Raw genomic sequence first — 57671 nt, 5'->3', positions numbered from 1 at the left:
TATCCAAAGGATTCTATCCTCAAAACCGCCATCCTTCAAATTTTTCCAGCAAACATCATGAAATGCTTTGGAACGATTAGCAGTGCCCATCCCGTCAATTTGCACGACTATAAAGCCTAACTGAGCTAAGCTTTGCATTTCGGCAGTATACCGATCCATGAAATTTTTAGGAACAAAAGAATCCTGCGGACCAGCATAAATATTCTCAATTACAGGATATTTTTTATTTGGATCAAAATTAGCAGGACGGCATATTATCCCCCAAATGTCAGTGACTCCATCTCTGCCTTTTGCATGAAATGGTTCGGGCAGCGACATCCCAGCTGCTAAATATTCTGTGGCATCCGATTTTTCAATATCCATTATCTTTTTACCATCAGAAGTGCGATGAAGTTCGATAATTGTTGCAATATTAGGTTCTGAATAGGAATCTAAGTAGTATTGTTTATTTGGTGAAAAAGCTACGCTATGATTTCCTTTGGCCTGAGTAAGATTGATGAGTTTTTTTCCATCAAAACTAATGCGGTAATTATGGACATAATAGGGATCTTCATTTGCATTCATCCCGCTTGCCGAAAACCATATTTCTCTTTTGTTCTCATCAATACTATCTATACTTCTTACAACCCACTCCCCTTTGGTAATTTGATTTTCTTTCCCCTTCAAACCATCAACCAAATAGAGATGTCTCCAACCATCTTTCTCCGAAGACATAACGACTTCATTACTTTTTTTCAGATAATGTGTAAATAATCGGGATTCATAAATGAAAGTTTTTGTCTTTTCATCTACAATTGAACGGGTTTCGGCAGTTTGAGCATTTACTTCAATTATTCGAAACCGCTGATGGCCTCGGTCTACTTTTTCATACATAAAAAAACCTGCATCTCCTTTTCTCCAATGTAATTCTGGCGCGTCAAAAAAATCAATTATTGGCGTATTTACTTTTGATGCTTTTTGATTTTCAATTTGAAACAAATACATTTCATAAGTCGTAAAAGGATCTCCTGGCTGTTTATAAGGTTCCGAATGCAATTTCCCGCGAGTAGTATTTGCAACCGAAGACAGAACGTAATGAACTGGTGTATCAATTACAGGATTGATATGATATCCAACGATATACTTACTGTCTGGCGACCACGCTAAAGAGCCGTATGGTTTCTCTTTAGTACCATCATTTGTGAATTGAATTGCTTCTCCTCCATTAACAGGCCTAACAAAAACATTATTTTCTTTAATGAAAGCCAGCCATTTTTTATTGGGCGAAATTGTGTCTGTCCTAAAAGATTCCCATCTTGCCCATTGATTGTTTAAACTTGGGTATTTTTTGAGATCTTTTGCTAATGAGCTTACTTTTTTAATACTATAATCTGATAACGACACTTCAAAATAGCTTTTTTCATATTTTAAAGCTATCGAGTACGCTTTAGAATCATAATTTAAACTATCAATAAGCAAACTTTTTAGAGGAACTGTTTTTCCTGTAATTTCACTTAAAGCTTTTTTTAGTTTAAGTTCATCAAATGACCTCTTTTTTATACCTTTTGAAGCATCAACCAAGATATATTCTCTGACACTATCCTTTAGAATATTGCAATACCAAAATGTACTCCCATCCTTTTGCCAATGTGCAGTAACAGCTGTTTTAAAAACTTTATTTTTGACCGCTTTATCAAGCAATTGAGCTTGACGATAACGTTCCAAAATTTCCTGCCTTGAAGGCTGATAGGGCTGCAGTTCTTTTTTTTGTGCAATACTTGTATTGGCAAGCAAAAAGAAAACAAACAAAATAGCCGTCGAAAATGTATTCTTCATCGATTAAATATTTTAAAGAGACTTAGCGTGCATATAAGTTATTTTTTAAATTCTGTAACCGACGATTCTAGCGTAATTAGCTTCTATTGGTCGAGTTTACTTTATAAGACTTGAAACCCATGCGCGTAAGGATCATCCTCATCATCAATTATGATTGTATTGTAACCATAAACTTTTGCCCAGCCTTGAATACTTGGAACAATTGCTTTAATCTCACCAATATTCGTTTCTTCCTCAATACGCCCGATAAACTTGCTTCCGATATAACTTTCGTGAACAAATTCTTCTCCCATTTTCAAAAGGCCTTTAGCATGCAATTGTGCAATTCTTGCCGAGGTTCCAGTACCGCACGGTGAACGGTCTATGGCTTTATCACCATAAAAAACAGCATTTCGTCCTGAAGAAGCAGGATCCAAAGGTGTTCCTGTCCATAACAAATGACTCACATCCCGAATAGTATCATTTTCCGGATGAATAAATAAATCCGGATATTTTTGATTAATTCTTTTTCTTACTTCCTGACTGTATTGAACAATTTTGCTTGCTGTAAAATCCTGAACTCCGGAAAAGTTTTTTTGCGGATCTACGATAGCATAATAATTCCCGCCATAGGCAACATCAAAGACCAATTCGCCTAATTCGGGGCAGTCTATAGTTAAACCTTCGGCCGCCAAATATGACTTTACATTGGTCAGCTTAACCCATTCTACTTTTTTGCCTACCTGTTTGTATTCAATTTTTACCAAACCTGCCGGAGCTTCCATATTTATTTTTCCGGGTGTTTTTGGCGAAACCAAGCCTTCTTCGATTGCAATAGTTATAGTTCCTATTGTTCCGTGGCCGCACATTGGCAAACAGCCGGATGTTTCGATAAACAGTATGCCAAAATCATTATCAGGATCGCTCGGCGGAAATAAAATACTGCCGCTCATCATATCATGCCCTCTAGGCTCAAACATTAACCCTTTTCGAATCCAATCGTATTCTTTTAAAAAGTGCTGCCGTTTTTCGCTCATGTTTGCCCCAATTAAATTAGGGCCACCACCAGCAACAACACGAACCGGATTGCCACAAGTATGTGCATCTACGCAAAAAAAAGTTTTTCTAGCCATATTATACTATAGGGAGATTTGTTTGTTTGTTGTTCACTAATCGCAAAATTCCCAGAGGGTTTTTATTTTGAAGTGCTTCCGGCAAATTTGCATCAGGCCAATTTTGATAACTAAAAGGCCTAACCCATCGTTTAATGGAATTAATTCCAACGGCAGTAAATCGAGAATCCGAGGAAGATGGATAAGGCCCTCCATGTACCATAGATGGGCATACTTCAACACCTGTAGGCATTCCATTAAAAATTATCCGTCCAACACGATTTCCTAGAGCATCTACAACGGCATCAAAAGTATCAATTTCATTATCTTCGGCTATGACTGTACCTGTCAGCTGCCCTTCTAATTTATTTATTATAGCAACTAACTCAGCTTCATTTTCACACTGCACTACAATTGAAAAAGGCCCAAAAACTTCTTTGTGCAAAACAGGATTTTCTAAAAAGCCCTTTCCAGATACCGTAAGTATTTTTTGTGAAGCAAAATTTGGATTTACATTTTCATCATAGGCCACAATTACCTGCACGCCGTTTTGCGAACTTAATTCCTCATTGTTTAACTGATAATTTTTGTGAATTGATGGATTCAGCATGCATGTAGGCGCAATTTTTAAAACTTCATCAGCAAGTAATGTTATAAAACCATTTAAAGACTCATTTTTAACAGCAAGGATCAACCCTGGATTTGTACAAAACTGACCCGCACCGAGAGTTACAGAACCAGCGCAGGCATTAGCCCATTTTTCTGCATTTTGTTTTAGTGCTTCTGGTAATATTACAACGGGATTTATACTTCCCATTTCAGCAAATACAGGAATTGGTTCTGGACGCTGTCCCGCTAAGTCATACAATGCGCGGCCTCCTTTTATACTTCCTGTAAATCCAACTGCTTTCACTAAAGGGTTTTGTACTAGCTGAATCCCCACTTCAATGCCACTGCTGTTCAAATTAGAAAAAACACCTTCGGGCATATTTGTTTTTTGTGCCGCTTTAATAACGGCCGAAGCAACCATTTCACTAGTACCCGCATGCATAGGATGGCTTTTTACAAGTACTGGACAGCCTGCTGCCAACGCAGATGCAGTATCACCTCCTGCGGTAGAATAAGCAAATGGAAAATTACTAGATCCAAAAACAACTACAGGGCCTAAAGGCCGCAACATTTTGCGAATATCAATTTTAGGTAATGGCAATCTATCAGGAATAGCAGTATCAATTGCAGCTTCTACCCAAGAACCATCTGCAACTAATTCTGCAAAGGCATTTAATTGACCAATAGTTCTGCCTCGTTCACCCTCTGCTCTTCCTCTGGGCAAACCAGATTCCTGACAATATACATCTAACAGGGCATCACCCAAAGCCAATATTTCATCGGCGATAGTTTTTAAAAAGAGTGCTTTTTCCTGACCTGAACACCGCTGAAATGATAAAAAAGCTTTATCAGCGATTGTTGCCGCCAATTTGATTTCAGCTGCAGTTGCTTCGGTAAACTGCCAAGGATTTTCTATATTTAGCTGTGGATTAAACGTTTTAAATACTTTATCTCCACTCGCTAGCAACTGACTCCCTATATAATTTTTTCCAGTAATCATTTTTTAAATTATTATTTGATTAGATTGAATACAGCTTCAATATATAATAAATTTATTATTCGCTTTAAATTTTAAAGAACAAATAGATTTTATTTTTACAAGCTTTTATAATCAGGAAGAACCGGTCTTGTTCTAAGCCCTTCATCAATAATAGCAAGAACTCTTTCTCTTTCTTTTCCAATCAAAGGAATTCTAGGCGCTCTTACATATTCTGTTCCTAAACCTGCTCCAGCCTCTGCCAGTTTTATATTCTGAACAAGCTGTGCATTAATATCTAATTCCAATAAAGGCAAAAACCATCTGTAAATAGTAAGCGCTTCTTGAATTCTGCCCGCTTTAGCCAATTTATATACTGCAACAGTCTCTTCAGGAAAGGCATCTACAAGACCTCCAACCCATCCGTCGGCACCCATTAATAAACTTTCTAAACCTAAAGTATCTACTCCAGTAAGTATTTTTAATCTGCTTCCGAAACGGTTTATTATTCTCGTGACATTCGAAATATCTCTTGTAGATTCTTTTACCGCTTGAATATTATCCAGCTTTAAAAGTTCTTCGAACATATCCAAAGTAACTTCAATCTTATAATCAACTGGGTTATTATAGATCATTATAGGCAATGAAGTGCTTTTGGCTACCTCCGAAAAATAAACAATTGTTTCATGATCTGTAGCTTTGTAGCGCATTGGCGGCAGCATCATCAGTCCTTTTGCTCCAAACGATTCTGCTTTTTGAGCCGCTTCGATTGCCCCTTTTGTGGTTTGCTCCGCTATATTCATAATTACAGGAACTTTTCCATCAACAATCCGAACAGTTTCGAGTACTAATTCTTTTTTTTCTTCTTCTAAAAGTGTACTGGCTTCTCCTAAAGTACCGCCTAAAATAACTCCTTCAACACCTGCATTTAGTTGTGCTTTTAGGTTGATTTCAAACATATTGAAATCTAAACAATCTTCTGATGTGAAGTTAGTGGTAACGGCTGGCATTACCCCTTTCCATTGAATGCTCATATCTTTTTTTTTAAATATTTATTCCAAAGGTAAAGGGTTACCGTAAATATTTTTATTAGGTTTGTTATCTATATTTGATACTATATTATCATTTTTAATCCTATTAAGTTAAAAATAGGCTAACTTTATCCCTTACCTAACTTTTTAATTATAACTTAGTCGCAAATAAATATAAATCTGTATGAAAGTATTTCCGTTTAAAATACCAAAATCTAACGAAGAAGCGTTCCTATATCAAGAAGACAGAGAGTTTGTTTTTTATGACAAATACCATCAGCATGAAGAAATTCAAATTAGCTTAATAAAAAAAGGAGAAGGAACTGTTTTAGTTGGTGATACGATTACCGAATATGAAAAAGGCGATATTCTTATAATGGGCATTAATCTGCCGCATGTCTTTCGGTCTGAAGAAACAGAAAATGAGTCACTCTCTATTATGCTTACTATATTTTTTTCCAAAAATGCATTTGGCAAAGATTTTTTTGATCTTCCTGAATTAAAAAAAACAAATGCTTTTTTTAAAGATATAAAGAATGGAATCCTTATTAAAAACGCACCTTCTTCTATTAAAAGAAAGTTTGAAAAATTTAAAAATGCAAATAGCTTTGACCGCTTTATTATTTTTTTTAACCTTTTAAAATTATTTGACCTTGCAGATAAACAGCCTTTATCTAATTCAGTATATGACAAACCATTTACGGATGCTGAAGGTAAAAGAATGCAAATGGTTTTTGATTTTGTAATGACGAATTATCAAAAAAACATTACGTTGCAGGAAATCTCCGAAATTGCAAACATGACCAAAAATGCTTTCTGCAAATATTTTAAAGTCAGAACAAACAAAACCTTTTTTCAGTTTCTGATCGAAATAAGAATAGAGCGGGCCGCTAAGCTGTTAATAAAAAACAAGGAACTCTCCGTGATTGAAATAGCCGAACTCTGCGGATTCAATAACATTTCAAATTTCAACAGAAAATTTAAGGAAATAAAAAAGAAAACTCCTTTTGAATTTAAAAATTCACTTTCTAACCCATAGATCGAGGTGACTGCAAATCTGTTTATAAAAATATCCAAAATTGAATATTTTTTAATCTAAACAAGTAATATAGTATTTGATATTGATAATAAAATCTAATCCACCCAATAAAAAACCATATACTTTTGAGAACAGTCAACTTAATAAAAACATCTCAAAACTAAAACAGCATGGATAGAAAGTATGCATTGATTTTTATTTTTATCAGTTTAAATCTGATCTCTTTTGGGCAAAATTCTAAAGTATATACCCTTGCAGATACGTTAAGAGGCAGCATAACTAAAGAAAGACAATGGTGGGATGTGCTGCGGTATGACATAACTGTAAAACCAGATTACAATAACAAGACAATACAAGGCAGCAATTCTATAACCTACAAAACAGTCAAAGAAAAAAACAACACCAAAATGCAGATTGACCTGCAAGCTCCTCTAGTTATAGACAGTGTGTTTCAATATGGAAAAAAATTAAATTTCAAAAAAGAAGGTAGCGTCTGGTATATAGAAACACCTATATCCAGAGCAGCAGCCACACATAAAATAGACCTGTTTTATCATGGAAAAGTTCATGAAGCCATTAAGGCGCCTTGGGATGGCGGATGGATTTGGACCAAGGATGCATTAGGCCGTCCCTGGATGACAGTAGCTTGTCAGGGACTTGGAGCATCAGTATGGTATCCATGCAAAGACCATCAAAGTGACGAACCTAATCAAGGCGCGAGCCTTACCATGATTGTTCCCGATACATTAACCGCTATTGCAAACGGAAGATTAGAATTTAAAAAAAGCAATAATGACGGAACAGCCACATACAAATGGGCCGTTGTAAACCCTATCAGCAATTATTGCATAATCCCATATATAGGTAAGTATGTAAACTTTAAAGAAAACTACAAAGGAGAAAAAGGAAATTTAGACATAAACTATTGGGTACTGGACTATAACTTAGAAAAAGCCAAAAGTTATATGCCTGCTGAGGTACACAATATGTTTAATGCATTTGAATACTGGATGGGACCGTATCCTTTTTATGAAGACGGTTATCAGCTGATTGAGACATCACATACTGGAATGGAACACCAAAGTGCTGTTTCTTATGGTAACGGATACAAACCAGGATATAGAGGAAACGATGCATCTAAAACCGGATGGGGAATGAAATGGGATTTTATTATCATTCATGAAAGCGGACATGAATGGTTTGGCAACAACATCACAACAAATGATTTGGCAGATATGTGGGTTCACGAAGGGTTTACCAATTACAGCGAAACTTTATTTGTCGATTACCTCTTTGGCGAGGAAGCTGGCAATGAATACAATGCGGGTACTCGACAAGGAATAAAAAATGACAGGCCTATCATCCCCAACTACAATGTTAATGCTCAAGGCAGCGGTGATATGTACCCTAAGGGAGGTAATATGCTACACTCAATACGCCATGGAATTGATAATGACGACTTATTTCGAAAAGTAATAAGAGGCTTAGGAAAAGATTTTTATCATCAAACCGTTACTTCAAAACAGATAGAAAATTACGTTTCAAAACATCTTAATTTCAATTATAGTAAGGTATTTGACCAGTACCTGAGGACTACTCAAATTCCAAATTTTGAGTTTTATTTTAATGCTGATAATACTAAAGTAATCTACCATTATAATAACTGTGTAAAAGGATTTAATTTACCTTTAACATTAAAAAATAATTCTGCAAAAATCAAGATCATACCTTCGGATAAGTGGCAAAATATTTCTGTAACCAAAGAACAGCATGCATTATTCACAGTAGAAGCTATTACTAAAATGTATTATATAAATCCAGTTTTAATTACCAATAAAAAATAAAAATAAATCATTTCATCATCAGTAAATAATTTATAACATCCCCTAATAATGAAAAAATTAACTCATCTGTTTTTCTTTTTACTGCTTAATCTGTTTTTCATTACAGCCAGTGCTCAAAAAATAAAATGGAGCAATGATAACAGTGGCTATTATTCAATAGAAAAAGGAGAAATCGTTAGATATCAATTACCGAATTTTACTCGAACTAAAATAATTGATGTATCTCAGCTTATTCCAAAAGGAGACGGAAAATCATTAACTATTAAAGATTTTGAATTCAGCCAAAATGAAAAACTGATTTTAATCTATACCAATTCAAAAAAAGTATGGAGACAGGAAACCCGAGGCGATTATTGGCTTTTCAATAAAGAAACAAACGAGCTGCATCAGATAGGGAAAGGCAAACCGGAATCCTCCCTAATGTTTGCTAAACTATCGCCAGACAATAATTCTGTCGCTTATGTAAGCAACCATAATTTATATGTTGAAGATATAACTTCGGGAAAAATAACTCCTTTAACAACAAATGGAACAGACCGCTTAATTAATGGAACTTTTGACTGGGCTTATGAAGAAGAATTCGATTGCAGAGATGGTTTTCGATGGAGTCCTGACGGAAAAAATATTGCATTTTGGCAAATTGATGCCACTAAAATTAAAAACTTCCTGTTAATCAACAATACTGACTCTCTATACTCTTACACAATCCCTATTGAATATCCAAAAGTGGGAGAAGATCCTTCAGCCTGTAAAGTGGGTGTGGTAAATATACCGACACTGCAGACAACATGGATGCCCATACCAGGTGATTCAAAACAGCACTACATCCCATTAATGCAGTGGGTTCCTGATGGTTCTTCTATAATGGTTGAACAGCTAAACCGAAAACAAAATGAAGCAAAACTTTTTTTGTGCAATCCCAAAAATGGTGAAGCGAAACAAATTTACTCCGAACAGAATAATTCATGGATTGATGTATTACCAACCGAAAATGAAGGATGGAAATGGATTAATAATGGAAAAGAATTCCTTTTTCTCTCAGAGAAAGACGGATGGCGCAAGTTGTACCGTATTGACAAAAACGGCAAAGCTCCAACTTTAATTACCAAAGGACAATATGATTTAATAAATCTGGAAGCAATAGATGAAAAGAATGGTTTTGCTTATTTTTTAGCTTCCCCCGAAAATGCGACGCAACAGTACTTATATAAAACATTGCTAAACGGGAAAGGAAAATTAATAAAAGTATCTCCTAGCAATGAGATTGGTACGCATGATTATAATTTATCTGCTGACGCAAAATATGCAATACATAATTTTTCTAACCATAAAAACCAGCAAATATCAGAATGGATAAACCTTTCTGACCACAAAATGATCAAAGAAATAAACAGTAACATGAATCCTAGCGGCAATGTAGAAATGATTCAGATTACTACAAGTGATAACATAACTCTTGACGGATGGATGATAAAACCCACTCCATTTGACGAAACAAAAAAATACCCTGTCCTATTTTATGTCTATACCGAACCTGCCGCTGCAACCGTAAAAGATGCTATTGGTTATGCAGGCTCTTTTTTATACGATGGAGATATTGCTGCTGACGGATACATTCAAATAAGTTTAGACGGCAGAGGAACTCCAGCCCCAAAAGGTGCCGATTGGAGAAAATCCATATATCAAAACATTGGGATTCTAAACATTAGAGATCAGGCAATGGCCGCTAAAGAGATATTAAAATGGCCATTTGTAGATGCAGACCGAATTGCTGTATGGGGATGGAGCGGCGGCGGATCAACTACCTTAAATCTTTTGTTCCAATATCCCGAAATTTATAAAACCGGAATAGCAATTGCATCTGTACCCAACCAATTATTGTATGATAACATCTATCAGGAACGCTACATGGGTTTACCGCAAGAAAACAGAGAACCATTTATAAAGGGTTCACCAATTACTTATGCCAATAAACTTCAAGGTAACTTATTGCTTATTCATGGCACTGGCGATGATAATGTGCATTATCAAGGAGCTGAAATGCTTATCAACGAATTAGTAAAAAACGGTAAATATTTTCAAATGATGAGTTATCCAAATCGTACGCACAGCATTAATGAAGGAGAAGGAACCAGTGCACATCTAGCGCAATTATTTACTCAATATTTGAGAGAACATTGCCCTGGCGGAGGCAGATAAATCAATTTTATACACAAATAGCACAGAAAGATGTTTAGTAAAGAAACTTATATTCATAGAAGGCAAATCCTAAAAAAAACAATTGGCAGCGGGCTTATAATATTACCCGGGAATGAAGAGGTTGGAATGAACTACAAAGACAATATCTATCATTTTAGACAAGACAGCAGTTTTTTGTATTATTCAGGAATCGACCGCCCTTCCCTATTTTTATTAATAGATGTTGATGCAAATATTGAAATATTGTTTGGAAATGATTTGACAATTGAGCAAACCGTTTGGACAGGACCTCAGGAATCATTGAATATTTCTGCCGAAAAATCAGGTATTAGTAAGGTTCAGCCATTATCTTTTGCGGAAGCGATAATTAAAAAAGCTGTACAGCAAAAAAAGGCTATGCATTTTCTGCCTCCATACCGTTCGGCTATAACCTTAAAACTAAGTAATTGGTTAGAAATCCCCGCTTTATTATTAGCAGAAAAAGCTTCTGTCAAATTATCCAAAGCTATTGTAGCACAGCGTTCATATAAGACTAATGAAGAACTTGCTGAAATTGAAAAAGCAATTGACATAACTGCAGCAATGCATTTGAAAGCAATACAAACAGCCCGCCCTGGAATGGCTGAATATGAAGTTGCTGCGCAAGTAGAAAGCACTGCAGCCAGTCTCGGCGGTCATCTTGCGTTTCCAACGATTTTAACCGTAAATGGACAATATTTACATAATCATGCAGGCGGTAACATTTTACGACATGGACAAATGGTTTTGTGCGATTGCGGCGCCGAAAACAACATGCGCTATGCAGGAGATATGACAAGAACTTTCCCAGTTTCAAATACTTTTACTGCTCAGCAAAAAGAAATATACAATATTGTTCTGCAGGCTGAAGAAGCTGCAATAGCAACGCTTAAACCGAGAACTTTATTTAGAGATTCACATCTCACTGCCTGCAAAGAAATTTTAATTGGATTGAAGTCGCTTGGCTTAGTAAAAGGTGATTTAGACGAAGCTGTTGCCTCAGGTGCCCATACGTTGTTCTTTCAATGCGGTTTAGGCCACATGATGGGAATGGATGTGCATGACATGGAAAATATTGGAGAAGAGTACATAGGCTATACCGATACATTAAAAAAGAGTACCGAATTTGGACTAAAATCATTACGCCTGGCAAAAGAACTGGAAGAAGGATTTGTCCTAACGGTTGAACCCGGTATTTACTTCATCCCTGAATTAATAGACCAGTGGCAGGCTGAAAAGAAATTCAGCGAGTTCATTAATTATGATAAAGTGCAGGCGTACAGAAATTTTGGAGGTATTCGCATAGAAGAAGATTTCTTAATCACAAAAGATAGCCATAAATTATTAGGCAAGCCTCTTGCCAAAAAAGCAGAAGATATTGAAGCTTTAAGAAACTACTGAAGGGAAATTTAAAAAAAATCTTTATTGTTAACAAAGGGCTTTAAAGCCCTTTGTTATTTTAATATTATTCAACTTAGTCAATCCTCTAAAGAGGTTTTGTATTTATAAATTTTACCTTATAAGGAAAATCTCTATACTTCACTTTATCATTATCCCAAGAATGTTTTTCATGTTCTGTTGGCGCACCGCTGACAACTAACCACAAATATTCTGTATTTTCTGGAACAAGAAATTCGGCTTCACCTTCATTTCTTTTATAAACTTGACCGTAAATTCGATTTCCATCTTTGAGTGATGCTAAAAATCCGTAACGCCAGCCAGCTTTATCTTTTAATACTGTATTGTCACTTTTGGCTTCAGCCACACCTTTAAAATTTAATTTTATTTTTGTCCCTGCTGCTGGCACATTAAGTTTAATTCCATTGTAGCCATAGTCTTGCGGACAATTTGAAGCATCTATTTGAAACCATCCGTCTTCAACTTGGTTCAATTTGGATTCATGCAAATTTCGATATGGTTTTGCCACATCGGCTACCCTTTTCATGTCCCAAGTGATAAATTTTCGGTACGCATCAAACATCTCATCATTAAACTGTTCTTGTGATACGTTTTTAATTCGCTTATAAGCCATAACCAAATCTTCTCCTTCCTGGGTCGATCTGTTTAATTTGCCCCAAAATTCTATGCCATATTTGTTAGACCAATATTCAAGCACATAAGGAGAATGATACATATTTGCAGGATGCAGAAATGCGTAATGAGTCCCTTTCAAAAAATCTTTGAGATGATAATTTTCAAAAGTCATCCATTCCGGGTATACTTGCCAAAGCATATACTGCGCCGACATTTCCATAATTGGACCATCTAAACCGGTTTTAATGTCAATTTGACTTATGTATTGAAAGGAATGTCCAATTTCATGTGCCAATGCGCCATAAGGAGTTTTATTTATTCGTGCTGCTGGTGTCCATAAAATCCCTACTTCCTCTTCTCCGCCTCCAAAAGCAGTATTTTCGGCACCACCAAAAACATAGATCAGTAATTTAAATTTATCGCTTACTGATTGTCCTTTTTGCACCAGCTTTAAATCATTTACATAAAAATTATAAAAGCGCTCACATTCAGTTATCGCTGTTTTAGGGTCAAACCGTTTTGTTGCATCTGTGTTCATCATGGGATCATTGCCATACTCTTTATGCCAAAAAACAGCAATATTATCCGACTCAATCATGCGACTATAACTGTAATCGCTATCAGGAGAGTCATAATTATTGTTTTCCGGCACGTACCAGACTTTAGCCGGAATGTATAATTTTTTGGCGAATGTTTTTTCTTGTGCATTAATAACGCTAAGTACTGATAAAAAAATAAAGATGAGGGTTTTCATAAAATTGTTCATTACCTATTTCTTTTTGGTAATAATTGCAGACCAGCCTCCACCTGAAGCCATTTTAGCTGTCACTTTAGAGTTTTTATTTACCTCCAAAACTTCTTTTTGGTAATCCTCTGCAAACGTAGCAGTGTTAATACCATCTGCAAATACTTCCATCGAAAAAGACCCGTCACCAAGAAAAGAAAGATCTATAGGTAATTCTCTTGCATCTGCATCAGTCATACCTCCGATAAACCATTTATCTGCCTTTTTTCTGGCAACTACAATATAATTTCCAACAGAACCGTGAAGTACTTTTGTCTCGTCCCAAACAGTTGGTATTTGTGTAATAAAATCAACCGTTTCCTGTTCTTTATAATAAATCGAAGGTGATTCACACATCATCTGCAATGGTGCTTCATACACAACATACATCGCTACCTGATGCGCACGCGTACCCAAACTCATGGGGCGTTCAAAACTAATGGCAAAATTCTTAGGCTCTTTATTAACCATTGCACCTGGCGTAAAATCCATTGGCCCTGCAGCCATACGGATAAATGGAATAGTTACCGTATGCTCTGGCGTGATTTCATCGCTCCATTTATTATTTTCATTACCTCTTACTCCTTCGTAGTTCAAAACATTGGGATACATACGCTCTAAACCTGAGGGCTTAAATGCACCGTGAAAATCAACCAGCAGTTCAAGTTTAGCACATTCTCTGGCAATCTGCTCATAAGAATTTACCATATATTGATCATTTCGCTGCATGTAATCAATTTTAATTCCTTCTGCTCCCCAGCTTTTATATGTCTCTAAAATCTGCAGCAAGTTTGCATCTAAGGGTTTCCAAAGTACCCAAAGAATTATTCCAACGCCTTTCTCTTTTCCGTATCTAATCAGTTCTTTGACATCCATAGCGGGATTAAAGTCTAGAATCTGAGTAGTCGATTTTGTCCAGCCTTCATCGAGAATAACATATTCTATTTTATTTTTGGAAGCAAAATCAATAAAGTATTTGTAGGTTGCTGTGTTTAGCCCCGCTTTAAAGTCAACACCAAAAATATTGTTGGCATTATACCAGTCCCATGCTACTTTTCCAGGTTTTATCCAATCTGTGTTTTTAATAACATTTGGTTTTGCCAATTGATACGTCAGGTTACTTTCTATAAATGTGCGGTCATCATCACTTATCATAAATACACGCCAAGGATAAGCTCTTTCTCCAGCTGTTTTAGCTATATAATCAGCTTCTTTTGTAATGGTCTGCACACGGTCTGATTTTCCGTTTTTATTCACCGCTTCTAAAACATATTTTGGAAAGATTGCGTCCAGAGTTGTATTTCCGTTTCCTTTTAAGAATAAGCCTGGATAATCGTGAAGTGCAGTTTCAGTAAATAAAACCTTGGCTTTATCGGTGGTAAACAAAACTGGCAAACTGCAAAAATCCTTAGAAGCAATATCAGGTAACGATTTGTCTAAATACAAACGCTCATTATGCGAATACATGGATTCTTCCTGCGGAAATAAAGAGCGTGATCCCTTTGGAAAGGTAAAAGATACTTTTTCCGAAATCACCTCGCGTTTCACTTTGGCTTCATCTATAAACTGATAGGCAGCACCATCATTGTAAACACGGAAATTAAGCTTATAATTCCCTTGATACGCAATCGAAAGCTCTGTATATTCATCTTTTATTTGAGCATCCTTGTGTGATACAATAGCATGAATATTTTCAGATACACTCTTAACAGTATGCTTTTTTACCTTTGGATTAGAACCAAAATCTGCATTGGCTGAAAAATCCATTCCAGCTTCTGCATTCTCAATAATCAGATTTCCATTCAATGAGGCTGACCATGAAATTTTATTCGAATTATTTACTTTAATCTGAATGCGTCCGTCTGGAGATTTAATCTCATACGTTTGAGAGGAAACTTGATATATGGAAAACAATAAACCACATAAAACCAGTATTTTTTTTTTCATCATTTCTAATTCTGTTACTTAAACATTATTTATTTGAAGATCCTTTAACTTTTTTAGGTGCCGATATTTTCATCAGATTGATTATCTCTTCTTTGCTAAGTGCATAATCGTACATCGTTAATGAAGCCATATAACCAGTGTAGTTTTCTCCAATATCTGAAGCTCCAATTATAATTTTAGCTTTATCAATGGCAGATGACAACATCATGTTCTGCGAATTATCCAGTACGCCGTCAACATAAATTTTTTCGGCAACACCATCAAAAGTCAATACAATATGATGCCATTTATTTTGTTCCGGAACTTTATTGTATTTCATATCAAAATGACCGTCCAAATGTGGCGCTGCACCATAATGCCCGCTATTGTAAGCCAACGCATTGTATGAATTCGCCAGATTATATTGATTTCTATCACACCATGATGCTAAAATTTCTCCCTCTTTATCAACTTCCGGATTCTTTACCCAAGTGGCAACTGTATACGATCCATTCCATGCCAAACTTTTTGGAACTGGTTTGTCTAATACCAAAGCGCCACTACTAAACTTAATTGCTTTTATGCCTTCCTTATCTGTTTCCAAAGTTACTTTTCCTTCTTTTGTAAAAATACCTCCAATAGAACCTTTATTTGGCAATTTAGTTAAAGAAGCTGTCTGTTTTTGACCAATAGCGTCAAGGCTGATCAGCATTTTATGAGAACTTACAGTGGCAGGTGCTGCATTTGATTTTTTATTTTCTAACTGTAAAGGAATCTCAAATAAAGAACTATATGCTTTTATATTCCAGACTGCAGCATAAAGCCCTGTTTTTTCTGTACCCAATACTGTCAATTTTAAGTAACGTGCAGAGATATCACTATCATCAATCATAGGACTGCCGGAAGTATGATTTTTTGACTTATCGGCATACATTTTCCAGTTTTTGCCATCTGCTGAATATTCCAATGTGTATTGATAGTAGTAGCTTGCAAATTCAAATTGGGTCATTACTCTTTTTATCTCTTTTATGCTTCCAAAATCTATTGTTAAATCTTGCGGAAATGTATTGCTGCCAGCTTTCCACATTGTTGCATTATTATTATCAACAGCAAAATTAGGCTCGTATTTATAATTGTATTCTAATGATTGCAAATGATAATAAGATGATGCGGCTGCACTTGAATTTAAAGCAATATTTTCCGGCACATTTGATTTTACAATGTTTTCGATACCCTTAGAAGTAGGAACTACAGTTTTTATGATAGAATCATTTTCAAAAATCATTTTATCAATACAAACTTGCCTTGCTAGACCGCCACGAGTCATCGGATAGTCATGCTTATGATAAACGATGTAATGATTATCTCCGTCTTCCAGCACTGAATGATGTCCAGGACCGTGTGTTGTTTTATCTTCAGATGTGCTTAAAATTGGATTATTTGCCCCTTCTGTAAAAGGGCCGTAAGGTGTATTACCATAGGAATATCTAACATTATACGTTTCATCGTGACAGGAATCACCAGAATACATTAGGATATACTTACTGCCCTTTTTCATCATATAAGCCGCTTCGAATGGTTTTGGAGTCTGACTCAAAGGAATATTTTTTGAATTCACCATGTCTTTCATCGTGGCTGTATTTAGCTCACCCACAGCATAACCTCCATTGTAGTGCACCCAAGTTCCCCAATAGCCATATATTTTACCATCAGTATCTGTAAAAAACTGTGCATCTAATGATGGGAAACCTTCTCTTGGATATCCATTGGAAATAACAGGCTCATCATTCCCGTTTAATTTTTTCCATGGCCCAATTGGTGTATCTGATACGTAACCATAAATATTACAGCCTATTTCGCAGTTGCCAAAATACAGATAGTATTTTCCATCATTTCCTTTTATGATATCTGGTGCCCAAAAATTTGTAATAGGCTTTGAGGTAAATGAAGGAATTTCCATGGTATAATTATACCAGTTTTTTAAATCTTTACTATACCAGACTGTTGGTGCGCCTGATGCAAGCATTTCATTGTCTGTAGTTGCATAGATATAATAAATATCCCCAAATTTTTTAATAGTAGGATCTGCAAAATAACCCGGCAAAATTGGATTTCCAGCATTAGCTAAGTTAACATTTACTTTTTCCTGAGCATAACTGCTTACTATAAAAAAGAGTAAAAAGCGGGTGAATAACGTGTTCTTTTTAATCATTTTGTTATTAATTTTTAAAGCCCTAGCCTTTTGGTCAATTTTTATTCTTAAAAATAACAAAGGCAATTAAAACTAAAATTGCCTTTGTCTCAGTATAACTCTCAAACCACTAAGAATTATTTTTGCTGTAATTTTATTTGAATACTTTTCTTTTGCAAAGGTATTTCGTAAGCACCTCGCACTTTAGCATAAGGCAAGGTGATCTCTTTGTTAATTCTTAAATAGGCATTTGGAGTAAATTCATTTTCACTATTTAAGGTAATCTCTACCTCATCTGTTTTAGTATTATAAGTTACTTTTTCAAAAGTGCCAGCATCTAATGTTAACCACAATTGTTTTGGGCCAATAAATACTTTAGATTTTGCTGCAGTTGTCAATTTTACTTCTACTAAATCGCCTTTGACAGTGACATTCCCTCCAAAGGCCAGCCATCCTAAATCGTTATCCTTTGTAATGTAAGTTGCTGTATTGACAGCATAACCATAAAAACCGGAACCATAATCACCAGACAAGTAGTCAATTCGCAGCTCCGTAGGATAGGAGTGAAATGCCGCTGAACCAAATCCGTCTTCGGTAATATTTGAAATCCCGCCTAAAAGACCTCCATACCCCACTTTTAACAGATACAAATCCTCAGGTTTTTTTCTATATTGCTTTAATACCGGAATTGCATTTAATGAAGACCCGTAATGATGAATCTGACGCTCTACTCTTGATAATTTTCCTCCATATAAAAAATCCCAATATCTGCGCGCATTTCCATTATATGCCCAATGTGGCATTGTAGGCATGTAAGCCAAAATAGCATTTAAAGTAATATCTGCTTTTTCTTCATAACCAAAATAATCAGACCACATATATACTTCTTCCTGACCGGTAGAATCCCATGGCATCTCACTTCCAAAAGGATAATCTAAAGCTTTCCAGTGATTCGCTCTTTCTTTCATCTTTGACTCCAAACTTGATGCCATGTCTGTAAGGTTTTCATTTTTCAAATCTTCTAAGATCAATAAAAACACAGAACCCTCCATTTGACCAAACTGAGCATAATAAGGAGCTTGTTCAGTCATTGCTATCGATGTATAGTAAGCTTGCTTTAAATACCAATCCCAAGATTTATTATTGACTAAACCTGTATTATATCGTGCTAATCGGTACAATGTCCAATAAGCAGCTACAACGTGCGGATAGTTATATGATCTCCCCGGATCGTTTGCATCTTTATGTTTCCAGGCCGCCCATGAGGAATAATCTATGTCTTTGCTGTAAGTCCCTTTTGGCAAAGAATCGGGTTCATAATAAAATACGCTTTTTTTAACTCCATATTTGTTTTTGCCTTCGCTATACTGAATATTACCCCAAAGCGTCTGGTCTACAAATTTTTCTAATTTTATAATTTCTTCCTTATCTGGCTGGATATGCTGTTTCATGATAGCCGCCAGCCATCCCCCGGCTCCGCCTTCATCACTTAAACCAGCAACCCAAGCTCGGCTGTCTTGAGTCAGTTGCTTTTTGGTTTCATAATCGTAACTGATTACTGAAGGGTTTCTTTTGAAAATTGGATCTGGCTGATCAAACCATTGTGCTGTTGTTAAAAAATGGCCAAAATCCTTTATAACTTCGGTTTCAGGCTTGATAACTTTATAATTTATAGTCTGTTTTATGCCATTTTTATAGTTGACAGTTAATCGTGCTCGCCCCCATTTTACACCATGCACCGTATATTTTCTAAGGCCTTTTGCCGTTTTTCCGTCTTCTTTTATCAGAAGCGCCCCTTTAGGCTCAACCTCAAATGAGCTTACATCACTTTTATAGTTTAAAAATAATTGCGATTTAATATCTTGAGGAATCACATACCCTGGAATGCTTGAAGCTACAGGAAGTTCCTCTTTTATAAGCGTATTTTGGATATCTTCAATTCCTTCTGATAATGCCATTTTTAAAGCAAAACTTTTAGATTCATTAGCTTTCAAAATTAATGACGTGGGTTTATTCCATTGCTCTACACCTTTCCATTCGTTATCAGCATATGCTTTACTGTATACCATCCATTCATGAAATCCTTCAAAAACGATGCTTCTTGGTGTTGGATCATCATTTAATGGACGATACGCTTCAAAAGCCATATTTTCTTCAGGCATAACAACTAATGCCGGTCCTTCGCCGCTTAATCTTTTAACCTCTAAATACCCTGCATCCATTCCAATGTACGGATCGAAAAACACGTTTTGGGCATGCGTTTCATTAAGTGATTTTCCTTCCAAAATATTATTGAATATCATAGGAATACCTAAAGCTCCTATCTCAATATTATTAGGTGTTTTGTTAGTAATTACAAATCTTAATATTAAATCATTTCCATTGGTTTCATAATATCTTTTAATCGTAACCGGAATATCTGCAGGCAGTGTATTGGCTAAATCTGCTGCCGCTAGAATTTTTTGAGAAGTTTCTAAAGGAGTAACAGCCCTGCGTTTTGCTGCTGTGGAATAGCTTTTCCAATTAGCATCTGCTTCGCGGATTCTTAAATTAATATCACCTAAATGATACAAACCGTCTTTGTCTCTAATTTCTAGTCTGTCACTGGGAGTGAAATCAAAATTCAAATTTGCATTAGGCCGTAAACCTGCAACTGTTTGTGATTCTTTTACTAATTTTAACTGAAAAACTGGAGTGCTAAATTTTTGATAAACCTCTGCAATGCCCAGAGAAGGCTTCTTCTCTTCAATTTTAGTCCAATATCCTTGCGCTTGAATACTTATTGTACCTGCCAAAAACAATAATAAACCAATCCTATATTTTATATTTCCCATCATTGCTGTATTTCTATATTTGTTAGTTTTTATTTAAAATCAATTGAAAACTTCAAGAGTTTTATATTTAATTTACTTATTCTTTAAACTTAGATTTTCTTTAATTTATAATAATCAAGCTTCATTTCAGAACTATTTTAGCGTAACATCCAAATAAACCGAATGGCGTCCATAAGTGTTATAAAAAGGCTTAAACACAACTCCATCGATAACAAATTGCAGTTTCTCAGCATCACCCTTTATCGATTTGCTTATATCTTTGGCATCTAATGTTACTTTTCGCCATTCCTTGAGTGGCTCAGATTCTTGAGCCGCCAGCAAAATAGGTCCATAAAATAAACTGGCAATATTTTGCTGATCCATAACTGGGTCTAAATGAAATTGAAATGGCATACGCAGTTCAATTGTATCTCCGTCTTTCCATTTTCGGCTTAAAGTAAGGTAGCTTCCCGGTACAGCCTTTACTTTTACATCCTTACCGTTTATTTTTACGAAAAAACCTTTAGCCGCCCAATTTGGCACACGTACATTAATATCAAATTTCCCTTCGCCTTTAATAGTTAATAGCGTATGGTCTTCATTTGGGAAAGAAGTTTTTTGCTCGATAGTTACATTCTTTTCAGTCCATTTTAATGTGGAAGGCACATACAGATTTACATATAAAGACTGGTTATCAATACTTTTAAAATAAATTGAATTCTGGAATTTTGTACTGCTTTCTAAAGCCGTTCCATTGCAGCACGTAAAACCATTCATTTTTGCATTACCAAACTGTTTTATTGAACCCGGACGCAATGGCACGTGATACGTATTCGCAGCAGTATTTTCTGCCACAGAAGCAAGTATATGATTATACAGCCCACGCTCATAGTAATCCATTAATTCCCCGCGCTGCTCATAAAGAAACAAATTACTGGTCAATTTCAGCATATTATAAGTTGCACAAGTTTCATTTTGCCCGCCAGCTGAGAAACCATTTTCATAAATTGTAGCGGGCTGGCTGATAAAACATTCAGCATTTGCAGGACTACTTGCTCCAGCAACTCCTCCAATGCTGTACATATAATCATTTGTGGTTTTAACCCAAAAATTGTCAGCTATGCGGTAATATTCGGGAGCATTAGAATCATGATACATTTCTAGCGCACCCATAATTTGAGGTATATGCTGGTTAGCATGCAGCCCTCGGAAAGTATCTACATTTTTAGCCAGCCCGTTTGAATGTTTAGCATCTCCGTAAAACACTTTGATATTGTCAAATAATTGCGCTGCTTCAAGATAGCGATGCTCATTTGTTATCCTGTAAAGACGTGCCATAGCTTCATTCATGCCGCCAAATTCTCCAGCAATATATCTGTTCCACATACTAATAAGTGTCTCATTTGGCAATTGTTTCATTCTTGCGTAAACCCAATCTCCCATACCTTTGGCCGTTTCAAGTGCCTTTTTATTACCGCTCACTTCATAAACATCCATTAGTCCGGCAAGAATTTTATGCAAAGTATAATAAGGTGCCCAAATTTGAGTTTTCTGTCCTCCATAGGTTGCGCCCTTTTCCAGCATTATAAACTGATCTGGCGGATAAGCACTAATGAAACCTTTGCCCCAATTCCAACAATCGGTACGAATGCCTTCTTTACTCAAATCCGAGTCATAATCTGTTTTTCCTGGTCCTTTAGGAACTGCCGTCGGATCTGACACATAAGCACCTCCAGCTGTTTGTGGCTGTCCAGACATTTGTGCCAATTGATAAAGCGTATTGACCATATACTCCATCTTATTAGCAAAATTAGCATGCAAATCTTTGTCATATCCAGTACTCGCATAAGCCTGAGCAATTGCTGTCAAATAATGCCCAGTTGCATGTCCCCGCAATTTAGTATCCTGAGTATCCCAAACCCCTAGAGCTTCTGCACCTTCGGGCTGTTCTTGACCAAAAGTATTCCGAAACATATAAAGGAAAGAATCCGGATTTGTCTTGACAAGGGTTTTTATGAACTTATCACGATTCTCAATAATTTTTGTATTGTGGCCATGAAGATCTGAGTTCAATGATACTTCATCCAAACTGAAAACTTTCAGCTTAAGTTGTGGTGTTGCAGATTCTTTTGCATCTTTTACTGTGACAATAGCCTTGGGTTTTAAATCTGTACCTGAAACCATTCCGATTATTGTATACTGTCCGGCCTTAAGTACGGAACTATTATCTGTTGGAGCTGGCCAGATCACCCGCACATCAGGACCTGCAATTCCGTTTTGGTACCTCCCTTTTATATAGTACGGTAATCTCGGGAGACTCCCAATAACCGTCTCTACATTAACGTCTGACACACTGGTTAGGTATTGATTATACAGCTGAGGAACGGTTTTGGAAAACTTTGGCAGATCACCTATCGGCACTTCAGTCTCTTCTTCCTCAATTTCTTCGTCTTTCAAAGAATTATGATAAATCTTTCCAATTTCTTTTTCAGTTAAAGGAATTCTATAGATTCTAAAATCATGCAATTTCGCATTAAGATACGGATCCTCTGCCAAAATTGATTTACCTATATACAACATGTTATTTTTACCCGAATTAGCGTCAAATAATTGTTCAAGTTCAAGTTCTGCATTTTTAATTGTGCTTACAAGAACACCATTAACGTAAATGCTTAAAGATTTAGAAGGAATATTTATAACAACCGCAAAGTGATTCCATTTATTAGTTTCTAAAGCTGGTGAATCTGCTTTGTACTTTTTTCCAGATAGCACAGTAATTTCAGTATGACAGCCTTCATTTTCCTTAGTCCCCGTTGGAGCAACAAAAAAATGTGATTTAGTGCTTTTTCCAAAATCAAAAAAACGCTGGCCTCTTTGTGCCGAACGCAAATAAATCCATCCGGATATACTAAGCGATTCTTCTCCTGCAAATGCATCTCCGGGAATTGAAACAAAAGCTTTACTTTCTGTTGATAAAGAAAGTACTTTACCAAATTGATCGTCATTTATAAACATACTATTAGATCCCGCAATATTACCGTGCAGATTATTTCGCGACCAATCCTTTACATCACCATCAAACACATAACGGGCAATTAGTCCGGTTTCTCCAATACCATCTAAAATCTGGTCGCCATCTTGTGCCCAAACGGATGCTGTATTCAAAGAACCAAAACCTAACATTGCACATATAAAAAGCTTGTGTAATTTCATAATTAATTAATTTTCGATATTTAAAAAAACTTGCAGTCTTTATTTTTTATTTTATTTGTTCTTAAAACCTCTTATGCTAAAATTAAGATTTATCCTCTAATATTCAATGAGTGTCTTTTTTACATTTTTAATATATGTAAATTTAAAGGCAATTATTATAATTTTGACAACCATATTTTATCCTAACCAAATACTATATTATCTTAAATTGAATATTTTGTGAGTTTTTAAAGAATAAATGAAACAACTGACTTAGAAACATAAATATAATAAAGCAAAAAACGTTACTATACCTATACTGTAGAATGTGGATTATTTAAGAATACTATAAATAACATTTAAGGTTTCTAAATTTTGGCAGAAGATAAGGAGTTCAAACCATAAAATATTTCACAGAATTGAGGCTTTTTAACGTTTTGACCTCACAGGACATCAAACTGCATTTTTGAATATTTTCGAAATTTATCTTATAGAATTAACGTTAAAATGTGCTGATTTCTTCAAATCTTGAAGAAAATGGCTTGAAATTTGTACCTCAGAGCCACCTTGAAATATAAAACACCACCTTTCTCTATCAAATGAATTTTATACCTTTGTTTCAACCGCAGGTTTAATGTGTTCTTTAAAAAAGATCGTATTGCAGATTAACAAAATAATATCCTTCAATTGGGATATATAGCTAAAAATTTGTTTTTTTGTTCAGATTTATACTTTATTGGTACGTCATAATCTGCTAATTCCAGTAAACACTGGGTGCTAATTTTTGTATCGAAAAAAATGATTATACAAGATTTAATTGGTGATTATTCAATTTCCGGAAGAAATCAAGATGATAACCATGAAGTGGCCTACAAAGGTATTTTGAATTTATCCTTAGATAAAAATAACCGAATTATAGCTAAATGGATTATTAACAACACAGACGAACAAAAAGGCTACGGTTTCTTTAAAGACAATATTCTGGTAATCAATTTCAGTTATAAAGGAGAAGATAACAAAACGTATAAAGGAGTCGCCGTTTATAGATGCATAACCAAAGACTTTTTGGATGGTTTTTGGTCTGAAAAGCATGGAAACCCGCTGTATTTAGGGACTGAACATTGTTTAAGAATGAAAAGCACCGAACAGCTAAACTAAGATTATCTTTAAAAACTATCTTGTTTTTATTTTAAAAGTGTATATTTGACACTTAATATTTTTGAGATAAAAAACTTAGTTCAACAATCCTAACTTTGCCAAATGCCAACTACTTTAAAATTCTTATCATTCCTGCTTCTTTACTTCTCGATTAATCTTACAGCGCAGGAAAACAAACAGCAAAAATTACTTTTTGATGATAATTGGAAATTTTTATTAGGCGATGTGCCTCAAGCAAAAAATCTAAATTTCGATGATAAAACTTGGCGGTCGCTGGATTTGCCACATGATTGGAGTATAGAGGGAAAGATAAACAGTGACAATCCAACCCGTGGTGCGGGTGGCTACTTTCCGGCAGGAATAGGATGGTACCGCAAAACATTCAATATTCCGGCTTCGCTAAAAGGAAAACAGGTTTCAATATATTTTGAAGGTGTATATATGAATTCGGAGGTTTTTATCAACGGAAAATCCCTTGGCATATATCCCTACGGTTATTCCTCTTTCATATATGACCTTACTCCTTATTTGGATTTTTCTAAAGAAAATATTATTTCGGTCAAAGTTGATAATTCTCAGCAGCAAAATTGCCGATGGTATAGCGGTTCGGGAATCTACCGCCATGTCTGGATGATGGTTACAGATGAACTGCACATTGCACATCACGGTGTTGGAATTACTGCTCCAGAAATAACTGCCGAAAAAGCAACGGTGTCAGTAAAAATAAAAATTAAGAATGAATCAAATACTGCACAGCAGTTTATACTTAACACACAGTTATTTGATGATAAAACCCGAAAATCAGGAAATGCTGAATTAAAAGTTGATCTTGAAGCCGGCAGTGAAAAAGAAATAGAACAAATGATTGTGGTTTCAAAACCACAGCTTTGGGATTTAGAAAAACCGCATCTATATAAAGCTCAGATACAAATTCTGAAAGAAAATAAACTAATTGACCAAACAGCCACAACCTTTGGTATACGCTCAATAAAATTTACCGTCGAGAATGGTTTTCAGCTCAACGGAAAAACTATAAAACTTAACGGAGGCTGCGTACATCACGATAATGGAATCTTGGGAGCCGCCGCTTATGACAGAGCCGAAGAAAGAAAAGCCGAAATGATGAAATCTGCTGGATTCAATGCAATAAGAACTTCTCATAACCCTCCTTCTGAAGCTTTTTTGAATGCCTGCGACAGATTAGGCATATTAATAATAGATGAGTCATTTGATGGGTGGAAAGAAAGTAAAACAGCTCATGACTATGCATCAATTTTTAATGACTGGTGGCAGCGTGATCTGGAATCAATGATACTAAGAGACCGCAACCATCCCTCCATTATTATCTGGAGCATAGGAAATGAAATAATTGAAAGAAAGAATCCAGATGCTGTTCAAACGGCTAAGATGATGGCAGCATGTATCCGAAAAATAGATACTACCCGCCCTATAACTTCTGCAATGACTACTTGGGATAAGGATTGGGAGATATTTGATCCTTTATTTGCCGCTCAGGATATTGGCGGTTATAATTATCAGCTGCACCATGCTCAATCAGATCATACCAGAGTTCCTTCGCGCGTGATTGTACAAACAGAATCCTATCCAAGAGATGCCTTTGATAACTGGAAACTGGTACAGCAAAACAATTATATCATTGGCGATTTTGTATGGACAGCTTTGGATTATTTAGGCGAGTCTGGTATTGGGCGCTGGTTTTATAATGGTGAAAAATCAGGAGAACACTGGGAGGGGGAATTGTTTCCGTGGCATGGTGCATATTGCGGTGATGTTGATTTAACAGGATGGAGAAAACCGATATCACATTATAGAAGCATGCTGTACAACGAAAATGAAAAATTATACATGGCGGTTCGTGAACCGAATGCAGAAAATTTGGAGATTAAAGAAACAATGTGGTCAGTCTGGCCCACATGGGAAAGCTGGAACTGGCCTGGTTTTGAACATAAAAATGTTGAAGTAGAAGTGTATTCCAAATATCCTGAAGTCAGACTGTATTTAAATGACAAACTCATCGGTCAAGAAAAAACAAGCCAAGAACAGCAGTTTAAGGCTAAATTTGCAGTTCCATATTCTCCAGGAACATTGAGAGCTTCCGGTATAATTAATGGTAAGGAAATGGAATTCAAAACACTGAAAACAACCGATAATCCAGTTACAATTAAACTTACTGCTGACCGTAAAACCATAATGGCAAATGGTCAGGATTTATCTTATGTAACCGTTGAAATAATTGATAAAAACGGAAATACTGTACCCAATGCCACAAATAAACTGCAGTTTGATATACAGGGCGAGGGAACTATTGCCGGTGTGGGAAATGCAAACATAAAAGATATCGATCAATATGCTGGAAATAAATGTAAAGCATGGAATGGACGTGCGCAGGTTATTATTAAAAGTACCCATAAAAAAGGCACTATTACCCTAAAAGCCAGTTCAACCGGTCTAGCTGAATCCAGCATAACAATCAAAACATCAAATAAATAAATCAAATGTACTGCATCGATCTTAATCCGCTTAAACTTTAGGCAGATTGCAAAAGATTAAAAAAAAGGAACCATAAAAAATGTTTTTTATGGTTCCTTTTTTTATTTTCCTACCGCTTTTTGCAAATGAGCGGGATAGCGGTCTCCGTGTATTGTAGTTTGAGCAAAAGCATCGTCAATTTTTTTTATATCAGCTGCTGTTAAATGAATGGATACTCCTCCAATATTTTCGGTCAAGCGGTGTGATTTTGTTGTACCAGGAATTGGTGCTATCCATGGTTTCTGTGCCAATAGCCATCCTAATGCAATTTGCGCAGGAGCTGCCTCTTTTTGAGAAGCTATTGCGCCCAGTAAATCAATCAGTTTTTGATTTGCCGTTCTGTTTTCTTCACTAAATCTAGGTAAAGTATTTCTAAAATCTGTACTGTCAAATTTTGTATTTTCAGTGATTGCGCCAGTTAAAAATCCTCTGCCTAATGGACTAAAAGGAACAAAACCAATTCCTAACTCTTCAAGTGTTGGTAATATTTCCAATTCTGGTTCCCGCCACCAAATAGAATATTCACTTTGTAAAGCCGTAACAGGCTGTACTGCATGTGCTTTCCTAATAGACTCCACACCTGCTTCTGATAGTCCGAAGTGTTTTACTTTTCCCTCTTTAATAAGATCTTTAACAGTTCCTGCTACATCTTCCATAGGAACATTCGGGTCAACTCTATGCTGATAAAATAAATCAATAACATCTGTTTTTAGCCTTCTTAAAGATTCTTCAGCGACTGCTCTAATGTTTTCTGGCCGGCTGTCTTGTCCGTTAGTGGCGTTTCCGTCTTTAAAGCCAAATTTAGTAGCGATAACAACTTCTTTCCGAAACGGATTTAGGGCTTCGCCCACCAATTCCTCATTCGCAATACCGTAAGCTTCAGCGGTATCAAAAAATGTAATTCCCTGTTCGTAGGCTTCTCTAATTAATTTTATCGCTTCCGCTTTGTCCATTGCAGGACCGTAAGCAAAGCTTAATCCCATACAGCCCAGTCCTATAGCAGACACTTCAAGTCCGTTATTTCCTAAAATCCTTTTTTCCATTTTCTTAATTTTTAATAATCAAAATTACTTCTTTTTTTCCGGGGCTTCAACATCAGAGAAAGCCAGTACTCCAGCAGGCAATCTTTCACCTAAAATTTTAATCCCATTTAATCCTGCATTGAATTCCTGCAGTTCATTTGCCGTAAATTTTATTTGAAAAGCTCCTGTATTTTCTAGCATGTGTGCCATTTGAGTCGTCCCTGGAATTGGTACAATCCAAGGTTTTTGCGCAAGAAGCCAAGCCAAAGAAATTTGGGCTGGTGCAGCTTTTTTCAGCTCACTCCATTTCTTGATTAAATCGACCAGAGCCATATTGGCCGGAAGGTTTTCAGGTGAAAATCTTGATTCCATACCACGAATATCACCAGATGCAAATCGTGTATTGCTGTCAATAGATCCTGTTAAAAAACCAACACCAAGCGGACTCCATGGCACAAAACCAATGCCAAGTTCTTCACATAAAGGAAGAATTCCTTTTTCAGGACCGCGCCACAATAATGAATATTCATTTTGAATGGCAGTTATCGGATGAATAGCGTACGCGCGCCTTACCGTTTCCAGACCAGGCTCACTGAGTCCGTAATGAAGCAGCTTTCCTTCTTTTATCAAATCCTGGATTGCGCCAGCTACATCTTCAATCGGTACATTTGGATCTACTCGATGTTGATACAACAAATCAATTCGGTCAGTGCGAAGACGTTTTAGCATTCCTTCAACCACTACTTTAATATGTTCAGGACGGCTGTTTAAACCCGATAACCGCTTTCCAGTTTCCTGATCAATATTCCACCCGAATTTTGTAGCAATAACAATCTTATCACGGAAAGACTGAACACCTTCGCCAAGAATTTTTTCTACCTCAAAAGGTCCATAGGCTTCTGCAGCATCAAAAAAAGTAACGCCATTATCAAAAGCTGTGCGAATGATTCGGTGCATTTCAGGTCGTGAAGGAATTGTGGTCTGATAGGTACGGCTCATATTCTGCACACCAATGCCAATGCTGGAAACTTCTAAATTACCCAGTTTTCGTTTATCGGATGTAAATAATGGAAATTTATTTTTTTCTTCTGAGTTTTCCTGAATGCCAGATTGGGCAAGAGAGCGAAATGGCAGCAATGCGCTTCCTGCTAATGCTAAACTTGCTGTTTTTAATATTGATCGCCTATCCATTTTGAACTATTTTTATTTTATAATTTATCTGCTTAATTTACGTTCGCTGAGCCATTTTACCATATTAGGATCTCTGTGATCAAAAAACAAGCTTGCATTAGTATCTAAAGTTTGAATAGCACTCATATCTTCTTGTGCTAATTCAAAATCAAAAATATTGAAATTCTCTGCCATTCTTTCTTTACGAACTGATTTTGGAATAGCTGCTACTCCCCTTTGAGTTAACCATCTCAAGACGACTTGTGCTGTAGATTTATCATGTTTTTGGGCAATTGCCGTTAGAATTTCATTTCTGAAAATACCATTCTTTCCTTCTGCAAAAGGCCCCCAAGATTCAATTTGTATGTTGTTTTCCTTAAGAAATTTTTGTGAATCATTTTGCTGGTGAAAAGGGTGAGTTTCAATTTGGTTTACTGCAGGAGTAAAACCAGTATTGACTACTAGATCCATCACTCTGTCGGGATGAAAATTAGAAACACCAATCGCCTTAACTTTTCCTTCATGATACAACTCCTGCATGGCTCGCCAAGAACCATAAATATCACCATAAGGCTGATGTATTAAATATAAATCCAGATAATCTAACTGCAGTAAATCCAAAGATTTTTGAAAAGCTTTTTTTGTGTTTTCATAACCCGCATCACTTACCCAGAGTTTGGTTGTAATAAAAAGTTCTTCTCTTGCAATACCGCTTCTTTTAACAGCATTCCCGACAGCTTGTTCATTCATATAAGAAGCTGCCGTATCAATTAACCTGTAACCTGTTTCAATTGCATCTACGACAGCCTGCTCACATTCTGCTAAATCCTGCATTTGGAATACGCCAAAACCTAAAATTGGCATTTCAACACCATTGTTTAATTTTACATTGTACATAGTAATTTTGTAATTAAAGTTTCTAATAATTTTATTAATACAAACGTTGGCGTAATGTATTTTCAACACATAGAAACATAGATTTTATAAGCTCAAAAATAGGCGTTTCACTTTTTTAAAAGACACACAGCTCACTATGTGAAAGAAATGTATTTCTTTTTTGCACTCTTTTTTAAAGTAAAATCTATGTTTCTATGTGTTAAATGAAAATTTTATGAATTACACCCAACTGGTTAATACAAATTTCCAAACAAAATATGACGGCATTGGTATACGGATTACTGAATCTCCTACCAAGATTACTGATTAGTAACAAATTACTGTTATACCTATACTTAAATACTTAAATTTGTTTTACAAACAATAAAGACATGGATAAGGTATTTAACTTTGAAACCATTAGTGAATACGATACTTTTAACAATCATGAAACTTTACACCCATTAGTTAGTGTTATTGATTTTTCAAAAGCAAAGAAAAGAACCGGTTCTAAAATGAACTTTGGACTTTACTGCATATTTTTAAAGCAAGTGAATTGCGGTGATTTAAAATACGGCCGTAATTATTACGATTATCAGGAAGGAACCTTAGTGTTTATTTCACCTGGTCAGGCAATTGATGTTGAAAACAAAACCGACTACTATCAGCCTGCAGGACATGGATTGGTCTTTCACCCTGATTTAATTCGCGGTACATCGTTAGCAGAAAGTATTAATGAATACAGTTTTTTCAGTTATAACACCAGTGAAGCACTGCATTTGTCAGAAAAAGAAAAACAGCTTGTTTTCGACTGCTTTTCTAAAATTGAAACTGAATTAAAGCAATCTATAGATAAGCACAGCAAAAAACTTATTGCTTCAAATATTGAGCTGTTTTTGAATTATTGCGAAAGATTTTATGACCGCCAATTTATTACCAGAGATACTACCAACAAAGGAATTGTCGAAAAGTTTGAAGAATTGCTAAACAGTTATTTTTCTTCAGACAAACCTAATATCATAGGACTGCCTTCTGTTGCCTATTATGCCGGAGAACTTAATTTATCTCCCAATTATTTTGGTGACTTAATTAAAAAAGAAACGGGAAAATCGGCTCAGGAATACATTCAAAATAAAATTATTGATGCCGCCAAAAACAAAATATTTGATTCTTCAAAAACTATTAATGAAGTAGCTTATGAATTAGGGTTTAAATATCCGCAGCATTTCACTCGTTTTTTCAAACAGCATGTTGGCAGTACACCTAATGAATATAGAATTATATCCTCACTTGCCTAAAAGTGAGATTAATCCTTGGGAGCACCTCTCTGGCTGTTTTAGGCACTTGGTGTTCCCAAAAACTATTCGTTTTTCCTGCCATTAACAAGAAAGAACCATGATGTAAGGGAATTTCAATCTGCGGGAGATGTTTTAGAAGTTTATGACGCAGCCGAAACATTCGGGTTTCGCCAAATGTAACCGATGCAATATTCATATCTTTATTCTCACTACGAGTCTTGTCGCTGTGCCAAGAAACTCCATCCTTTCCATTTCTGTATAAATTTAGTAAAACAGCATTGAAGCTTATTTTTGTTTCATTTTCAACTCTGGTTTTAATAGTTCTTAATTCCTTTGGCCAATTAGACTTGCCCAAAGTGCTGTCACTTTCATCATACCAAGCAACCATCCGCGGAGCCGTAACTATTTTATCATACATGGGCATGTCGTATTCACGCCATGATGTGTTGTTTAATAAAATATTGTAATAGCTGTCTGATTCATCTTTCGTAAAAAAACTGTCAATCAGCATCAGGTCTGCATCAGGTACGTCAAATATTTTTTTGCCGGCTGTACCTGATGTGAACATTTCGGTGTCGTCAAAGAGAATCATACGTATTGGCTTTTATTTTTTATGATTAATTCGTTTGAAAACGTTTCACCTTTTCTGGATATTTCTCCGTATACGCATAAATGAGATGCATGATGTACTGATTGCTCCTGTAAGGCGTAATGTAATCTTTAATTTCCGAAAATTCAGTAAATCCATCATCTGACGGAATATAGCCCATTCCATAAAAATGACCGTTTTCAACCCAAATACAGCTCCGTTCTTCTATAGAATTTCCTTTGTCTATGATAGCAAAACTTGTCCTGCTGCCCAACAGAAAAGCAATGGCATTATCGATTTTCTCATTGTGATCGGTTACATCGGGCAAATCTGTTACATCTTTTTTTTGGAAAAACTCTCCTGTAGCCGAAATACCGTATTGACAGAAACGGTAATCAATTTTAAACTGCTGAGCAAGACTCTGCAGTACAGCTATGCCGCTAAATTGGCTGTTGAATTCCTGAATACATTTTTGAAATTTGGTCAGTTTTCCAATTGCCAGATATTTGTATCCGTTGCGGGCTTCATATTCATACAGTCCATATTTAGATTCAAAACGTTTTAATGCTCTGTTATAAGCAGGCCAAAGCTTCTTAATTTCATCACATTCCAACAGTAGCGCCATCAGTTCGGTAGCGCAGACTTCAAAGGAAATTCCGTAAATATCCTTTAAGAAATGCTGTCTTTGCGCATTTACATTATGACCGCTGAAATGAGAAGCCACACGTTTTTTTAAGTTAACCGCTTTACCAACATAGATTACCTTGTTCAACTGATTATAAAAATAATACACTCCAATTTTTTCAGGCAACTGTTCAAAATCCTGTGGAGGCAGATTAGGAGGCAGGCGCTGATCCTGTGAAGTTTTCTTAATCATTTTATCCATTTCTCTTTCATTGTCCCATTCCAGCAGTTTGGAAAATAATATAGCAGTCGCATCTGCATCACCACCGGCACGGTGACGGTTTTCTATATTTATGCCTAACGAACTGCAAAGGTTTCCTAGACTGTAAGACCCCAATCCCGGCTTAATTTTTCTTGCTGCGCGAACGGTACATAATTTTCTGGCAGTCCATTTAAAACCTGATTTTTCCAATTGATGACGAACAAAAGAATAATCAAAGTTGACATTATGCGCCACAAAAATTCGGTCGGTAAGCATGTTCAGAACTTTTTCGGAAACCTCGTCAAAAATTGGAGCATTGCATACCATTTCGTTATCAATTCCTGTCAGTGCAAAAATAGGGAGCGGTATTTCCTGCTGCGGATTCACAAGCGTTTCCCAACGGTCAATAACCTTAGTTCCGTCATGAATAACAATCGCTATTTCTGTAATACGGCTCCCTCTGGCATTGCCTCCTGTAGTTTCTATATCTACAATGGCATATTCCTGCTTTTTCATATAGTATCTAACGTGAATATTATTCCTATTCTTGTAACTCCCCTATTAACTTTAGTCATTAATCCGTTGGATGTAATACATAAAATTTTATTTAACACATAGAAACATAGATTTTAGGCATAAAAAGATCGCAAAAAAAGAAATACATTTCTTTCACATAGAACTATGTGTATTTTAAATAAGTGAAACGCCTACTTTTAAGTTTACAAAATCTATGTTTCTATGTGTTGAAAATAATTGCATCCAACGGGTTACATTAAAATATTTTTACAAAATTAGGACGTTAAATCACTTTAAACCCTATATTTGTAGTGACTTAAAATCCCTTTAACATATGTTATATATTTCTGACAATCTTAAATGGCTGAGAAGCAAGCGGAATCTCTCGCAGCAGGAAGTCGCAGACGGAATGGCTCTGCCCCTTGACCGCTACAAGAAATATGAGTACGGAAAAAACACACCGCCTGCCGAAACGCTGGTAATTATTTCACGGTATTATCATATCAGTATCGATTTGCTTTTAACGGTCGATTTACGAAAAATCTCTATTACTAATTTAATGCAGTTAGAGGACAACCGAATTATTTTACCCATAACCGTTGACTCGGACGGAAACAATCTCATCGAAATTATCCCGCACAAAGCTCAAGCTGGTTACCTAAGCGGTTATGCCGATGCTGAATATATAGAAAACCTGCAGCAGATAGCACTGCCGTTTTTAGGCTTCGGCAAAATGAGGGCTTTCCCAATTAACGGCGATTCTATGCCGCCGCACACCAATAAATCCTTTGTGATAGGAAAATATGTGGACAATCTGGGAGAAATAAAACAAAACAAAACCTATATACTCATTACCTCCAGCGAAGGGATCACCTATAAACGGCTCGGCAATAAAAATGATGATTCGCTAACTGTCGTTTCGGATAATATTATTTACAGTCCATACGAAATCAAGCTTTCCGATATTTTGGAGATTTGGGAATATGTATGCCATATTGGAAGAGATGACGCTAAACTCCTGACCACAGAATCCGATACTGTCAAAGAGATGTTTCTGGAACTAAAAAGAGATATCCATGAAATAAAACAGAAAAAATAGTTCCTCTCTGGCTATATTAATCAATGACTTCCTTTACTTAAAATATTATCCAAAAAAATCAAAAAAGAAGCAAAAAAAGCAAAGTATAAATTGAAACTTCGGTATTAGATTTTTAAAACTTATTAGGCTGCCTAATCAGGCTATCCACTGCAAGTCTGCGGTCATTGCCCAAAAAAACAAAACTCAAAACAGCGCCCGGAGGAAGCTCGTTTTGGGTTTATGTTTTTTTAAGGGCTCTTCCCTTGCGGGCTTTCCGTTACTATCCTAAGCAGAATGAGGAATAAAGGAACTTTCATATTATGTAAATCAAAAGTCCTTTTGACGATTTGTAATCTTTTTTTTGCTATTTTTGAAAAACAAAAAAACGAAACAAAACTTCGTATATACATCTGCCTGTTGGGTAGATAGGCGAAAGTTTATTTCGCATATATACTAGTTAGTGGCAACCTCACATCTAAATTGCGAATTACAACTTTAAAAAATGAATAATCAAATTATAAAAAAGTGTATTGAAGAAAACGAATTACAATTGAGTTTTTGGAATAAAATCAATCATTTTTGGGTTGTTATATTTGCTCTAATTATTCCGATTTGTTTTACAGCTTTTAAAATTATAGACATTATAAATGAAAAAGAAAGACCTAGTAAAGACGGCGATATTTATGTGTTTATAATTCCAATTATACTTTCTTTTTTGTTTTATCTATTGCAAAAGAAAAGACTAAGTTTTAAAATAGTCGAAACAAAACTGAGCATTGACGAAATTTATAAAGTTGTAGACGAAACAGCAAAAGAACTAGGATGGATAATAAATCAAAAAACTAATAAATATTTGACAGCTAACACAAATCCGAAATTTACTTCCGGAAGTTGGGGTGAGCAGATAACAATAATTTTTGCTGAAAACAAAATCCTTGTAAACAGTATTTGCGACTTAAACAAAAAAGATTCATTAGTTTCAATGGGCAGAAATAAAAAAAACGAGCAAACGTTCACAAGTAACATCAAAAGAGCCAGCCACTAACAGCTACTCCTATGTAAAGCATCATAAAGTTATTCACAACTTTTGAGAGGGTTATATGTGGGTTATTTTTCGAGTATAGAATTTCATACCAGCGGGACGTTGTAGGCAATGCTAACGAAGACCAAGACAATTCAAAACATTTTTTAAATTAAACCAAAATGAACATTAACTTATTTCTTTGGTTATTACTAATAATTTTACCAGAAATGGTATTTTCTCAATCGTCCGACTTTACCACTCAAGATATAAAGTTTGAAAGTCAAGGAGTCACTCTTGCAGGCTCGATTTTAACGCCTAAAAAAACATTTGCAGCAGTTGTAATTGTTCATGGGTCTGATCCTGTAAAAAGAGAAATGGAGTTCGCTAAACGTCTTGCTAAAGAAGGTATTGCTGTATTGACATATGATAAACGTGGAGTTGGAGAATCAGGCGGTGTATATGCAGGACCATCTGTTGGCACGAATAATATTGACACTGCCAATCTTAATTTATTGTCTCAAGATGCAGCTGCGGCAGTAAAAACATTTCGAAACTATTTGAAAAACAAAAAAACACCTATTGGATTAGTTGGCTTCAGCCAGGCAGGATGGATAATCCCAATCGCTGCAAGTAAAAATCCACAAATTGAATTTATGGTTTTATTTAGCTGCCCTACAATTACAACCCTGGAACAACTTCGATTTCAGTTTTATACCAATGGAAATAATAATTTTTGGGAAAATCATACAGAAGCAGAAGCTCGTGAGCATATCAAAAATGATCCTGACAGATATCAGTTTACAGCCACTGATCCAAAAATTTCTTTGAATGTACTTTCAATTCCAGGACTTTGGCTTTTTGGTGAGAAAGACATACAGATTCCAGTAAAATTATGTATAGAGCAACTAAATATATTTAAAGTTCAAGGCAAACCTTTCGAATATACTTTGTTTTCAACATTAGGTCACAATACTTCTTCCAGCAATATTACAGAACCTGTTGATATTTCAATTCAATGGATAAAACAGAAAGCTTTAAACATTAAGAAGTCTAAAGTATCTAAATAAAGCACAGCCTACAACAGCTGCTCCTATGTAAAGCATCATAAAGTTATTCACAACTTTTGAGAGGGTTATATGTGGGTTATTTTTCGAGTATAGAATTCCATACCGGCGGGTTTGTTGAAAAAGTTAGTTTTGTATTTGGGATGATTTGGCAGATCCGAAAAATGGGCTTAATTTAGTCCCAAACCTCACAACACAACACAACACAACACAACACCCAATGAAACAAATCATTAACCTTTCGGAAAAGACAATAACTGTCGAGAGAAACGAATTTCTGAAAGTGAAAGGCAGTATTGATACAAATGTGTATTATGTGGAAAGCGGCAGTGTAAGAATTTTTGTTTTAGACGATTATGAAGAACAAACAATAAGGTTTGGGTACAAAGAAAACTTAATTGTGTCGCTGGATTCTTTTTTGACAGGCAAACCTTCTGACCTGTTTATACAAGCGATTAAAAAGTCGGTAATAAAAGTGATTACCCAATAACGCGGATTTGCAATTCGTGTCCGCAAAGGATTGGTTTCTTTTTCTAATTATATATTATTATTATTCACTGTTGTGGACTCTGATTGCAAATCTACCTATCGGACAGCAATAAAAAAAAGTAAAAAATATTCTATAAAATAACAATGACTCAATTTACATACAATGAGAAAACAATTTGGTGCAAAACCTAAAAAATCCGACATTGAAAAATATTCAAAATCAAAATATTGGAATGGGAAAATCTTCGAAAATTTGGAAGTGACCAAAATGAATATCAGCATTCAAACCTTACCAAAATTATTATACAAACAATTTTGTAAAAAAGAAGCTCGAGAACCTCAGAAACCCTTATCAATTATTCCATTCAATAAAGAACAATTTCTTGAACCTTATCCATCGATGCGAAGCATTTGGTATGGGCATTCAGCAATATTGATGCGGTTAGACAACAAAACAATTCTGATCGACCCTATGTTTGGTTCCAATGCGGCACCTATTGCACCTTTTGCAATTCAAAGATTTAGCCAAAACACATTAGACCTCATAGATGAATTTCCAGAAATAGATTTAGTCTTACTTTCCCACGATCATTACGATCATTTGGATTATGACAGTATTCAGAAACTCAAAAGCAAAACCAAACAATTTTATGTAGCTCTGGGAGTAAAAAGACATTTGGTTTCTTGGGGAATTCCCGAAAACACAATCACCGAATTCAATTGGTGGGACAAAATTCCATTTGACGGAATCCAAATCACCTTCACTCCCACCCGACATTTTTCGGGCAGAGGATTGACCGATAGAGCCAAATCACTTTGGGGTGGCTGGGCATTAAAAACTTCCAAAGAAAATATCTGGTTTAGTGGTGACAGCGGTTATGGTGAACATTTCAAAGAAATAGGCAGACGCTTAGGTCCATTTAATTTTGCTTTTATGGAGTGTGGTCAATACAATGAAAACTGGCACCAAATTCATATGTATCCTGAGGAAAGCATTCAAGCTTCCATTGATGCTAGTGTAAAAAACATGATGCCGGTACATTGGGCTGGATTTGCTTTAGCCCAACATACTTGGACTGAACCGGCTGAACGCTTTATTCAAGAAGCTAAAGCCAAAAATCGTAACTATTGTTTATCTCAAATAGGCGGATTATTCGATTCTAATTGCTCGAAAACAAATGCTTGGTGGATAAACCAATCATAAACTCAAAGAAATAAAAAATGAAAACGTATTTTGTAGACTCTTTTACAAACGAAAAATTTAAAGGAAACCCTGCCTCGGTTTGTTTTCCTGACAATAATTTAGACATTGACACAATGCAGAAAATTGCATCAGAAATTGGTTTTTCCGAAACTGCATTTGTAAAACACATCACGGACAATAGGTATAGCATCCGGTTTTTTACGCCAAAGATTGAAATTCCATTATGCGGTCATGCTACATTGGCTTCGTCAAAAATCATTTTCGATACAACCACTTTTGACAATATAACCTTTATCAATTGTGACAATATTGAACTGTTTATTGAAAAAGCAGCCAATAAAATCAAAATGCAGTTTCCTGTTTACGATACTGAAGAAACTGAAGTGCCTCAAAAAATGCTGGACGCACTTGGAATTTCTGAAATTGTAAATAAAAGATACAGCCCTAAAAATAAAATTATCCTGATTGAAATTAAAAGTGCGCTTGAGTTAGCCAATTTAAAACCTGATTTTACGGCATTAATTAATTCGCATACCGGAATCAATGGCGTTTTGGTGACTGCTATTTCAGACAGCGAAAATTTTGATTTCCATTACAGATATTTTTGGCCTTGGGCAGGAACTAATGAAGATCCTGTAACAGGCGGGATTCAAACTTTTTTGACAAAATACTGGGCTGCAAAATTGAATAAAACAAAATTAAACGCTTATCAATCTTCATCAAGAACTGGAATAATGAGTACAGAAATCATTCAGGATAAAGTTTTCATTTATGGCGAAGCCGTAACGGTATTAGAAGGACAATTTATTTTATAAGTATGTTCGAAGACAAAACTTCTTACTCCCATTACTTTCTACTTAGTTACTTATAAGTATTCCACACTATTTTAATTCCAAAATCTACTCTTATGCACTTTCTTGCGTGAAGGATGGAAGCGGCATCTCCCGATTTAGAAAAACAAGGCTTTTTTGCCGTAGTTTTTCTAAATCGGGAATATAGCGGACAGCCTGACCCCGCTGGAGTAATAATGTCCCTGGCAATCAAAATGTTGTACAGCGGGGGCACGCCCAAATCTAAGTACATATTTATTCAGAATCGCATTACTCATTATTAAAAATCATTCTAATTTAGAAAAAAAACAAAAAAATAAGTATCTAAATTAAGTATTTATACGTATGTTTGCGTAGTAATACTTAATTAACAGATTATGATTAATGTAATAGTAGTCGGAAACGGCATGGTAGGTTATAAATTTTGCGAGAAATTCATTTCGAAATCTGGGCAAGAAAATTATCAAATTACAGTATTTGGGGAAGAACCAAGACGCGCTTATGACAGAGTTCACTTGAGTGAATACTTTGCTGGAAAGACTGCTGATGACTTATCTATGTCTACAGCAAATTGGTATGAAGAAAACAACATCATACTAAACACTTCGGAGTTAATTACAGATATTAATAGAGAACAAAAAACAATACATACACACTTAGAAAAAACGTATGCGTATGATTACTTAGTTTTGGCTACAGGTTCTGCTGCCTTTGTACCGCCAATTGACGGGGTAGAAAAAGACGGGGTTTTTGTTTACAGAACTATTGAAGATCTCGATGCAATTATGGCTTATGCCAAAAAAATTAAACAAAATGGAGCTACCGAGGCCGCAGTTCTTGGCGGAGGATTATTAGGACTTGAAGCGGCAAAAGCTGTACGCGACTTAGGATTAAATGCTCACGTGGTTGAATTTGCACCCCGTTTGATGCCAAGACAGCTAGATCAAGGTGCGAGTGACATGCTTCAATCCAAAATAGAGGAATTAAATATAGGAATACATCTGAATAAAGCGACACAATTCATAGATGGCGAAGACAGCATAAAAGGAATGATGTTCGCAAATGACGAGCTGTTAAAAGTAGATATGCTGGTTATATCGGCTGGTATAAAACCCCGCGACGAACTAGGAAGAGTTTCCGGACTTGAAGTAGGCGTTAGAGGCGGTATCGTGGTAAATAATAAAATGCAGACATCAGATCCTAATATTTTTGCCATTGGTGAGGTTGCCTTATACAATCAAATGATATACGGGCTTGTGGCTCCTGGCTATGAAATGGCCGATGTTGCTGCCGAGCAGATCCTTAACAGGGATAAAACGATGAGAGATACCATCGATATGTCTACTCAATTGAAATTGATTGGAGTTGAAGTTGCGAGTTTTGGTGATCCTTTTATCGAAAATGAAAATGTTACTGCAATTGTTTACGAAAACAAATTCAGTGGTATTTATAAAAGAATTAATGTCACCAAAGACGGAAAAACATTATTGGGAGGAATTCTTGTAGGGGATTCATCAGATTACAACGGATTGTTTCAAATTTATGCCAACGCAATGGCACTACCAGCAAACCCAGAGGATTTAATCCTAGGTTCTCGCGGCGGCGAATCATCAACTTTAGGAAGCGCATCCGACTTACCAGATACTGCCGTAATCTGTTCCTGTGAGAACGTCACCAAAGGCGCTATCTGCTGTTCGATTCTTGACGGAACTGCAAATACATTTGGCGATGTCGTAAAATTAACTAAAGCAACTTCAGGTTGCGGAGGCTGTAAACCAATGGTAGCTGACTTAGTAAAAGCAGCCCAAAAATCTATTGGCAAAGAAGTAAAAGAAAGTATTTGTGAGCACTTTAATTATACTAGACAAGAATTATTTGATCTTGTAAAAATCAATAAATACACAAATTATTATGAAGTGATCGACCATCATGGAAACGGAGACGGCTGCGAAATCTGTAAACCGGTTGTTGCTTCTATTTTCTCTAGTATTTATAATGACACTGCCAATAAACACGTAACTACACAGGATACAAATGACAGGTATCTAGCAAATATTCAAAGAAACGGAACTTATTCTGTTGTACCAAGAATTGCAGGCGGTGAAATTACTCCTGAAAAACTGATTGTAATTGGTGAAGTTGCCAAACAATTTGATTTATACACTAAAATAACCGGAGCACAACGTGTCGATTTATTTGGTGCTCAATTAGATGACTTGCCAAAAATATGGAAAGTATTAATAGATAATGGTTTTGAAAGCGGCCACGCTTACGGAAAATCTTTAAGAGCCGTAAAAAGCTGTGTTGGTAATACCTGGTGCCGTTATGGAATGGATGACAGCACAACCTTTGCCATCGAATTAGAAAACCGTTACAGAGGGATTCGTTCTCCTCATAAATTAAAAGGCGGCGTTTCTGCCTGTATTAGAGAATGTGCCGAAGCAAGAGGCAAAGATTTTGGAGTAATTGCGGTTGAAGGCGGCTGGAATCTTTACATCTGCGGAAACGGAGGAGCAAATCCTAAACATGCTGTACTTTTAGCTGAGCAAATAAACAAAGAAACTGTTTTCAAATATATGGACCGTTTCCTTATGTATTATATCCGCACCGCTGGACCATTGGTTCGAACTTCTACTTGGCTGGAAAAATTAGATGGAGGATTGGATTATCTAAAAGAAGTAATCATTCATGACCGCATCGGAATTTGCGAAACATTGGAAGCCGAAATGGAAAAATTGGTAGGAACTTTTGAATGTGAATGGAAACAAGTGCTTGAAAAACCAAGATTAATGAAACGTTTCAGCCACTTTGTGAATACTGATGAAAAAGATGACAACATTGAATACGTACCATTAAGAGATCAAAAAATGCCAAGACCTTGGTAAAATACAATTTGAACGAATTAACACGAATTTAAAAATAAATTGTTTCGCAAAGATTCTCAAAGAATACTCAGAGATCCACAAAAAATATAAAATAAAAAACAACAAAGACAACTACAAACAGAAAATTATGTTCTAGTGCCTTTGCATTCAAGAATCTTTGCAAAATAACAGCTAAAAAAATAACCTTTCTTATCTTGGCTCCGCTACTCCTCATAAGTGGGGCTGGGATCAGAAAACAAAACTAAATCCCATGGAAGGACTATTAAACCAATACGAAACCGTAAACTTAAGTGATGTAAAAATTTGGTTCAAAGCAGGAGATATCAAAGATTTTCCTAGTAATAGAGGTGGATGCATTAAATATAAAAACAAACAGATTGCTGTTTTTAACTTCGAAAGAAGAAACGAATGGTATGCTTGCCAAAATGCTTGTCCTCACAAAATGGAGATGGTTTTATCCAGAGGAATGACTGGTTCTACTGATGGAATTCCAAAAATTGCCTGTCCGATGCATAAAAAAACATTTTCACTTGTAGATGGATCTAATTTAAATGGCGATGATTACAAAATAGCTACCTACCCTGTAAAAATTGAAGGGAATGAAGTATTCGTTGGGTTTTTAGAATAATGTATGTATCTTTGGAATTAGCATAACATAAATGCGATACTGCCTTTTAAGTGTCTACTGAATCTATACTTTTTTCAAATGAGAACAATGCCTTTTTTAAACGCAAGCGCGTGGATTGATGCCGAAAACGAAGCCGATCCTAACAGTGAAATATACCAAGACATAACCTATCCGAAGGAATTATTATATTCGGACAGAATGTATGAAAGGCTAATGACCTTTGAACCCAATGCTTCAGAAGCAGTTCAGATAGCAGCCAAAGCGCAGCATATTTGCCGTTGGAAAGTAGCTAGAGAATCTTACCCCATGGATCGTGTGGGGTATTTAAAATGGCGGGAAGATTTAAAAAAATTCCACGCCAAAACAACAGCCGAAATCTTAAAAAAAGCAGGCTATGAAGACGAGTTTATAGATCGTGTATCTTTTTTGATTGAAAAAAAGTTACTTAAAAAAGATCAAGAAACACAACTTTTAGAAGATGTAATCTGTTTAGTTTTCTTAGAATTTTATTTGGATCCATTCGTACACAAACACGATGAGGAAAAATTAAAAAATATTATTCTGAAAACTTGGAATAAGATGTCAGACAAAGGACATCAGGAAGCGCTAAAAATTGACTATACTCCGGAAAACCTTCAATTGATAAAAGACGCTTTGGGATTATAAATCGATTTAATGATTTTGATTACACGTCCCTAACCTGAAAAATCAATTATAATTGGTGATACTTTTCTTCTATGAAAAAAAAATCCAAAGTATCTTTTGATAAAATTTCTTTTAAAAAATTAAGGCGAATGTATATCTTCGCCTTAATTACTATAGCCATAACTGTTATTCTGAGTCAGCTGCTCATCCAATATAATTTATACAGCCAGCTGGGTGATTCCAAAATCATAAACACATCAGGAAAGCAAAGAATGCTTAGCCAAAAATTGACAAAAGAAGTTTTGGTTCTCAATTTCATAACCGATTCCCTACAGAAGAAAGAACAAATCAACAAGATTACCGAAACCATTTCACAATGGCAATCAAATCATTATTCATTAGTAAATGGCAGTGACCGGCTTGGTTTTCCTAAAGAAAAAAACCCGATTCTTACTCGATATTTCAAAAACATAAAACCTAATTTTGATACTATAATTAAGGTTACAAATACTTTTTTGGCAAACAAAAGAGAAAATAAAAACGAGAACGAAAACATAAAACTTGTACAAACTTTACTCGCCAACGAAAAGATATTTCTTTCGGAAATGAATCAGATTGTTAGTGAATACGACAACGAAGCACTGGAAAAAGTAACACTGCAGCGCAAAACAGAGTACATTATTCTTGCTTTTACCTTATTCGTTTTACTGCTGGAATTTTTATTCATTTTCAAGCCTACCACCAAAAAAATCGAATCACTTATTTCCAACCTGTTATATTCAGAAAAAAAAGCATTAAAACTGGCACAGGATACCGAAATTATTAGCGAGGCCAAAGAAAACTCAGTCAAAGAACTAAAATCGCTCAATTATGCGATGGAGAATACGTTGCTCTATTGCCGAATCGCAACCGACGGAACCATTATTCATATTGGCGAAAAATTTTCAAAACTGTTACAGTACAACCCTTTCAATACCGCAACAAAATTTGGCGAAGTCTTAACTCCTATCGAAAAAGAACAACTCATAATTGACCGCATTGTACTCCAAAACAACCGCAGAGGCTGGCAGGGAGAACTAAATATTACCACCCGAGCAGAGCAGTCACTCTGGCTGGATTTATCAATGATTCCCGTAACTATAAAAAAAGATGAGTCGGAACTTTTAATAATCTGCTTTGATATAACCGAACGCAAAAGAGCGGTTCAGGAAGTAGAGCGCTTGAACACCGCAAATATTGAAAACAAATTAAACCAGCAAAAAATAATTTCGAGTAAGATTGTCGAAAACCAAGAAAACGAACAAAATAGGATTGCCAGGGAAATACATGACGGAATAGGACAAATGCTGACTGGATTAAAATTCAGCCTTGAAAGCATAAACCTAGACGACAAAGAAAAAGCTGCTATAAAAATAGAATACCTAAAGAAGTTATCTCTTGATATCATAAAAGGCGTACGTACAGCCACTTTCAATTTAATGCCTCCGGAATTGAGCGATCACGGAATCAATCCTGCGCTTTCCAAGCTCACTTTAGAACTTTCCAAACTCACTGGAAAAAACATTTTATTTTATAACAAAACTGATTTCAATGCCCGACTGGACTCTTTAATCGAAATAAACATTTATCGGTTAACACAAGAGGCCATCAATAATGCCATTAAATATGCCGATTCTACACATATTATCGTACAGCTTTCCCACAGCGCTACCCTTTTGAGCATTACTGTTGACGATAATGGAAAAGGGTTTGACATTAATGCTGTAGAGAAAAAGAGAAACAGCGAATCAGGAATGGGCATGCTTTTTATGAAAGAACGGATCCAGTACATCAATGGACGCGTATTCTTTAATTCCATTCCGAATGAAGGAACAAGGATTACGTTTAACATTCCTATTTAAAATTTCGCAATGACAATATCAATGACAAATTTCAATGGTAATAGGAAATTTTAAACCCGCGTTATTTAGATTACACAAATTACCTGCCCTACTATTTCCAACAATTAACCATCCAGTTTGTCATTCCTGTAAAGATTAGATAATTCCACTGACATTGAAATTTAATATTGTTATTGCTATTGAAATTTAAGTTCACCATTGTCATTGATATTTGTCATTGATATTGCATTGAAATTATTTTCCATAGAAATTCAAAAAATACGTATCTTAGCGACTAAATTAGATGAATCTACTTAAAGAATAATAAGTACATTATGAGTGATAAAATTCGAGTAGTTCTTGCAGATGATCATGTATTTGTGAGAGATGGCATAAAATCATTATTGGAAAACGAAGTTAACATTACTGTCGTAGGAGAAGCTACAGACGGTCTTGAAGCACTAACATTAATAGACGAACTAAAACCAGATTTATTAATTCTTGACATCAGGATGCCAAATATGACAGGCATAGAAGTCGTAGAACAACTGAGAAATAAAAATAATTTGGTAAAAATTGTAATGCTTTCCATGCATGAGTCTGAAGAGTACGTATTAAAATCTATCCAAGCAGGAGCCGACGGATACTTACTTAAAGGATCCAGTAAAGAAGAATTTTTAAAAGCTGTTCATACGGTTTCAAATGGCGGGAAATATTTTAGCGGCGACATCTCCTCTATATTAATTGGACAGCTTACCAATCCCTCTCTTATTGCCGAACCTAAACAATCATTGGGAGAAGAACAAGTAATTACCAAAAGGGAAAAAGAAATCCTGAAACTTCTGTTAAGCGGCAAAGGAAACAAAGAAATCGCCGAAGCATTAGACATTAGTAAAAGAACTGCCGAAGTGCACCGGTTTAATCTGATGAAAAAACTAAAAGTAAAAAACCTGATGGAGCTTTCTAACAAGGCATCCGAATATTTATTAATATAACCCAAAACCAAATTTAGAGGAATTTCATATCCTCTATTTAAAATCCTATTTTTTAGTTCGCACTAAAAAATAGGATTTTTTTTATTTATGAACTATATTTCAAAACTTCCTGCGTAAAAGCAACTATTAAATTGCGTAAAAATACTTATTTACATGCGTTAAATACGTAATTATACTTATATTTGCCAAAAAAGCAGTTTTATGAAAAATACCGTTTCCTTAAGCCAGTCACACAAAATTTTATTTTTAAACACTGTTGCATTTACTATTTGTTTTGCCTGTTGGACCTTAAATGGTGTATTAGTAACCTATCTGGTTGATAAAGGCATTTTTAACTGGAGTGTAGTACAAGTAGGATGGCTACTAGGAATCCCAATTCTTACAGGAGCTGTAATGCGCTTGCCTGTTGGTATTTTAACCGATAAGTTTGGTGGTAAATACGTATTTTCATTTTTGCTGCTTATCTGTTCTATTCCGCTATTTTTACTTTCTTTGGCCAACAGTTTTTTAATGTTTGCTGTTTTAAGTTTTTTCTTTGGAATGGTTGGAACCAGCTTTGCAGTAGGTATAGGTTATACATCAGTTTGGTATCCCAAAGAATGGCAAGGCAGAGCCTTAGGAATTTTTGGAATGGGAAATGCCGGTGCGGCCATAACCACCTTTGTAGCGCCATCATTACTGAATCAATTTTCAATTGCCGATCCTGAAAACGGCTGGAAATTATTACCTATTGTTTATGGTGCAGTATTGTTTGGCACAGGTATTCTTTTTTTGATTTTTGCTAAAAATAAAAAAATAGAAACAGCAAACCGTACCATGCCTCAAATGTTAGCTACATTAAAAAACACTCGTGTTTGGCGATTTGGAACTTACTATTTTTTAGTATTTGGCAGTTTTGTTGMATTCTCACAATGGCTATTGCCTAATTTTATGAATGTGTATCAAACCACCTTAGTTATGGGCGGTATGTTTGCCACTATGTTCAGCTTGCCATCAGGCGTAATCCGCGCTTTTGGAGGTTATTTGTCTGATAAATTTGGCGCAAGAAAAGTAATGTATTATGTTTTGAGTTCATCAGTCATACTAAGTACCCTGCTCATGATTCCTAAAATGGAAATTTTTACTACCGGCCCTGGAATTATGGCTACGCAAAAGGGAATTGTAACTTCTTTATCGCCAACTAATGTACAAATTGATAAAAAAGATTTCCCTATTAGCACTGAACCAGAAACTGCTAATAGCGGTAACATTTTCCCAACAAAATCATCTTGGCAAAAAATTATTGTTACTCAAAACCAGACTGTAAACAAAAAAGAATTAATAGCCAAAGGAATTACCCGTATCCAGTTTGATGCTAATATGTGGGTATACCTTACATTGGTAATCCTCATTGGCATTGCTTGGGGAATAGGCACAGCGGCGGTTTACAAGCACATTCCTGAATATTTCCCCACCGAAATAGGTATTGTAGGCGGAATGGTAGGCTTTTTAGGCGGACTAGGCGGTTTCTTTGGACCTATTATCTTTAGTTATTTATTGACTGTAACTGGAATATGGTCTAGTTCATGGTTATTCATCTTATTATTTTCAAGTCTTTGCCTGATTTGGATGCACCATACTATTGGCAAAATCATGAATGAGAAACAGCCAATATTATCCAAAACAATAGACAGAAAAAGCTAAAATCTGTACAAAGAACAAAGTCTTTACAATTATTTCAAGCTGTTAGAACCGTTTCTAACAGCTTTTTTTAAATCTGCATATTTTATTTTTCAAATATCAAAAAAAAATCTTTCTCGAAACCCGCATGAATAATGGGCTTCATCATAATACGTATAAAAAATAAGTACAAATACTTAATTATTTTTCAAAAGTTGCGTTTTCGCAGTTTTTATATTTCACATACTACTTAGTTTTGTATAAGAATAATAAGTATTATGTCAGCAACAAACTCCCTTTCACTATCACACCGAATTTTATTTTTAAATACTTTAGCTTTCACCGTGTGTTTCGCTTGTTGGACTCTTAATGGAGTTCTGGTAACCTTTTTAGTAGATAACGGAATCTTCAAATGGGACGTTGTCCAAGTAGGATGGCTTTTAGGAATTCCAATTCTAACAGGATCCGTTATGCGTTTGCCAATAGGCATGCTAACCGATAAATTTGGAGGGAAATATGTATTTTCTCTTTTACTCCTGCTCTGCTCTATTCCATTGTTTCTATTGCCGTATGCAGACAGTTTTTTTATGTTTGCATTACTAAGTTTTTTCTTTGGCATGGTTGGAACCAGTTTTGCGGTTGGTATAGGTTTTACTTCTATTTGGTACCCAAAAGAATGGCAGGGAAGAGCTTTAGGAATTTTTGGAATGGGCAATGCAGGTGCTGCCATAACAACATTTATGGCTCCATCCTTATTAAATGAGTTCTCAATAGATGATCCGCAAAATGGCTGGAAACTGCTGCCAATCATATATGGAGCTGCATTAGTTGTAATAGGCATTGTGTTTCTACTATTTACAAAAAACAAAAAAATAGAAAATCAAACCAAAAGCGTTCCTCAGATGCTTCAATCCTTAAAAAACACTAGAGTTTGGAGATTTGGAGCTTATTATTTCTTGGTATTTGGATGTTTTGTGGCGTATTCACAATGGTTACTGCCTAATTTTATGAACGTTTATCAAACGAGTTTGGTAATGGGCGGAATGTTTGCCACTATGTTCAGCTTGCCATCAGGTGTAATCCGTGCTTTTGGAGGATTCTTATCAGATAAATTTGGAGCCCGAAAAGTAATGTATTGGGTACTGGGATCATCAGTAATCTTAAGCTCACTATTAATGATTCCGAAAATGGATATTACTACTTCTGGACCTGGCGTTATGGCAACTAAAAAAGGAATTATCACTGCGGTTTCAAATACACTTGTAAAAGTTGGGGAAAAAGAATTTCCAATCAATTTAAAAATTAACAAACCACTCGAAAATACAGTATTTCCAACCCGAAATTCATGGCAGGAAGTGGTTGTAAGCCAAAATCAGGAAGTAAAGAAAAAAGAACTTATTGCCAAAGGAGTTACAGCTATTCATTTTAGCGCTAACATGTGGGTATATCTAATACTGGTAATCCTTATCGGGATTTCATGGGGAATTGGTAAAGCTGCAGTTTACAAACACATTCCGGAATACTTCCCAACCGAAGTAGGAGTTGTAGGCGGAATGGTAGGAATGATAGGAGGTCTTGGAGGATTCTTTGGGCCAATCATCTTTGGATACTTATTGACTACCACAGGAATATGGTCAAGCTCTTGGATTTTCATATTACTGCTATCTGCTGCCTGCCTGATTTGGATGCACATTACAGTAACCAAAATCATGAACGAAAAACAGCCTGTTCTATCCAAAGAAATGGATAGAAAAAAATAATGCCTTTTTAATTACTTGTGTATAACTGCTCTCCTAATCTCTAATCTGGAGAGCAGTTTTTATTTCAAACGCCCCATATATTATCAAAAAAACTTACTAAGCCGCTAACAACTGCTTTACTCATTAGTCAAATCATTTTTAACTCTTAAAATAAACAGTATCAAAAACATGTAATTCAAATTATATTTTTAACAATTACTGAGCATATTTTATCTAACCGAACAAACTACTAACCGCAAAACCAAAAGACCATGAGAAAACTAGCCTCAAACTTAATTGCCCTTTTGGTAATAGTCTTTACTGTTACCGCTTTTAAAAGCCCTAACTCAGTCAATCCTGTTTTAAAGAAGAAAATTACACACGAGCGCAAGCGAACTGATGAAATAAATCCTCCAAAAACAAAAAAATTGCCTGTTGAAAAAGCCACTCTTACCATTGGTTTTATAAAGCTTACAGATATGGCCCCCTTAGCAATTGCAAAATTCTTAGGGTATTTTGAAGAAGAAGGACTTACTGTAAACCTGGAAGCTCAAGCCAATTGGAGAGAAATCCTAGACAAAGTAATAGACAATCAGCTCGATGGTGCTCAAATGCTGGCTGGACAGCCTATAGCGGCGGCAGTAGGATGCGGCCGACAAGCACAGCTCATAACTTCCTATTCTATGGATTTGAATGGAAATGCCATTACGGTATCAAATGAGGCTTGGGCAAAAATGAAAGACAGCATCCCTCAAGAATACGGAAAACCAGTTCATCCTATCCCTTCTTATGCACTGAAACCCATTTTAAATTTTTATAAGCACGCAAACAAACCTTTTACATTTGGTATTGTTGGCGCCTATTCAACCCACAATTATCAGTTACGGTATTGGCTGGCTGCAGGCGGTATAAACCCTGGCTTTTATTCCAACAATAACATTCAGGGAAGCAAGGGAAATGCAGGTGCTGATGTACAGTTGAATATTACCGCGCCTCCGCAAATGCCTGAAACATTAAAAGCAGGCACCATCAACGGCTATTGCGTTGGAGAACCATGGAACCAGCAAGCAGTTGAAGAAAATATAGGCGTACCAATAGTGACCAGCAAAGAGATTTGGAAGAATCATCCTGAAAAAGTGTTTGTTATGACCAAAGAATTTGTTACCAAATACCCTAACACAGCCACTGCAATTACAAAAGCATTAATAAAAGCCGGAAAGTGGCTGGATAATCCTGAAAACCGAAAAGAAGCAACCAGAATTTTATCCAAATCGGCCTACGTAGACGGCAGTAAACGGGTAATTGACAATTCAATGTTAGGCACTTTTGAATTTGAAAAAGGTGATGTGCGTCCAGTGCCTGATTTTAATGTTTTCTTCAAATACAATGCAACCTATCCTTATTATTCGGATGGAATTTGGTTCATGACCCAAATGAAACGCTGGGGACAAATTACCGAATCAAAAACTAACGATTGGTATATCAGCAAAATCAAAGAAGTTTACAAACCTGAAATTTGGTTTCAAGCTGCAAAATTATTGCTGGAGGAAGGCTTCATTATTGAATCTGACATTCCAACTACAGATGGATTCAAGCCAGCAACAAACGAATTCATTGACGCAATGTATTATGACGGAAGAAAACCTGTTGAATATATTAATGGATTTAAAATTGGCTTAAAAAATTAATTTCGTTTCTCTCTTTTTACAAATACAAAGAAAATAATACCACCAAAAACAAATTTTTATTCTTTAAAAGCCTGATGTGTTATACAAATGCATCAGGTTTTTTTGTGGTTATTTTATGAAATCACATGAATTTCCTAAATTGGTTACGGTTTGCGTGAGTGATGGCAGTGGAGCTCTTTTTTCTTTTCAATTGCCTCGGGCCTTAACTCGATGCAATTGAAAAGAAAAAAAGCGGGAACGTACAGCACGACCCGGAGTCTCGTCTTTTGGGACGAGACGAAGGGACACGCCCAAAGTAAGATTACAGATTTTAGACTGCTGATAACAAATCGCTGGTTAAAAACTCAATTTTTTATAGTAATGAAAAAATACTGTATAAAAACAGCGCTCAATTCTTCTAATAATTCAAAATATCGAACCTATTTTTAGCATTCTAATTATATTGAATGCAAACATTAAAATAAAACCAACTTTATACGTATTAATACTTAATTTTTACTTACTTTTGTCTGTGTACTGCGTACATGCGATCCTTACATGACTACTTTCTAAACAAAGATATACATAATGCAAAATACAGAAATCAAAACTACGTGTTCCTATTGCGGAGTAGGATGCGGAATTATTGTAAAAAATGATTCTAAAAATGGAGTGACGGTTACCGGAGACAAAGATCATCCCGTAAACAGAGGAATGCTTTGTTCTAAAGGGATGAACTTACATTATGTAGTCAATGACACTTCGGACAGGATTTTGTATCCCGAAATGAGATGGAGTAAATCACATCCAAAAGAAAGAGTGAGCTGGGACGCGGCTTTGGAACGCGCGGCCGCTGTTTTTTCTTCCATCATAAAAAAATACGGCCCAGACAGTGTAGGCTTTTATATCTCAGGACAATGCTTAACCGAAGAATATTATCTGGTTAACAAATTAGTAAAAGGCTTTCTAAAAACTAACAATATAGATACCAACTCCAGACTCTGCATGAGTTCGGCGGTGGCGGGTTACAAAAAAACATTTGGTGAAGACTCAGTTCCAATCGCTTATGCCGATATAGAACTGGCAGACACTTTCATGATAACGGGTGCAAATCCAGCTTTTTGCCACCCTATTCTTTTCAGAAGACTAGAGCAGCACAAAGAAAAAAATCCTAAAGTAAAAATCATAGTTGTCGATCCAAGACGAACCGACTCGGCCATTGCTGCCGATTTACACTTGCAAATTCTTCCTGGAACGGATATTGTTTTATATCACGCCATTGGAAAACGATTAATCGAAAAAGGATATACTGATTCGGATTTTGTAAAAAATCATACCGAAAATTATCAGTTATACAAAGACCTTGTATCCGGCAGCTCTTATGAGAATGCATCCAAAGTATGCGGTGTTTCGGTAAATGATATTCACTTAGCCGCAGAAATGATTGGCAGAGCCAAAGGTTTCATCTCAATGTGGGCTATGGGATTAAACCAAAGCGCTATTGGTGTTGACAAAAATACCGCTTTATTGAACCTTTCGTTAGTTACGGGTCAAATAGGAAAACCAGGATCTGGACCTTTCTCCTTAACAGGACAGCCCAACGCTATGGGAGGACGTGAAGTGGGCGGAATGGCAAACTTATTGGCAGTACATAAAGAATTAAACAATCCTGAGCATCGCAAAGAAGTAGCTGATTTTTGGGGAGTAGAATCTATTTCGGAAAAACCGGGACTTACGGCAACCGAAATGTTTGATGCTTTAGAATCCGGAAAGATGAAAGCGATTTGGATTATTTGCACCAATCCAATGGTAAGCTTACCAGATTCCCGCAGAGTAGAGAAAGCATTGCAAAATGCCAAATTTGTTGTCGTTCAGGATATCTCTCATAATGCTGATACCGCAAAATTTGCCGATTTATTATTGCCTGCTGCTGGCTGGCTGGAAAAAGAAGGCACAATGACCAACTCTGAGCGTCGCATATCGTATCTGCCAAAAGGAATCAACCCTCCAGGAGAAGCATTATCTGATGTTGAAATTTTGCTGAATTTTGCAAAAAAAATGAAGTTCTCAGGTTTCAACTTCAATAATACCGAAGCAGTTTACAAAGAATATTGCCTAATGACAAAAGGCACTAACATAGATATTTCCTATTTAAATTATTCCAGACTCAAAAACGAAGGAACTTTTCAATGGCCAGTTTCTGATTATGGACATCCAGGAACACCCCGCCTATTCTTGGATAAAAAATTCTTTACGCCTTCGCAAAAAGCTATTTTCAATATTCCAACCAATATCAAGAACACTTCTGAAGAGCCTTCGCAGCAATATCCATTCATATTGACAACAGGCCGAATTCGCGATCAATGGCACACCATGACCAAAACAGGAAAAGTGTCCCGATTAATGACGCATACTCCTAACCCAGTTCTTGAAATAAACCCTATTGATGCTTACAAATCCCAAATAAAAAATGGCGATATTGTTGTAGTAGCCAGTAAAAATGGTGAGGTGCGCGTCAAAGCAAAAATTACAGACACTATTAAAGAAGGCGTTTTGTTTTTACCAATGCACTGGGGGAAACAATTGGACAATGATTTGAACAGAACCAATAATCTAACCAACACCATTGTAGATCCAATTTCCAAAGAGCCGGATTTTAAATACACTACTGTTTCGGTAACAAAATATGTCAAGCCGTTCCAAAAAATTGCTGTAATTGGTGCTGGAGCTGCGGCCTTCCGTTTCATTCAGAATTATCGTGAGATCAACAACACCGATGAAATTATTGTATTTTCAAACGAAGAAAACCCATTTTACAACCGCGTTTTATTGCCGGAATATGTCACAGCCGAATTGTCTTGGGAAAGTCTTTTAAAAATAAAAGATGAAGCTCTAGGACAATTGAACATCACAATGAAATCTGGTGTGGCAATTGAAAACGTAAACGCAACTGACAAAATTATAACCGACAGTCAAGGCAAAGTTCATCAATTTGACACCTTGATTATGGCAACCGGAAGCCGTCCTTTCATCCCCGAAAATGCACAGCTGCATCTTCCTGGGCGTTTTACCATCAGAAAGAAAAATGATGCCGACCGATTAAAAGATTACTTAGACGGGACCAATTTGCCTGCCGAAGAACAGCATGTAGTAATTGTAGGCGGTGGTTTACTGGGACTGGAATTGGCCGCCGCACTGAAACACAAAAAAGTAAAAATAACAATTATACAAAGAGCTTCCCGATTAATGGAACGTCAGCTGGATCGTATTTCCAGCAAATTATTGGCCGAAGAAGTACAGCTGAGAGATATTCAAATCTATTTTGATAATGAGGTAAGCACCGTATTTGAAACTGAAAATGCAAACGAAATAGAGATTGCCCTAAAAAGCGGACGAATTCTAACTGCTAATGCTATTGTTTACACTATTGGAACTATTCCGAATATTGAATTGGCTAAAGAAACGGGATTGGCTTGCGGGCGCGGCGTAAAAGTAAACCAGTATCTGCAGACATCCAATCCAGATGTATTTGCGATAGGCGAAATTGCCGAATTCAACAATCAATTATTCGGAATCACTTCTGCCGCCGAAGAACAAGCCGATATTCTAGCTAACTTTATAGCTGGTGATATCAGCAGTTTTTACAAAGGATCAGTGCTGATGAATATTCTAAAACTGGAAGACATTAATCTTTGTTCTATTGGCGAAATTGAAGTGCCTGAAAATGACGATTCCTACGAAGAAATTGTTTTTGCCGATTTAGGGAAACGCTATTACAAAAAATGTATTGTTAAGAACGATTTGCTTATTGGAGCTATCCTGATGGGGGATAAAAATGAGTTTGCCGAATTCAAAACAATGATTGAAAGCAAAATCGAATTGGCCGACAAAAGAAACAGCTTATTAAGAGGAAGCGGTTCTGAAGCCAAACCTGTGCTGGGAAAACTTGTTTGCTCCTGCAGTCAGGTTGGAAGCGGAAATATTGAGGACTGCATCAAAAGCGGCGTTACCAATTTCACCGAACTTTGCAAAACTACCGGAGCCGGACTCGGTTGTGGAAGCTGCAAAACCGAAGTTAAAGAAATATTGGCGAAAGTGAAGTAGATTGCAGATAGCAGATTTTAGAAAATAAAGGATAGATACAGGTGACAGAAAACAGGTTTTGGATTACTGATAGTTTCTAAAAAAAGATGAAACTTGAAACCTGAAACCTAAAACTTGAAACAAACAACATAAAAACTAAAAAAATGGAATTAACAAGACTCATAGTAAAAGGCGGCGTAATATCTCCTGGGGAATTACGAGAAATTGTAAATATGGCACTGGAGCAAGGTCTAGACGCCATCTCTTTTGGTTCCAGACAAGACATTATATTCCCAAAAGGATTCCAAAGTAATACTGCCGAAAAAATTGGCAAGCATCATTTTGTATATCCCAACGAAAAAAGCGGCAACAATATTGTTTCTTCCTACGTAGCGACAGATATTTTTAGCAATACACCTTGGCTTACTGGAAATAAATTCCTTTATATCCTCGAGCAATTCAAGGAAAATCCAAAGCTCAAGGTCAATATAACAGATCCTAAACAGCAAATCGTCCCTCTATTCACGGGACATATCAACTTTATAGCCTCACACCACGAAGACTATTGGTTTTTGTACGTACGCTTGCCAAAATGGGACAAAATGGAACTTTTCCCAGTATTAATTTACAGCTGGGACATTGGAAAAATCTACTACGAAATAGAAAAAATTCTTCAGGAAGAACCCGATACAATTGACATGATTTTCCAATTAGTTAGTGATTTGGACACCAATAACAGAACTATCGACCAACCGCTGAACATTTCATTTTATCCATTCCCGTATTATGAAGGAATGAACAGGCTTGGAATCGATCAATACTGGCTCGGACTCTACTGGCGCAACAACCTGTACGATTTGCAGTTTCTAAAAGAAATGTGCGATTTATGTTTTGACTGCAAAATTGGTAAAATTTGCATTACCCCTTGGAAATCCTTTATCGTAAAGGGAATTCCTAAAGCACGCAAACTCGATTGGGAAAAATTCCTGGGTAAAAAAGGAATCAATGTACGCCACTCCTTACTTGAACTCAACTGGCATTTGCCGGTAGCAATGGAATGGGCATTGAATCTCAAAACCTTTCTGGTACGCACCCTCGACCAGTTCGACATCAGTACCTACGGGCTCACCTTCGGGTTATCCGACTATAATCGTGAAGGGCATTATTTCACTTCGATAGTAATCGAGAAAAATGATCCGCCAAAAGATCTCGAATCAATTAAAATAAGAGATACCTTCAATGTTCTGCATGCCAAAAATTTCGACCCAAACACTCGCGAATACATTGTACACACACAAGATGTCGACAAACTGGAATTACCCAATATCCTTATCGAATTGAGTAAAAAATACTTTGAAGAATTGGGTACCAGCGTACTCGAATTCCAAAACACTGTTACCAAAAAAGAGAAAAAAGCACTCGATATCCACCAATGCCAAGAATGCTTAACAATTTATAATTCGGATTACGGCGATGTGATACAAGGAATAGAAAAGGGTACACTATTCCAAGATCTCCCAGCCGATTATTGCTGTTCGTTATGCGAAGCGCCAAAAAGCAGTTTCATTCCATTGGTAGAAGCCAAAGTATAGCCAAAATAATTCACTTCAACAGTTCGCAAAAGCTTATGTGGGCGAGCCACCATAAAGGGAAAGGGCCAACTCACCGCAACGATGAGTTGGCCCTTTCCCTTTATGCTGTCAGGCTGTCCGCGTTACTTCGGTAACTTGCTCCCATCCTTCTCGCGGGCTTCACGTTATTACAAGCTTGAACACGATATTATTAGCTTCAACGGTGGAAACCGTTGGCTATAGTTAATCCTTGGATTATTATTTTTTGAATGATGGTAAAAAATCCAAATGTTTCTTTTTAGCCCCGATTGCAGTGGAAATCCTTATGTTCCGGGGTTCGGAACATAAGATTGCAACGGAAAGATTCTGTGTTGATTTTCTAATAAATCTAAATTTTATTTTTTAATTTTTATCATTAAATTTGTCCTCTAAGTCGGCCATAGAGCTAGACTGTATAGCGTGCTTATGCCTTTTGTGCTTGCACGCTATTTTTTTTATAATCCTTGTCGTAAGTTGTTTTGTTTTTATAAAGAACATAAATCAATTCCAATAACTTTCTCTGAACGGCGACACATCCTTTCATTTTAATCCCATGTTTTGCTA

General features: G+C 36.1%; 38 protein-coding genes (1 of these 38 running past the window's edge). 23 read left to right on the top strand and 15 right to left on the bottom strand.

Annotated elements, in window-relative coordinates:
• The 4 genes from AC1DVP_RS15100 to AC1DVP_RS15085 all read right to left on the bottom strand — a co-directional run.
• Positions 1-1815, bottom strand: partial view of a DPP IV N-terminal domain-containing protein gene (locus tag AC1DVP_RS15100; protein ID WP_477184320.1) — the 5' portion only. Its footprint begins 483 nt before the window's first position; only the first 1815 of its 2298 coding nucleotides appear in the window; the start codon lies at positions 1813-1815; the stop codon falls past the left edge of the window.
• Between the two features lie 101 nt (positions 1816-1916).
• Positions 1917-2927: a 4-hydroxyproline epimerase gene (locus tag AC1DVP_RS15095; RefSeq protein WP_477184319.1), complete on the bottom strand. Its 1011-nt coding sequence runs from the start codon at positions 2925-2927 to the stop codon at positions 1917-1919.
• 1 nt (position 2928) lies between these two features.
• Positions 2929-4515, bottom strand: a complete 1587-nt coding sequence (locus tag AC1DVP_RS15090; RefSeq protein WP_477184318.1) for an aldehyde dehydrogenase (NADP(+)) — start codon at positions 4513-4515, stop codon at positions 2929-2931.
• 95 nt (positions 4516-4610) lie between these two features.
• Positions 4611-5525, bottom strand: coding sequence for a dihydrodipicolinate synthase family protein (locus tag AC1DVP_RS15085; protein WP_477184317.1), 915 nt, complete (start codon positions 5523-5525; stop codon positions 4611-4613).
• Positions 5526-5706: 181 nt separating this feature from the next.
• Here AC1DVP_RS15085 and AC1DVP_RS15080 point away from each other — a divergent pair, with 181 nt between their 5' ends.
• From AC1DVP_RS15080 to AC1DVP_RS15065, 4 genes are all read left to right on the top strand, one after another.
• On the top strand, positions 5707-6561 hold the full coding sequence (locus AC1DVP_RS15080; protein WP_477184316.1) for an AraC family transcriptional regulator: 855 nt from the start codon (positions 5707-5709) through the stop codon (positions 6559-6561).
• A 170-nt stretch (positions 6562-6731) separates the two neighbouring features.
• Entirely contained in the window at positions 6732-8405 is a 1674-nt protein-coding gene (locus tag AC1DVP_RS15075; protein ID WP_477184315.1) for a M1 family metallopeptidase, read from the top strand.
• A 48-nt stretch (positions 8406-8453) separates the two neighbouring features.
• Positions 8454-10604, top strand: a complete 2151-nt coding sequence (locus AC1DVP_RS15070; protein WP_477184314.1) for a S9 family peptidase — start codon at positions 8454-8456, stop codon at positions 10602-10604.
• A 30-nt stretch (positions 10605-10634) separates the two neighbouring features.
• Positions 10635-12023 (top strand): aminopeptidase P family protein, encoded by a 1389-nt coding sequence (locus AC1DVP_RS15065; RefSeq protein ID WP_477184313.1) that lies wholly within the window; start codon positions 10635-10637, stop codon positions 12021-12023.
• An 85-nt stretch (positions 12024-12108) separates the two neighbouring features.
• On the opposite strand, the gene AC1DVP_RS15060 is transcribed toward AC1DVP_RS15065, so the two are convergent.
• The 5 genes from AC1DVP_RS15060 to AC1DVP_RS15040 all read right to left on the bottom strand — a co-directional run bounded on the left by AC1DVP_RS15060 (position 12109) and on the right by AC1DVP_RS15040 (position 23583).
• The gene (locus AC1DVP_RS15060; RefSeq protein ID WP_477184312.1) at positions 12109-13422 is read right to left on the bottom strand and encodes a DUF6055 domain-containing protein; all 1314 of its coding nucleotides are present in this window, start codon (positions 13420-13422) and stop codon (positions 12109-12111) included.
• A 3-nt stretch (positions 13423-13425) separates the two neighbouring features.
• Entirely contained in the window at positions 13426-15390 is a 1965-nt protein-coding gene (locus AC1DVP_RS15055) for a glycoside hydrolase family 97 protein (protein WP_477184311.1), read from the bottom strand.
• Positions 15391-15412: 22 nt separating this feature from the next.
• Complete coding sequence (locus tag AC1DVP_RS15050; RefSeq protein ID WP_477184310.1) at positions 15413-17578, bottom strand: family 43 glycosylhydrolase; 2166 nt, start codon at positions 17576-17578, stop codon at positions 15413-15415.
• A gap of 116 nt (positions 17579-17694) precedes the next feature.
• Positions 17695-20391: a DUF5695 domain-containing protein gene (locus tag AC1DVP_RS15045; protein WP_477184309.1), complete on the bottom strand. Its 2697-nt coding sequence runs from the start codon at positions 20389-20391 to the stop codon at positions 17695-17697.
• Between the two features lie 132 nt (positions 20392-20523).
• Positions 20524-23583, bottom strand: coding sequence for a beta-L-arabinofuranosidase domain-containing protein (locus tag AC1DVP_RS15040; RefSeq protein ID WP_477184308.1), 3060 nt, complete (start codon positions 23581-23583; stop codon positions 20524-20526).
• A 777-nt stretch (positions 23584-24360) separates the two neighbouring features.
• Here AC1DVP_RS15040 and AC1DVP_RS15035 point away from each other — a divergent pair.
• Together AC1DVP_RS15035 and AC1DVP_RS15030 are read left to right on the top strand one after the other, a co-directional pair.
• Complete coding sequence (locus tag AC1DVP_RS15035) at positions 24361-24720, top strand: hypothetical protein (protein WP_477184307.1); 360 nt, start codon at positions 24361-24363, stop codon at positions 24718-24720.
• Positions 24721-24822: 102 nt separating this feature from the next.
• Complete coding sequence (locus tag AC1DVP_RS15030; RefSeq protein WP_477184306.1) at positions 24823-27231, top strand: glycoside hydrolase family 2 TIM barrel-domain containing protein; 2409 nt, start codon at positions 24823-24825, stop codon at positions 27229-27231.
• Between the two features lie 101 nt (positions 27232-27332).
• On the opposite strand, the gene AC1DVP_RS15025 is transcribed toward AC1DVP_RS15030, so the two are convergent.
• From AC1DVP_RS15025 to AC1DVP_RS15015, 3 genes are read right to left on the bottom strand one after another with little or no spacing between them, the layout of a single operon-like run.
• Positions 27333-28313: an aldo/keto reductase gene (locus AC1DVP_RS15025; RefSeq protein ID WP_477184305.1), complete on the bottom strand. Its 981-nt coding sequence runs from the start codon at positions 28311-28313 to the stop codon at positions 27333-27335.
• A 24-nt stretch (positions 28314-28337) separates the two neighbouring features.
• Entirely contained in the window at positions 28338-29483 is a 1146-nt protein-coding gene (locus AC1DVP_RS15020) for an aldo/keto reductase (RefSeq protein WP_477184304.1), read from the bottom strand.
• Between the two features lie 24 nt (positions 29484-29507).
• Complete coding sequence (locus AC1DVP_RS15015) at positions 29508-30359, bottom strand: aldo/keto reductase (RefSeq protein WP_477184303.1); 852 nt, start codon at positions 30357-30359, stop codon at positions 29508-29510.
• Positions 30360-30730: 371 nt separating this feature from the next.
• Between AC1DVP_RS15015 and AC1DVP_RS15010 the strand changes: the two genes are divergently transcribed.
• Complete coding sequence (locus tag AC1DVP_RS15010; protein WP_477184302.1) at positions 30731-31636, top strand: helix-turn-helix domain-containing protein; 906 nt, start codon at positions 30731-30733, stop codon at positions 31634-31636.
• Here the strand turns inward: AC1DVP_RS15010 and AC1DVP_RS15005 are convergent.
• Positions 31617-32228 (bottom strand): alpha-ketoglutarate-dependent dioxygenase AlkB family protein, encoded by a 612-nt coding sequence (locus tag AC1DVP_RS15005; RefSeq protein ID WP_477184301.1) that lies wholly within the window; start codon positions 32226-32228, stop codon positions 31617-31619. The genes AC1DVP_RS15010 and AC1DVP_RS15005 overlap by 20 nt on opposite strands.
• A gap of 25 nt (positions 32229-32253) precedes the next feature.
• Positions 32254-33627 carry an exonuclease domain-containing protein gene (locus AC1DVP_RS15000; protein ID WP_477184300.1) on the bottom strand — a complete coding sequence of 458 codons (1374 nt, stop codon included), beginning with the start codon at positions 33625-33627 and terminating at the stop codon, positions 32254-32256.
• Between the two features lie 334 nt (positions 33628-33961).
• On the opposite strand from AC1DVP_RS15000, the gene AC1DVP_RS14995 reads away from it, so the two are divergent.
• From AC1DVP_RS14995 to AC1DVP_RS14970, 6 genes are all read left to right on the top strand, one after another.
• Entirely contained in the window at positions 33962-34726 is a 765-nt protein-coding gene (locus tag AC1DVP_RS14995) for an XRE family transcriptional regulator (RefSeq protein ID WP_477184299.1), read from the top strand.
• A 481-nt stretch (positions 34727-35207) separates the two neighbouring features.
• Positions 35208-35750, top strand: coding sequence for a hypothetical protein (locus AC1DVP_RS14990; protein ID WP_477184298.1), 543 nt, complete (start codon positions 35208-35210; stop codon positions 35748-35750).
• Positions 35751-35908: 158 nt separating this feature from the next.
• Positions 35909-36796 carry an alpha/beta hydrolase family protein gene (locus AC1DVP_RS14985; protein WP_477184297.1) on the top strand — a complete coding sequence of 296 codons (888 nt, stop codon included), beginning with the start codon at positions 35909-35911 and terminating at the stop codon, positions 36794-36796.
• A 217-nt stretch (positions 36797-37013) separates the two neighbouring features.
• Complete coding sequence (locus tag AC1DVP_RS14980) at positions 37014-37283, top strand: cyclic nucleotide-binding domain-containing protein (RefSeq protein WP_477184296.1); 270 nt, start codon at positions 37014-37016, stop codon at positions 37281-37283.
• Positions 37284-37445: 162 nt separating this feature from the next.
• Complete coding sequence (locus AC1DVP_RS14975; RefSeq protein WP_477184295.1) at positions 37446-38486, top strand: MBL fold metallo-hydrolase; 1041 nt, start codon at positions 37446-37448, stop codon at positions 38484-38486.
• A 17-nt stretch (positions 38487-38503) separates the two neighbouring features.
• Positions 38504-39301 carry a PhzF family phenazine biosynthesis protein gene (locus AC1DVP_RS14970; protein ID WP_477184294.1) on the top strand — a complete coding sequence of 266 codons (798 nt, stop codon included), beginning with the start codon at positions 38504-38506 and terminating at the stop codon, positions 39299-39301.
• 46 nt (positions 39302-39347) lie between these two features.
• Here AC1DVP_RS14970 and AC1DVP_RS14965 read toward each other — a convergent pair whose 3' ends face one another.
• The gene (locus AC1DVP_RS14965) at positions 39348-39569 is read right to left on the bottom strand and encodes a hypothetical protein (RefSeq protein ID WP_477184293.1); all 222 of its coding nucleotides are present in this window, start codon (positions 39567-39569) and stop codon (positions 39348-39350) included.
• A gap of 124 nt (positions 39570-39693) precedes the next feature.
• Here AC1DVP_RS14965 and nirB point away from each other — a divergent pair, with 124 nt between their 5' ends.
• The 10 genes from nirB to AC1DVP_RS14915 all read left to right on the top strand — a co-directional run bounded on the left by nirB (position 39694) and on the right by AC1DVP_RS14915 (position 57089).
• On the top strand, positions 39694-42201 hold the full coding sequence (gene nirB / locus AC1DVP_RS14960; protein ID WP_477184292.1) for a nitrite reductase large subunit NirB: 2508 nt from the start codon (positions 39694-39696) through the stop codon (positions 42199-42201).
• Between the two features lie 250 nt (positions 42202-42451).
• Positions 42452-42829, top strand: coding sequence for a nitrite reductase small subunit NirD (nirD, locus tag AC1DVP_RS14955; RefSeq protein ID WP_477184291.1), 378 nt, complete (start codon positions 42452-42454; stop codon positions 42827-42829).
• Between the two features lie 78 nt (positions 42830-42907).
• Positions 42908-43495, top strand: a complete 588-nt coding sequence (locus AC1DVP_RS14950; protein ID WP_477184290.1) for a DUF4202 domain-containing protein — start codon at positions 42908-42910, stop codon at positions 43493-43495.
• Positions 43496-43623: 128 nt separating this feature from the next.
• On the top strand, positions 43624-45375 hold the full coding sequence (locus AC1DVP_RS14945; RefSeq protein WP_477184289.1) for a sensor histidine kinase: 1752 nt from the start codon (positions 43624-43626) through the stop codon (positions 45373-45375).
• 314 nt (positions 45376-45689) lie between these two features.
• Positions 45690-46349: a response regulator gene (locus tag AC1DVP_RS14940; protein WP_477184288.1), complete on the top strand. Its 660-nt coding sequence runs from the start codon at positions 45690-45692 to the stop codon at positions 46347-46349.
• Between the two features lie 201 nt (positions 46350-46550).
• Entirely contained in the window at positions 46551-48032 is a 1482-nt protein-coding gene (locus tag AC1DVP_RS14935) for an MFS transporter (RefSeq protein WP_477184287.1), read from the top strand.
• Positions 48033-48286: 254 nt separating this feature from the next.
• The gene (locus AC1DVP_RS14930) at positions 48287-49768 is read left to right on the top strand and encodes an MFS transporter (protein WP_477184286.1); all 1482 of its coding nucleotides are present in this window, start codon (positions 48287-48289) and stop codon (positions 49766-49768) included.
• 251 nt (positions 49769-50019) lie between these two features.
• On the top strand, positions 50020-51435 hold the full coding sequence (locus tag AC1DVP_RS14925; RefSeq protein WP_477184285.1) for a CmpA/NrtA family ABC transporter substrate-binding protein: 1416 nt from the start codon (positions 50020-50022) through the stop codon (positions 51433-51435).
• 567 nt (positions 51436-52002) lie between these two features.
• Complete coding sequence (locus AC1DVP_RS14920) at positions 52003-55518, top strand: molybdopterin-dependent oxidoreductase (RefSeq protein ID WP_477184284.1); 3516 nt, start codon at positions 52003-52005, stop codon at positions 55516-55518.
• A gap of 143 nt (positions 55519-55661) precedes the next feature.
• Positions 55662-57089: a rubredoxin gene (locus tag AC1DVP_RS14915; RefSeq protein WP_477184283.1), complete on the top strand. Its 1428-nt coding sequence runs from the start codon at positions 55662-55664 to the stop codon at positions 57087-57089.
• Positions 57090-57671 lie beyond the last annotated feature (582 nt).

It is taken from the genome of Flavobacterium sp. P3_A6 (assembly GCF_056403035.1).
This window is presented reverse-complemented; position numbering and strand designations above follow the sequence as displayed.

Bases quoted from the DNA above. Each gene is read 5' to 3' on its own strand.
- AC1DVP_RS15075 (WP_477184315.1), top strand. From the start codon at position 6,732: ATGGATAGAAAGTATGCATTGATTTTTATTTTTATCAGTTTAAATCTG.
- AC1DVP_RS14940 (WP_477184288.1), top strand. From the start codon at position 45,690: ATGAGTGATAAAATTCGAGTAGTTCTTGCAGATGATCATGTATTTGTG.
- AC1DVP_RS14985 (WP_477184297.1), top strand. From the start codon at position 35,909: ATGAACATTAACTTATTTCTTTGGTTATTACTAATAATTTTACCAGAA.
- AC1DVP_RS14925 (WP_477184285.1), top strand. From the start codon at position 50,020: ATGAGAAAACTAGCCTCAAACTTAATTGCCCTTTTGGTAATAGTCTTT.
- AC1DVP_RS15030 (WP_477184306.1), top strand. From the start codon at position 24,823: ATGCCAACTACTTTAAAATTCTTATCATTCCTGCTTCTTTACTTCTCG.
- AC1DVP_RS15040 (WP_477184308.1), bottom strand. From the start codon at position 23,583: ATGAAATTACACAAGCTTTTTATATGTGCAATGTTAGGTTTTGGTTCT.
- nirD (WP_477184291.1), top strand. From the start codon at position 42,452: ATGGAAGGACTATTAAACCAATACGAAACCGTAAACTTAAGTGATGTA.
- AC1DVP_RS15065 (WP_477184313.1), top strand. From the start codon at position 10,635: ATGTTTAGTAAAGAAACTTATATTCATAGAAGGCAAATCCTAAAAAAA.
- AC1DVP_RS14990 (WP_477184298.1), top strand. From the start codon at position 35,208: ATGAATAATCAAATTATAAAAAAGTGTATTGAAGAAAACGAATTACAA.
- AC1DVP_RS14950 (WP_477184290.1), top strand. From the start codon at position 42,908: ATGAGAACAATGCCTTTTTTAAACGCAAGCGCGTGGATTGATGCCGAA.
- AC1DVP_RS15020 (WP_477184304.1), bottom strand. From the start codon at position 29,483: ATGGATAGGCGATCAATATTAAAAACAGCAAGTTTAGCATTAGCAGGA.
- AC1DVP_RS14920 (WP_477184284.1), top strand. From the start codon at position 52,003: ATGCAAAATACAGAAATCAAAACTACGTGTTCCTATTGCGGAGTAGGA.
- nirB (WP_477184292.1), top strand. From the start codon at position 39,694: ATGATTAATGTAATAGTAGTCGGAAACGGCATGGTAGGTTATAAATTT.
- AC1DVP_RS15050 (WP_477184310.1), bottom strand. From the start codon at position 17,578: ATGATTAAAAAGAACACGTTATTCACCCGCTTTTTACTCTTTTTTATA.
- AC1DVP_RS14965 (WP_477184293.1), bottom strand. From the start codon at position 39,569: ATGTACTTAGATTTGGGCGTGCCCCCGCTGTACAACATTTTGATTGCC.
- AC1DVP_RS14995 (WP_477184299.1), top strand. From the start codon at position 33,962: ATGTTATATATTTCTGACAATCTTAAATGGCTGAGAAGCAAGCGGAAT.
- AC1DVP_RS15055 (WP_477184311.1), bottom strand. From the start codon at position 15,390: ATGATGAAAAAAAAAATACTGGTTTTATGTGGTTTATTGTTTTCCATA.
- AC1DVP_RS15085 (WP_477184317.1), bottom strand. From the start codon at position 5,525: ATGAGCATTCAATGGAAAGGGGTAATGCCAGCCGTTACCACTAACTTC.
- AC1DVP_RS14980 (WP_477184296.1), top strand. From the start codon at position 37,014: ATGAAACAAATCATTAACCTTTCGGAAAAGACAATAACTGTCGAGAGA.
- AC1DVP_RS14945 (WP_477184289.1), top strand. From the start codon at position 43,624: ATGTATATCTTCGCCTTAATTACTATAGCCATAACTGTTATTCTGAGT.
- AC1DVP_RS15060 (WP_477184312.1), bottom strand. From the start codon at position 13,422: ATGAACAATTTTATGAAAACCCTCATCTTTATTTTTTTATCAGTACTT.
- AC1DVP_RS15010 (WP_477184302.1), top strand. From the start codon at position 30,731: ATGGATAAGGTATTTAACTTTGAAACCATTAGTGAATACGATACTTTT.
- AC1DVP_RS15025 (WP_477184305.1), bottom strand. From the start codon at position 28,313: ATGGAAAAAAGGATTTTAGGAAATAACGGACTTGAAGTGTCTGCTATA.
- AC1DVP_RS14915 (WP_477184283.1), top strand. From the start codon at position 55,662: ATGGAATTAACAAGACTCATAGTAAAAGGCGGCGTAATATCTCCTGGG.
- AC1DVP_RS14975 (WP_477184295.1), top strand. From the start codon at position 37,446: ATGAGAAAACAATTTGGTGCAAAACCTAAAAAATCCGACATTGAAAAA.
- AC1DVP_RS15045 (WP_477184309.1), bottom strand. From the start codon at position 20,391: ATGGGAAATATAAAATATAGGATTGGTTTATTATTGTTTTTGGCAGGT.
- AC1DVP_RS15095 (WP_477184319.1), bottom strand. From the start codon at position 2,927: ATGGCTAGAAAAACTTTTTTTTGCGTAGATGCACATACTTGTGGCAAT.
- AC1DVP_RS15000 (WP_477184300.1), bottom strand. From the start codon at position 33,627: ATGAAAAAGCAGGAATATGCCATTGTAGATATAGAAACTACAGGAGGC.
- AC1DVP_RS15090 (WP_477184318.1), bottom strand. From the start codon at position 4,515: ATGATTACTGGAAAAAATTATATAGGGAGTCAGTTGCTAGCGAGTGGA.
- AC1DVP_RS15035 (WP_477184307.1), top strand. From the start codon at position 24,361: ATGATTATACAAGATTTAATTGGTGATTATTCAATTTCCGGAAGAAAT.
- AC1DVP_RS14930 (WP_477184286.1), top strand. From the start codon at position 48,287: ATGTCAGCAACAAACTCCCTTTCACTATCACACCGAATTTTATTTTTA.
- AC1DVP_RS14970 (WP_477184294.1), top strand. From the start codon at position 38,504: ATGAAAACGTATTTTGTAGACTCTTTTACAAACGAAAAATTTAAAGGA.
- AC1DVP_RS15005 (WP_477184301.1), bottom strand. From the start codon at position 32,228: ATGATTCTCTTTGACGACACCGAAATGTTCACATCAGGTACAGCCGGC.
- AC1DVP_RS15080 (WP_477184316.1), top strand. From the start codon at position 5,707: ATGAAAGTATTTCCGTTTAAAATACCAAAATCTAACGAAGAAGCGTTC.
- AC1DVP_RS15015 (WP_477184303.1), bottom strand. From the start codon at position 30,359: ATGTACAATGTAAAATTAAACAATGGTGTTGAAATGCCAATTTTAGGT.
- AC1DVP_RS15070 (WP_477184314.1), top strand. From the start codon at position 8,454: ATGAAAAAATTAACTCATCTGTTTTTCTTTTTACTGCTTAATCTGTTT.